The sequence below is a fragment of the Streptomyces sp. NPDC030021 genome (assembly GCF_055574035.1).
Genome location: NZ_JBVIAH010000002.1, coordinates 1 through 56,855, shown reverse-complemented (window position 1 = coordinate 56,855; position 56,855 = coordinate 1). Strand labels below are relative to the sequence as shown.

Below are 56,855 nucleotides of genomic sequence, written 5' to 3'. Positions count from 1 at the left end.
CGGCAGACCTCCTCCACGGCCGCGGTGGCCAGCCCCTTGCCGTGCCAGGCCCGGTCGACCCAGTACCCGACACCGCCGCTGCACAGCGGCCCGTACGCGATCGAGCCGAGGTTGATCGCGCCGACGGGCGTGCCCGTGGCCGTCTCGACGAACACGTACGGGACGATCCGCCCCGCGTCCCGCTCCGCGAGCACGCCCTCCAGCCGCTCCCGCTGGCCGTCCTCCGTGTAGAAGGCGTCCGGCCGGACCGGCTCGTAGCGCGCCATGAAGGCCCGGTTCCGCGCGAACGCCTCGGCCAGCCCGGCGGCGTCGCCGAGCACGGCGCCCCTCATCTCCACCCCGTCAATGATCATCCCGGCACGCTAGCCGAGGACCCCCCTGGCCGTCACCGCGTCGGCCGGGAGTTCCCCGTACTTGGCCTCCCCGCCCGCGTCCAGTGACAGCCGGTACCCCCGCTTGACCACCGTCTGGATCAGGTTCGGGGCTCCGAGGGCCACCCGGAGGCGGGCCATCGCCGTCTCCACCGCGTGCTCGTCCCGCCCCGCGCCCGGCAGCGCCCGCAGCAGTTCCGCGCGGGGCACCACCCAGCCCGGCCGCCGGGCCAGCGCCCGCAGCAGGGCCATCCCGGCGGGCGGTACGGGCCGCAGGTGCGCGTCCACCAGGACCGCGTGCCCCCGGATCTCCAGCCGGTGCCCGGCCACCGGCAGCACGCGGGCCCGGCCGGGCAGCTCCTTGCAGAGCAACTGCACCAGCGGGCCCAGCCGGAACCGCTCCGGCTGCACCGTGTCCACCCCGTGCGCCTGCAGCGGCAGTGCGGTCACCGGCCCGACGCACGCGGACAGCAGCCTGCCGCGCAGCGCGTCCAGCACGGCCTCCCGCAGCCCCCGCTCCTCGGCCCGGGACAGCAGCGAGGCCGCCGCCGGCGCCGAGGTGAAGCTGACGGCGTCCACCCCGCCGCCGATCATCGCGTCCAGCAGCCGGTCCAGCGGCGCGAGGTCCTCCGGCGCCATCCACCGGTACACCGGGACCACCACCACCTCGGCCCCGCCGGCCCGAAGCGCCTCGACGAAGCCGGGCAGCGGCTCCCCGTGCAGCTGGAGCGCGATCCGCCGGCCGTCCACCCCGTCCGCCAGCAGCCGTTGCAGTACCTCGGCGAGCGATTCCGAGTCCGGGGACCAGGTCTCCACGAGCCCGGCAGCCCGGATGGCGCCCTTCACCTTCGGCCCGCGCGCCAGCAGTTCGGCGGCCCGCAGCCGCTCCAGCAGTTCCTCGCCGACGCCCCACCCGTCGGCCGCCTCGATCCACCCCCGGAAGCCGATGGCGGTGGTGGCCACGACCACGTCCGGCGCGCAGCCGATCAGTTCCTTCGTCGCGGCCAGCAGCTCGCTGTCGTCGGCGAGCGGCACGATCCGCAGCGCCGGCGCGTGCAGCACCGCCGCCCCGCGACGGCGCAGCAGCGCGATGAGCTCGTCCGCGCGCCGGGCCGCCGTGACCCCGACGGTGAAGCCCGCGAGCGGGCCGGTGTTCGTATCGTCCATCGTGACCTGCCTAGTGACGCATGTGGGGGCGGTACGGGTGGACCGAGTCTGCCCACACGTCGTGTCGGACTCGGTTCACCCGTATTTCGCCCCGGTTACACCGACGTGAGCTGCGGTTTCGTCTCGACCCCGACCGTGTGGATCACCGGGGCCACCGGGCGGCGAAGGTATACCGCCCAGGTGACCGCGCAGCACAGGGCGTAGAAGCCGAGGAAGGTGACGAAGGCCGCCGTCCCGGAGCCGGAGGTGCGGAACGCCTCCCGGAAGACCAGGTTGATGCCCAGTCCGCCGAGCGCGCCGACCGCCCCGATGAGGCCCATCGAGGCGCCGGAGAGCCGCCGCCCGTACGCGGCCGCGCTCTCGCCGCTCATGCCGCGCGCCAGTGCCTTCGCCTGGAAGATGCCCGGGATCATCTTGTACGTCGATCCGTTGCCGAGCCCGCTCAGGACGAACAGGGCCACGAAGCCGACGAGGAAGACCGGCAGCGAGGACCGCTGCGAGGCGAACACCACCACTGCGGTGGCCGCCGCCATCGCCACGAACGTCCCCAGGGTGATCCGCGCCCCGCCGAACCGGTCCGCGAGCGCCCCGCCCACCGGCCGGATCAGCGATCCGAGCAGCGGTCCCATGAAGGTCAGCGAGGCGGCCTGGAGCGGGGTTCGGCCGAACTGGGTCTGCAGCACCAGGCCGAAGGCGAAGCTGTAGCCGATGAAGGACCCGAACGTGCCGATGTAGAGGAACGCCATGATCCAGGTGTGCGCGTCCTTCAGCGCCTCGCGGACCGCGCCGGTGTCGTTGCGCACGGGCGCCAGGTTGTCCATCCGTACGGCCGCCAGGACCGCCGCGATCACGATCAGCGGGACGTAGGCGGCCAGCAGGTACCGCGGGTGCGCGGCCCCGGCGGTGGCGATGACCAGCAGCCCGGCGAGCTGCACCACGGGCACGCCGATGTTGCCGCCGCCGGCGTTCAGGCCGAGCGCCCAGCCCTTCTTGCGCAGCGGGAAGAAGGCGTTGATGTTGGTCATGGAGGAGGCGAAGTTGCCGCCGCCGACGCCGGTGAGGGCCGCGACGACCAGGAAGGTCCCGTAGGAGGTCCCGGGCTCCATCACCACGATCGCGGCGACCGTCGGCGCGAGCAGCAGCAGCGCGCTGACGACGGTCCAGTTCCGGCCGCCGAAGCGGGCCACGGCGAAGGTGTACGGCACCCGTACGAGCGCGCCCACGCAGGTCGCGGTGGCGATCAGGAAGAACTTCCCGGCCGGGTCGATCCCGTACGCCGGTCCCATGAAGAGGACCATCACGGACCAGAGCGACCAGATGGAGAACCCGATGTGCTCGGAGAACACGGAGTAGACGAGGTTGCGGCGGGCGGTCCGCTCCCCGGTCTCCTTCCAGAAGGTCTCGTCCTCGGGATCCCACTGCTCGATCCAGCGGCCCCCCTTGCGCGGTGCGGTCGTACCGGTCATCACACGCCTCCACAGCTCTCGCGTCCGTGGAACGACCGTAGGAACGGCGCGTTTCGGCCCCGGTCACCGCCTGATGACCGCCGGGAAACCTTGCTCTCACCCGCCGCCGGTGGCACCTGTGAGCGCGGCCGGGCGCCAGCTCGCCGGGGGCACTTCCAGCCAGCCGCGTTCGCCGCCGAGCCCGGCCACGGCCCGGTGCAGCGCTTCGAGTCCGGGGTGGCCGAAACCCTTCCGCCACACCATGGACAGCGGGGACAGCGGTACGGGGTCGACCAGCGGCCGCTTCACGGACCCGGGCATGTCGACGAAGTCGACGGTCACCAGCACCGGATTGCCGGTCTTGGCCATGACCCGGCTGAACTCGTCCTTGCCGATGGCCACCGGGGCGGGCGGCGCCATCAGGATCCCCCGCCCGGCGAACAGCTCGCGCGCGAGCCCCGTCCACTCCAGCGTGCGCGGGTTACCGGCGCCCGCGTACACGGTCTCCCCGGCCAGGGCGTCCAGCGGTACGGCCGCCCGCCCGGCCAGCGGGTGCCCCTCGGGCAGCAGTACGGCGAGCGGCTCGTAGCGCACGGGCCGGTGCGCGAGACGCGAGCGCCACACCGGGTCCAGTCCGTCGGCGTACCCGAAGGAGACGTCGAGACGGCCGGCGGCGATCTCGGCGGCGGCATGGGTCAGGCCGCTCTCCCAGCGGGCCATCAGCTCGCAGTCCGGGGCCAGCTCCCGGGCCCGATCCAGCACGGTGCGCGCGGTGCTCGGCCCGTCGGTGTTCAGGTCGACGAGCAGCGGGCGGGGCGCCGCGAAGGCGGCGGCGACCGCCTCGTGCGCGGCGAGCACCCGCCGGGCCAGCGGCAGCAGCCGCTCCCCGTCGGGGGTCGGCTCGACGGCGCGGGTCGTACGGACGAACAGCGCGGTGCCGAGGGCCTCTTCGAGCCGCCGTACGTCCCGGCTCAGCGCCTGCTGGGCGACGTACAGCCGGGCGGCGGCGCGGGTGAAGTGCAGCTCCTCGGCCACGGCGACGAACCCGCGCAGCAGCCGGGGATCCACATCACGGGGCATCATCCCCGGAGACTAACAACAGATCGGCGTGAATGACCTCCGGACAGGTGTTGGACGGTTCACCCGGTCCCGGCCGAGGGTGGTGGTCATGCCCCTCATGGCCGTCACCGGCAACACCCTCGTCCTCGCCGCCCCGCCCGCCCCGTCCGCCCCAGCCCGCACTCCCTCGCGCCCGCAGGGCCCCTACCGGCGCCTGTTCGCGCTGCCCGGCGCCCGCGGCTTCACCGCCGGGAACCTCCTCGCCCGCCTCCCGATGGGCATGTTCGGGATCAGCGCGGTCATGATGATCGCCGGCCAGCGCGGCTCGTACGCCCTCGCCGGCGCGGTCACGGCGACCGGCCTGGCCGCCACCGCGCTGGTCGCGCCGTTCACCGCCCGGCTGATCGACCGGCACGGCCAGGCCCGGATCGCCGTCCCGGCCACCCTCGTCGCGGTCCTCGGCTCCCTGTCCCTGGTCGTGTGCGTCCGGACCGGGGCTCCCGCCTGGACCCTCTTCGCCTCGTACGCCGCGACCGCCACCACGCCCAACATCGGCGGCATGTCCCGCGCCCGCTGGACGCACCTGCTGCGGGACTCCCCGGGCGAGCACCACACCGCGATGTCCTTCGAACAGGCCGCCGACGAACTCTGCTACATGCTCGGCCCGGTCCTCGCGGCCTTCCTCTGCTCGGTCGTCCTGCCCGAGGCCGGCACCCTCACCGCGGCCGCCCTGCTGCTGACCGGCATGCTGGTCTTCACCTCCTGCCGCGCCACCCAGCCCCCGGTGACGGCGGGTCCGCGCCGCGGCTCGCCGCTGCGCGCCCTCGGCCCGCTGCTGCCGCTGTTCCTCGCCACGGGTGTGGTCTTCGGCTCGATGGAGATCGCCTCGATCGCCCACCTCGACGCCCTGGGCCTGGGCGCCGCCTCCGGCCCGGTGCTGGCCCTCCAGGCGGCGGGCTCCTGCGCGGCCGGCCTGCTCTACGGCACGATGCGCCCGCGCGGCCTGCGCACCTGCCTGCTCGCCATGGCCGCCGCGATGACCCTGCCGTGGCTCGCGGCGAGCACGGGCGCGCTCTTCCCGCTGGCCTGCGCGCTGCTGCTGGCGGGCATGGCCACGGCTCCGACGATGGTGACGGCGATGTCCCGGGTCCACGCGCTCACCCCGGAGGGCCGCCTCAACGAGGGCATGACCCTCGCGGTCACCGCCATCTTCGCGGGCATCGCCCTGGGCGCGGCCGCGGCCGGCTCCCTGGTCGACCACCTGGGCCCGTCGACGGCCTACGCCCTCCCGGCCGTGGCGGCCGCGGCCGCCCTGCTCCTGGCATCGGCGGTTCCCCGAGCCCAGTGATGCGGGAGCTGGGAGAGGCGACGCTCATGTACATGCAGTACATTCATTACATGAGCGAGCCAGTGATCGAATCAATGGCCGAGGTCCGTGCCCACCTGGCCGACGTCCTTGACCGCGCCCGCCGCGAGGACACCCCCACCATCGTCACCAGACGCGGGAAGGCGGAAGGCATCGTCCTCGACATCGACGAATACCGACGCCTCAAGGCGATCGAGGAGGCAGCCGAGGACGCATGGCTGTCGAAGCTGGTCGACGCCGCCCGCGCCGACGATGACGGATCCTCGCTCAGCATCGAGGAAATGACCGCCGAGATCCTGCGCGGTGATGCGTGACCGAACGCCGGCACCTGACCCGGTTCAGGACCGCCGCCCGCCGTGACCTCGGCAAGATCCCCCAGCCCGACGCGATCCGGATTCTGCGCCGTCTCGCCGAGCTCCAACAGGCTCTGGACGCTGGCGACACGACCGCGTTCGATATCAAGGCCCTCCAGGGGCACCAGGCTCACTGGCGGCTCCGGATCGGGGACTACCGCGCCGTGTACACGCTTGAGGAGGGACCGGACGGTGCGCTCGTCGTCACGGTGTGGGTCGTGGCCGTCGGCCACCGCCGGGAGATCTACCGAACCGTCTGACCGGACGCACGCATGACAAAGGCCCCGCAGCCGAGAGGCCGCGGGGCCTTTGCCCACATGGGATGAGTGGAGATGGCGGGAATCGAACCCGCGTCCAACGGTGCAGAAGCAGGGCTTCTCCGAGCGCAGTCCGCTGCGCTTTTCTCAGCCCCGGAGATCACACGGACAAGTCTCCGACGGGCTCAGTCACTGTTTGGTTTCCCTCCAACCCCCGTGACCGGGGCTAGAGGTTTAGATCCCTAATTGACGCCAGGATCCGGACCGGGACCACTTCCGGGCTGACGCTCCTCACAGAGGCTTCAGCTCACTGTTATTAGGCAGCGAGGGTGAAGCGGGAGTTATCGCTCTTGGAGTTGGCGATTATTGTTTGCGACATATGGTTAGCGAGATCATTGCCGCTTCCTCGGCTCGCTTCCCCTGCATCGACATCCGCTGTCGAAACCGATCATCCCCATGTTGTTTTTTCAAGGTGCGCCGACCCCTGGGGGGCGGTGCTGACGCCATGGTACGCGAAGTCGACCACCGCGTGCCAGGTGATTAAACCGTGCCGCGCTGCTTGCGACGGATGGCCGAGATCGCCCGGTTCGTCTCGCGGGTGTCCTGCTTCTCCCGCATCGTCTGCCGCTTGTCGTACTCCTTCTTGCCCTTCGCCAGCGCGATCTCGATCTTCGCCCGGCCGTCCTTGAAGTACAGCGAGAGGGGCACGATCGTGTGACCCGACTCGTCCGCCTTGCGCTCCAGCTTGTCGATCTCCTCGCGGTGCATGAGGAGCTTGCGCTTGCGCCGGGCGCTGTGGTTGGTCCAGGTGCCCTGGCTGTACTCCGGCACGTGCACGTTGTAGAGCCAGGCTTCCCCGCCCTCCACCGACACGAAGCCGTCCACCAGCGAGGCCCGGCCCTGGCGCATGGACTTGACCTCGGTGCCCGTGAGCACGAGACCGCACTCGTAGGTGTCGAGGATCGCGTAGTCGTGACGCGCCTTCTTGTTCTGGGCGATCAGCTTGCGCCCTTTTTCCTTAGCCATAGTGCGGTCATTTTCGCACTACGGACCCACCCCGAGGCCACCCAATACCGTGACGGCCCGCTCCTCGACCGCCTCGCCCGCCGGCACGTCCGGGGTGATGCCGGCGCCGTCCAGGCTGCGGCCCGCCGGCGTGCGGTACGTGCCCACCGTCAGCTCGGCCACCGAGCCGTCCGGGAGCTCGGTCGGCATCTGAACCGAGCCCTTGCCGAAGGTCCGGCTGCCCACCGCCACCGCCCGGCCCCGGTCCTGCAGGGCGCCCGTCACCAGTTCGGCCGCGCTCATCGTGCCGCCGTCGACCAGGGCCACCAGCGGCCGGGTGGTGTCCCCGCCCTCGGCCGCGTACAGGACCCGCTGGTCGCCCCGTACGTCGTACGTGGCCACGAGCCCGCCGTCGAGGAAGGCGGAGGCGGCGGTGACCGCCTCGGTGACCAGCCCGCCCGGGTTGCCGCGCAGGTCGAGCACGACCCCCTCGCCGGGCGGGGCCGCGCGGACGGCGGCCTTGACCCGATCGCCGGAACCGCGGGTGAAGGAGACGACCTTGATGACCGTGACCCCGTCCGGGCGCTGCCGTACGGTCACCGGCTCGGTGCGCAGCTGCTCGCGGCGCACGGTCTCGGTGAGGTCGGCGCCGTCCCGGCTCAGGTTCAGCACGACGGGGGTGCCGGCATCGCCGCGCAGCAGGGCGACCACGGCGGTCACGGCGAGGCCGGTCACGGCGTGCCCGTCGACGCTCAGCAGCCGGTCCCCGGCGCGCAGTCCGGCCCGGGCGGCGGGGCTGCCGGGCTGGACCTTGTCGACCTTGATCATGCCGTCGGCCGCCCGCCCGGCCCACACCCCGACGCCGGTCCAGTGGCCGTCGAGGCCCTCGGCGAAGGCGGCGTACTCGCCCTGGTCGTAGACGGTGCCCCAGCGGTCGCCGCTGCGGCTGACGACCTCCTGGGCCGCCTTCTTCCCGGACTTCCCCTCGGCGACGGCCTCGGCGACGGCGCGGGCGACGGCCTCCCGGTCGGCGGTGCCCGTCTCGCGCGGGGTCTCGGCCGCGGGGGCGCCGGCCAGGGCCGCGGCAGCCGTGGCGCCCTCCTCGCGCTCCCAGCAGCCGGTGTACGCACCGGCGCCGACGGCGGCGAGGAAGGCGATCGTCAAAACGGCCCCGCGACGCAGGTCGCGGGGCCGGAGACAGAAGGCGGGAATACTCGGCAAGCCCAGCATGGCGCCGAGTCTAGGACAAGCCCCGCGTCGGTACGGGTGGTTGACCGGACCGCGCGCGGGGCGCTTGTCACACCTTCAGGTACTTGCGCAGGGCGATGAAGGCGGCCATGGAGGGCATCAGGAGGCCGATGAAGAGTACGTACGGGAGCTTGGCCAGCACCGATCCCCAGCCCATGAAGTCGATGAGCTGGATCTTGTCCCGCAGTCCGACGCCGTGGTCGATCACGAAGTACTGGCCGGAGACGAGCATGCCGCAGGCGAAGAGTGCGCCGATGAGGCCGGCGACAGCCGCCTCCATGATGAAGGGGACCTGGATGTAGAAGCTGGAGGCACCCACCAGCCGCATGATCCCGGTCTCACGCCGTCGGCTGAAGGCCGAGACGCGCACCGTGTTGACGATCAGCAGCAGCGCCACGATCAGCATGATCAGCATGATGGCGAGCGCCGCGATGTTCAGGTAGTTGAGGATCCGGAAGAGGTCGTCGATGGCCTGGCGCTGGTCGTCGACGGTGTGGATGCCGTCGCGGCCGACGAAGGCGGAGGTGACGACCTTGTACTTCTCCGGGTCCTTGAGCTTGACCCGGAACGACTCCTGCATCTGGTCCGGGGTGATGGAGGAGGCGAGCGCCGTGTTCCCGAACCGCTCCTGGTAGTGCTTGTACGCCTCGTCCGCCGACTCGTAGGCGACGGACTTCACCAGGGACATCTGCTTGAGCTCGGACTCGATCTGCTTCTTCTGCTCGTCGGTCACCGCGCCCTTGGCGCAGGTGGTGACGCCCGTGGAGGCCGCCCCCGAGCCGTCGGCCTTCTTGGCGGCGGCCTCGCTCGCCTCGACGGCGTCCTGCTTGTTGCAGAGGTAGATCGAGACGTTGGCCTTGTCGTACCAGTAGCCCTTCATCTTGCTCACCTGCTCGCTCATGAGCATGGAGCCACCGAACAGGGCCAGGGAGAGGCCCACCGAGATGATGACCGCGAAGGTCATGGTGAGATTGCGACGGAGGCCGACGCCGATCTCCGACATGACGAACTGGGCGCGCATTGCGTCTCAGGGACCTTTCAGTGCTGGTAGCCGTAGACGCCGCGCGACTGGTCGCGCACGAGTCGGCCCTGTTCGAGTTCGATGACGCGCTTGCGCATCTGGTCGACGATCTGCTGGTCGTGGGTGGCCATGATCACGGTGGTGCCGGTCCGGTTGATCCGGTCCAGCAGCTTCATGATCCCGACCGAGGTCTGCGGGTCGAGGTTGCCGGTGGGCTCGTCCGCGATCAGCAGGGCGGGGCGGTTGACGAAGGCGCGGGCGATGGCCACGCGCTGCTGCTCACCGCCGGAGAGCTCGCCGGGCATCCGCTCCTCCTTCCCGCCCAGACCCACGAGTTCGAGGACCTGCGGGACGGCCTTGCGGATCTCGCCGCGCGGCTTGCCGATGACCTCCTGGGCGAAGGCCACGTTCTCGGCCACCGTCTTGTTGGGGAGCAGGCGGAAGTCCTGGAAGACGGTCCCCAGCTGGCGCCGCATCTGCGGAACCTTCCAGTTGGAGAGCTTGGCGAGGTCCTTGCCCAGGACGTGCACCTGGCCGTGGCTCGCCCGCTCCTCGCGCAGGATGAGCCGCAGGAAGGTGGACTTGCCGGAGCCGGAGGAGCCGACCAGGAAGACGAACTCGCCCTTCGCGATGTCGAGGGAGACTTCCCTGAGTGCGGGTCGGTTCTGCTTCGGGTAGGACTTGGAGACACTGTCGAATCGGATCACGGGTGCACCACGGTCGCCGGGAGTAGGTGTGCGTGACCATACGCGAACGGGCGCGAGGTGTGGACCCGGCCTCCGGACTTGCCCGATTTATCCCGGGGTGCGGGCGCCCGGGACCGCGATTGCCCGGACGGGCCGCGCCGAATGTCGGCGAAGCTGGCACAGTGGTAGGGGGAACGCTCCGGTTCCCCACGCCGTTATAGGCAACAGAAGACCGAGGGGACGAGAGGAGGAGCGCATGACATATGACCGGCTCGTGTGCGCGAACTGCGCCGCACCCGTCAGCCAGGGCCGCTGCCCGGTGTGCCGGGCGAACCGGGAGCGCCTCCAGCAGGAGGGCCCCTTCTCCGGCCTGAACCCCGTGACGCTCATCGTGCTCATGGTGGTCCTCGTGACAGCTCTGGTTCTGGTGGCCCAGCACACCGCCTAGACCGCCCGGCCGTGGTGCCCGCGACAGCCCCCCGTGCCACGTACCGATCACACACGCGAGAAGGGCCCGGACACCAGGTGTCCGGGCCCTTCCGCGCGTGCGCGTGTGCTGGGGGGGGTTACGCGGTCTGCTCCTGCTGCTTGCGCCAGCGGATCCCGGCCTCCAGGAAGCCGTCGATCTCGCCGTCGAGCACCGCCTGCGGGTTGCCGACCTCGAACTCCGTCCGCAGGTCCTTGACCATCTGGTACGGGTGCAGGACGTAGGACCGCATCTGGTTGCCCCAGGAGCTGCCGCCGTCCTTGAGGGCGTCCATCTTGTCCTTCTCCTCCTGGCGGCGCCGCTCCAGCAGCTTGGCCTGGAGGACGTTCATGGCGCTCGCCTTGTTCTGGATCTGCGAGCGCTCGTTCTGGCAGGAGACCACGATGCCGGTCGGCAGGTGCGTGATGCGGACCGCCGAGTCGGTGGTGTTGACGCCCTGGCCGCCGGGGCCGGAGGCGCGGTACACGTCGACGCGCAGCTCGGTCTCGTCGATCTCGACGTGGTCGCTGGTCTCCACGACCGGGAGCACCTCGACGCCCGCGAAGGAGGTCTGGCGGCGGCCCTGGTTGTCGAAGGGCGAGATGCGCACGAGGCGGTGGGTGCCCTGCTCGACGGAGAGCGTTCCGTAGGCGTACGGGGCCTTGACGACGAAGGTGGTCGACTTGATGCCGGCCTCTTCCGCGTACGAGGTCTCGTAGATCTCGGTCGAGTAGCCGTGCCGCTCGGCCCAGCGCAGGTACATGCGCTGGAGGCGCTCGGCGAAGTCGGAGGCGTCGACGCCGCCGGCTTCGGCGCGGATGTTGACCAGGGCCTCGCGCTCGGCGTACTCGCCGGAGAGCAGGGTCCGGACCTCCATCTCGTCCAGCGCCTTGCGGACGGAGACCAGCTCGGCCTCGGCCTCGGCCAGGGTGTCCGCGTCGTCCATCTCCTGGGCGAGGTCGAAGAGCACCCCGAGGTCGTCGATGCGCCCCCGCAGCGTTTCGGCCTTCCGGACCTCCGCCTGGAGGTGCGAAAGCTTGCTCGTGATCTTCTGGGCGGCCTCCGGGTCGTCCCACAGGGACGGCGCGGCGGCCTGCTCCTCAAGCACGGCGATATCTGCCCTCAGCTTGTCGAGGTCCAGGACGGCCTCGATCGACCCCATGGTCGAGGAGAGGGACTTCAGCTCTTCGGAAACATCGACGACTGCCACGGGTCCAGCGTAGCCGGTCCCCGGACAACGCCGTCCGGGCAGGCCGAATCACCCGTTCTGATGATGGATCGTACGGGCGTACCCTCTCCGTATGACCGTTCTCCTCGTCAAGCGCCGCCATGTCGACCACATGCGTGTCACGACGACGAGCTGTCCGCCGCCGGACCGAACCCAAGCCTGATCCACCACGATCCGACTTGGTCCTGTACGCGGCCCCCGTGGTCCCGGCACCACCCCTGTCGGAGACCCTCCCCCCGCCCGCGGCCCCCACCACCTCTGGGGATCAGGACCCCGTGACATCCGAAACGGAGCCGTCATGCCGTCCGCGCACACTCTCCCCGTCCTGGACCTTTCCCAGGCCGACGACCCGGCCCAGCGGGCCGATTTCCTGAAGAAGCTGCACGCAGCCGCCAGGGACACCGGTTTCCTGCACCTGACCGGGCACGGCGTCACCGCCGCCGAGAGCGCCCGCATCCTTGAGCTGACCAAGGCCTTCTTCGCCCTGCCGGAAGCCGACCGGCTCGCCGTCAGCAATCTGAACTCCCCGCACTTCCGTGGCTACACCCGCATCGGCCACGAGCTGACCGGCGGCTCCTCCGACTGGCGGGACCAGCTGGACGTCGGCGCGGAGCGCCCGGCGCCGGTCGTGGGGCCGGACGACCCGGCGTTCCTGTGGCTGGAGGGCCCGAACCAGTGGCCCGCCGCCCTCCCGGAGCTCCGTACGGTGGTCCTGGACTGGCAGTCCCGGCTCGCGGCGGTCGCCCACCGCCTGCTCCAGGAGCTCCTCGTGGCGATCGGCGCCCCGGCGGACTTCTTCGACGAGGCCTTCGCGGACCGCCCGCACCTGCACACCAAGCTGATCCGCTACCCGGGATCGGCCCCCTCCGGCGCCGACCAGGGGGTCGGCGCGCACAAGGACTACGGCTTCCTGACGCTCCTGCTGCAGGACTCGGTGGGCGGCCTCCAGGTGGTGCGCGACGGCGGCTACCTGGACGTACCGCCGATGCCGGGTGCCTTCGTGGTGAACCTGGGCGAGCTGCTGGAGATCGCGACCGAGGGCTACCTGACGGCGACGGACCACCGGGTGGTCAGCCCACCCGGCGCGGTGGAGCGGTACTCGGTGCCGTTCTTCTACAACCCGCGCCTGGACGCGGTGATCGAGACCGTCCCGGGCGACTACCTGCGTTCCGCGCCCGGTGTCGCGCACGACGAGTCGAACCCGCTGCACGCCGAGTACGGCCGCAACGAACTGAAGGGCTGGGTCCGCGCCCACCCCGCGGTGGCCCGGCGCTGGCACCCGGAACTGGCCTCGGTGTAACCCCCGGGGCTCTGCCCGGACCCGGTCCTCAAACGCCGGACGGGCTGGAAATCCAGCCTCGCCGGCGTTTGAGGCGCGGGGGTTCGGGGGCGGAGCCCCCGACCACGGCGCCGCACCCGGCGGCTAGCGCTTCGCGGGGACCGACTGCTTGCTGTCCTGCGGGGGCGGGGCCTCGTCGCCCGAGACGGCCAGCCACGTGCCCAGACCGATCGCCGCGGCCAGGGCCAGGGCCGATGCCGAGAGGACCAGGCGGCGCTTGCGGGCCGCCTCCGCACGGTGACGGGCGGAGCCGGGTCGGTGGCCGCCCGCCGGGCGCGGGACGCGGGCGGTGCCCAGCGCCCCGCCGGCCAGCTCGTCCGGCCCCGGCACGCGCATCGAGGTGTGGGTGTCCCGGTTGGAGTCGGTCGCCGAGCCGGGCACCAGCGGGACCACGCCCCGCCGCCGGACCGGGTCGGCCGCCGGTTCCTCCGAGGGCTCGGGGTCCGGATCCGCGTCGTCCGGCTCGTCCACGTCCAGCGGCGGCATCCCGGCCAGCAGCGGCAGCAGGTCCCGCAGCCGGACCGACAGCTCCGAGGCCCGCAGCCGCGAGGCCGGGGCCTTGGCCAGGCACTGCACGATGAGCTGCCACAGCTCGTCGGGGATCCCGGGCAGCGGGACCACCGTCTCCGTCACGTGCCGCCGCAGGACCGCGCCCGGGTGCCCCCCGCCGAAGGGGGTGAATCCGGCCAGCAGCTCGTACAGGACCGTGGCCAGGGCGTATATGTCCACCGCGGCCCGCGGGGGCAGGCCCTCGACGATCTCCGGCGCCAGGTAGTCGGGGGTGCCGATGATCCGGGTCGTGGGGGCCGAGGCGCGGCCCGTGGAGGCCCGCCGCGGGGAGTCGATCAGCTTGGCCACGCCGAAGTCGGTCAGGAGCGCGGGGTGCGAGCCGCCGGGGCCGAGCCGGCCCTGCATGTCCAGCAGGACGTTCTCCGGCTTGACGTCCCGGTGGACGACCCCCGCCGCGTGCGCCGCGGCCAGCGCGTCGGCGACGTCCGCGACGATCGCCACGGCCGCCTCGGGGGCGAGCCGCCGTTCGCGGTCGAGGCGCGTGCGCAGGTCCGTACCGCGGACGAGGTCCATGACGAGGGCGAGGTCGTTGCCGTCCACGACGAGGTCGCGGACGGACACGACGTGCGGATGCTCCAGGCCGAGCAGCGCGCTGCGCTCCTGGACGAACCGTCCGACGAGTTCCTGGTCGGACGCGAGGTCCTCGCGCAGCAGTTTGACGGCGACGGGCCCGTCAGGCCCCTCGCCCAGCCACACCGTGCCCGCGCTGCCGCGCCCCAGGATCTGGTGCGCGGTGTACCGGCTGCCGATCTTCCGTGCCACGACTGCTCCCTCAGCGGCTGGCGTACGCACCAAAGCTACGCGGCCGGGTGGGCATTGGAGGCCAGCAGGGGTCCGGATTCGCGGCGACCTTCACTTCTGCGAGCGAAATCATGTCCCAGAAGTCGACAAATCCACGAAGTCGGAGCTACGGGGGCTCGTTTCAGGGCTTGGTGGAACCCGCCGCGCCCGAGGAGCCCGCGGAGTCCCCGATCGAGCTGACCCAGTCGACGGCGTCGCGGCCCCAGGTCCAGACCTGGTCCCACCAGCCCTTGCCGGTGCCGATCCACTCCTGGAGCGGGGTCAGTTCCCAGACCAGCCAGCCGGCGACGAAGAACACCAGGATCAGCACCAGGCAGCCCTTGAGGCAGCCGAGGCCGGGGATCCGCACCGGGTTGGCGCTGCGGCGGCGCGGCTCGCGCGGCTCCCGGGGGGCCGGCCGCTGCTGCGGCGGGGGCTGCGGGGGCTGCTGCTGCGGCTGGGGCTGGCGGTACTGGGGCTGCTGAGGCTGAGGCTGCTGCTGGTACGGCTGGGGCTGGTGCTGCTGCGGCTGGTAGTGCTGCGGCGGCGGGGGCGGCGCGTACTGCTGCTGAGGCGGCTGCTGAGGCTGGCGGTACTGCGGCTGCTGAGGCTGCTGGTACTGCTGCTGCGGGGGCGGCGGGCCCTGCCGGTACTGCGGCGGCTGCTGCTGGGGCCGGTGCTGCGGCGGCGGAGGCGCCTGCCGCTGCGGACGGCGACGCAGGGGGTCCTCGTTCGGGTCGAGGTACTGGATCTGCGTCTGCTCGTTGCGGTCGCGGGCGGCCCGCATCTGCGACTGCCACGGATGCGGCGAGTCGGGCCGCTGCACCGGGGGCATCACCGAGGTAGGGTCGGCCGCCCCGGGGCCGCCGGTGCTCGGCAGCACCGAGGTGGCGTCGGCCGCGCCGACCGGCGGCATGACGCTCGTCATGGCGTTCGGGTCGTACGCGCCCGTGGGCGCGTCCGCGCCGGGGGTCTCGGGGACCGGGGCCGGCGAGGGGTCGGGGGCGAGCAGCGCGCCCACGCCGAGCGCGGCCTCCACCTCGGCGGCCGAGGAGTGCACGCCGATGCCGGAGGCCACCACGCGCAGCCCGCGGGCCAGGCTCTCGGCGCTGGGACGCTCGTTCGGCTCCTTGCGCAGGCAGCGCTCGATGACCGTCCACAGCGGCTCGGGCACCGTCGAGGGCCGCTGCGGGTCCTCGCTGAGGTGGCGGTGGAGCACTTCGAGCGCGGTGCCGCCGGCGAACGGCGGGCGGCCGGTGAGCAGCTCGTACAGGAGGATGCCGGCGCCGTAGATGTCGACGGCGGAGGTCTGCGGGCGGCCCTCGGCGGACTCGGGGGCGACGTAGGCCGGGGTGCCGACGAACTCGTGGGTGCGGGTCAGGCCCGGGGAGTCGGCGAGGCGGGCGATGCCGAAGTCGGTGAGCATCGGCTTCATCTGTCCGCCGCGCTCGTCGAGCAGCACGTTGGCGGGCTTCAGGTCGCGGTGGACCACGCCGTCGGCGTGGCTGGCGGCGAGGGCGTCGGCGATCTGGGCGGTCAGCAGGCTCGCGGCGACCGGCGTGAAGGGGCCGTTCTGGCGCAGGTACTTGTGCAGGTCCGGGCCGTCGATCAGGTCCATGACCAGGGCGAGCAGATCGCCCTCGACGACGAGGTCGCGGGTGCGCACGATGTTGGGGTGGGTCAGGCGCAGCAGGACCGAGCGCTCCCGCAGGAAGCGCATGACGATGTCGGGATCCTGGGCCAGCTCCTCCTTGAGGACCTTGATGGCCACGGTCTCTCCGGGCTGCCCCGCGACGGCCGCCTCCGCGCCGGCGGCCTCCCTCTGGCGGGCACGCCAGACAGTGCCCGTGGCGCCGCGCCCGAGCGGCTCCTCGAGCAGGTACTTGCTGCCGACTGGCCGCACGTCTCGCGCTCCCCTGCTGTCGTCGGATGTGGTCGATCCGCTGATTGGTTTTCCGGCCCACTCTAGGGGGTGTCCCCCTGGAAGACGCCGGTCCTCGGAGGTTGGTTGCCGCACATATGTACGGAGGGTGATGTTTACGGGGTATGCCGGAGGCGATTTTCCCCGTCTTTCACCGCCTTGGTGTCCGGATCCGACCGGGGTCCGGTCCGGGTCCCGGCACATCAAGATCATTTGTTGCCGGGTGCCGGGCGTGTTGTCCGTGACAGGTGCGAGGATGCACATGTACGGACGGCACGGGACGGGAGCCCCGCCTTCCGGGCAGACCTGACCGGACGACGCGTCCGTGCCGGGTGGGGGGCGACCGGACGGTCATGTCACGGGATTCCCCTGCCGGGCGCACACACCGCGCACCGCGCAGAAGGGACCGCTGACGGCGATGCAGATCCGGCTGACCGTCCTTGGGTCGCGCAGCGGCCACCAGACCGCGACCGCCCCCGCGAGCTGTGACGTACTCGTCACCGCACCCGTCGGCACCGTGCTGGCCGCGGTCGCCTCCGGGCTGGCGGCGACCGTCGGCGGACCCGACACCGGGGGCACGGTCGTGCTCTACGCCGGCTCCGAGCGCCTCGACCTCCAGCGGCGGGTGCTCGGCGAGCCGCCGCTCGTGGACGGCGCGGTACTGGCGCTGCACGGGCCCGTGCCGGACGTCCTGCCGGAGGACGGCCTCGGCGCGGCCCAGCTGCACGTCGTGGCCGGACCCGACGCGGGCGGGGTGCACCTGCTGCACAGCGGGCAGATCCGGGTGGGCCGCTCCGCCGACGCCGACGTCCCCCTCGACGACCCCGACGTCTCCCGGCTGCACTGCGCGGTGACGGTCATCCCCGACGGGCGGGTCGCCGTGGCCGACCTGAACTCGACGAACGGCACCACGCTGGACGGCGCCCCGGTGGGGGCGCAGCCCGTCGCCCTGCCCCCGGGGGCGCTGCTGCGGGTCGGCGAGTCCACTCTGCGGCTGGCTCCCGCGGGCGCTCCCGCGCTGCCGGTGGCCCCGGACCTCCAGGGCCACCTCTCGGTCTCCGCCCGGCCCGTCGCCCCCGGTCCGCTTCCCGGCCCGCTCCCCGGGGCGGATCCGGCCGCCCCCGGGCCGGCGCCGGACGCACCCGAGGTCCCCGACGCCCCTGCCGCCCCCGACGCCCCCGGCGCGTCCCGCGAAGCCGGGCCGGAGGGCGCACCGCCGAGCCCCGGCCCCGGGCGGCGGAAGGGCCTCGGCGCCTGGGCCCGCAAGTGGGTGCGCGGCGAGGAGCCCGCCGAGGCCCCGCAGGAGCCGGCGGCCGCCCCGCCCGACCCGGACGACCCCGCCGCGGTGCTGCTGGCCGCGATGGGCCCCACCGAGCGCCTGTGGTCCCGTACGCCCGGCCATCCCGCCGTGCTGGACGTGGGGCTCGGCGCCGGGAGCCGGGTGTCCCTGCCCGCCGTCGGCGCCCTCGGGCTCGCCGGGCCGCGGACCCGGCTGGCCGGGGCCGCCCGCTGGGTGGTCGCGCAGCTCGCGGCCCTGCACGCGCCGGGGCAGCTGGAGATCGTGCTCATCTCCGCCGACCGGGCGCGCGGCCTCGCCGACCGGCGGCGTGACTGGGGCTGGCTCGGCTGGCTGCCCCACGTGCGCCCCGCGCACGGCCAGGACTGCCGGCTCCTGCTCGCGTACGACCGCGACCAGGCCGTCGCGCGCACGGGTGAGCTGACCCGGCGCCTCGACGAGGGTCCGCTCGGCACGCACTGGGCCGCCGCCGATCCCGCACAGGTCCGGCAGGCCGCCGACGCGTACGAAGGCCCGTACACGCTCGTCGTCCTCGACGGCGATCCCGGGGCCGGCCCGCTGCGCGACATCACCGGCCGGCTCGCCTCGCACGGCCCGGCCGCCGGGATCCACGTGCTGGTGCTCGCCGAGGCCCCGGCCGCCACCCCCGCCTCGCCGGTCACCGAGACGTACGAGGCCGCCTGCGCGAGCTCCCCCGCCTTCCGGGACTGCGGGGCGGTCGCCCTGCTCAGCGGTGATGTGGCCACGGCCGTACGTACCTTCACGATCAGCGGTGGCAGGCCGGTCCCGTCCGGGGGCACCGCCACCGCCGACGCCGTCTCCGCCGCCTGGGCCGAACGCTTCGCCCGGGCCCTGGCCCCGCTGCGCACCGCCGAGGGCGGCTCCGCCGAGCCCTACCGGCCGACCGCGGCCGCCCTGCCCGCCACCGCGCGGCTGCTGGACGAGCTGGGGCTGGCCCGGGCCACCCCGGCCTCCCTGATGGCCCGTTGGGCGGCCGCCACCGACCAGGGGCAGGGCATGGGCGGCCTCGCCGAGATCGTGCTGGGCAGCGGACGCCGCGGGCCCGTCGGCACCGAGCTCGTCCACGACGGTCCGCACCTGCTCATCGAGGGGCCCGCCGGCAGCGGGCGGACCGAGCTGCTGCGCTCGGTGGCCGCGTCGCTGTCCGCGGCCGCCCGGCCCGACCGGCTCGGGCTGCTCCTCCTCGACGGGGCCGGCGGCGAGCGCGGCGACGGGCTGCTGCCCTGCACCGAACTCCCGCACGTCTGCGCCCACCTGGTCGCCTCCGATCCGCTGCGCATGCGGGAGTTCGCGCAGGCCCTGGGCGCGGAGCTCAAGCGCCGCTCCGAACTGCTGGAGGAGCTGTCCTTCGCCGAGTGGCACGCGCAGCGCGAGGTGTCCGACCGCATGGTCGCGCCGCGCCGGCCCACCCCGGGCGAGCAGCGCGGCGACCTCGACCCCCAGCGCACCGGCACGCTGCGGCTGCGGGCCGCGACCACCCGTACGGATCCGGCCGGGCCCAGCCCGCTGCCCCGTCTGGTGGTGCTCGTGGACGACCTCGACGCGCTGGTCGCGCCGGGGCTGGGCGCCACGGGCCGCCCCGCCGCGGGCTCGGTGGTCCGGGCGCTGGAGGCGGTGGCCCGCGAGGGCGCCCGGCTCGGTGTGCACCTGGTGGCCGCCAGCGCCCGTCCGGACCGTACGGCGGACACCGGGCTGGCCCGGCTGACGACCCTGCGCGTGGAGCTCGACGCACCCGACCAGCCGGGCCCGGGGCGCGGACTGCTCCGCTTCGGCGACGGCCGGACGGTCCCCTTCCAGGCGGGCCGGGTCACCGGCCGGATCCCCCGGACGGCGACCCAGCGGCCGACCGTGGTCCCGGTGGAGTGGGAGCGAATGGGCGATCCGCCGGCCCGCCGCCCGGTACGTGAGCTGGGCAACGGGCCCACCGACCTCGCGCTGCTGGCCAGCGCCCTGGACCGGGCCTCGCACCTGGTCTCGGCGATACCCGTGCTGTTCCCGCCCGCGCCCTGACACCCCCTAGGGGTGTCCTGCCCCCGCAAGGCGCTATTGCGGGGTCGCACGGCTCGGCGTAGACCTTGTGGTCCAGGACACATCACGGGCATCGGGGGCAGAGCCATGCGAAGGCACGGAACGAGCCGTACGACACTCACCTGGACGGCGCTCGCCGCGGCGGCCGCCCTCACGCTCTGCGCGTGCGGGGACGGCGGGACGGAGGAGCCGCAGGGTCCCGAGGGCAGCACGGCCGTACCGCGGGTGCAGTTACCGAAGCTGCCCGGCGAGAAGCTGGAGGTCGCCGCGGTCTGGACGGGCCCGGAGCAGGAGAACTTCACCAAGGTCCTGAAGGAGTTCGAGAAGCGGACGGGTGCCTCCGTCACCTTCGTCCCGGCCCAGGACCCGATCGTCACCTTCCTCGGCACGAAGATCGCGGGCGGTGCGCCGCCGGACGTGGCACTGCTCCCGCAGGTCGGGGCGCTGAAGGCGGCGGTGGAGAACAAGTGGGCGCAGCCGCTGGGCCCGGAGGCCGCCGCCCAGCTCGACGCGAACTACTCGAAGGGCTGGCGGACGCTCGGCGCCGTCGGGGACACCCAGTACGGCGTGTACTACAAGGCCGCCAACAAGTCGCTGATCTGGTACAACGCGAAGGCCTTCGAGGCGGCGGGGGTCAAGCCCCCGAAGACCTGGAAGGAACTGATCACCGCGGCCGACACGCTGTCCGCCTCCGGAACCCCGGCGGTCTCGGTGGCAGGTGCGGACGGCTGGACCCTCACCGACTGGTTCGAGAACATCTACCTCTCCCAGGCCGGGCCGGAGAAGTACGACCAGCTGGCCAAACATCAGATCAAGTGGACGGACGACAGCGTCAAGCAGGCGCTGACCACGCTCGGCGAACTGTTCGGCCGCAAGGACTTCCTGGCGGGCGGGGTGAGCGGGGCGCTGGCCACCGAGTTCCCGAAGTCGGTGACGCAGACCTTCACCGGCGGCGACCGGCCGGCGGCCGCGATGGTCTTCGAGGGTGACTTCGTGGCGGTGAACATCGCGCAGACGGAGGCGAAGGTGGGCGAGGACGCCCTCGTCTTCCCCTTCCCGGCGGTCGGCGCGAAGGCTCCGGTGGTCTCGGGCGGCGACGTGGCGGTCGCCCTGAAGCCGTCGAAGGGGGCGCAGGCGCTGCTGACCTTCCTGGCCTCGGCGGACGCGGCGGAGATCCACGCCCGTCAGGGCGGTTTCGTCTCCCCGAACAAGGCGGTGGACCCGGGCGCGTATCCGAACGCCATCCAGCGGGACATCGCCAAGGCGCTGATCGCCGCGGGTGACGACTTCCGCTTCGACATGTCGGACCAGGCCCCGGCGGCCTTCGGCGGGACCCCGGGCGCGGGCGAGTGGAAGGCGCTCCAGGACTTCCTGGCGAACCCGTCGGACGTGGCGGGCACCCAGGCGAAACTGGAGGCGGACGCGGCCAAGGCCTACGGGAACTGATCCCGTGCGGGCCCCTGCCGCTGCCCGTGCCGCCAAGGGCGCCGTCTCCGCGGAGGCCCGGCGCCGCCGGCTGATCGCGGCGGCGTTCCTCCTCCCGGCGCTCGTGCTGCTCGGTGCGCTCGTCGTGCACCCGATCGGCTACTCCCTCTACCGCAGCTTCTTCGACCGGTCCGGCGACACCTTCGTCGGCGGTGACAACTACCGGGAGATCCTGAGCGACGACACGATCCGCACCGCCCTGAAGAACACGGCGCTCTGGGTGGTGTTCGCCCCGGCCACGGCCACGGCCCTCGGCCTGATCTTCGCGGTGCTCACCGAACGGGTGCGCTGGGGAACGGCGTTCAAGCTGCTGGTCTTCATGCCGATGGCGATCTCGATGCTGGCCGCGGGCATCATCTTCCGGCTCGTCTACGACCACGATCCCGACCGCGGGGTCGCCAACGCGGTCTGGGTCGGGGTCCACGACACCTTCGCGGAGTCGTCGGCCTTCCCCAAGGCCCGCCCGGGCCGGGACTCGCCGCTCGCGGACGCCGGCGGGGGCGCCTTCATCACCCGCGACCCCGTCCGCGCGGGTACCCCGGTGCTGCTCCCGCTGGTCGGCGTGGCCCCGGAGGCGCTGCCGGACGGGACCCGGACCGCGGGCAGGTCCGACGCCGTGCCGGGGAAGGTCACCGGCACCGTCTGGCAGGACTTCACCCGGGGCGGGGGCGGGTCGGCGAACGTGGTCGACCCGACCGAGCAGGGCTTCGCCGGGATGCGGATCGAGGCGGTCAAGGACGGCCGGGTGGTCGATACGGCGACGGCCGCCGCCGACGGCACCTTCACCCTGTCCGCGAAGGCCGACGGGGCCCTGCTGCGGCTGCCCGCGGCCAATTTCCGGGAGGCGTACGCGGGGGTGCAGTGGCTCGGCCCGGCGCTCGTCACCCCGGCGGTCATCGGGGCGTACGTATGGATGTGGGCCGGTTTCGCGATGGTGCTGATCGGGGCCGGGCTGGCCGCCGTACCGCGTGAGCTGCTGGAGGCGGCGCGCGTGGACGGGGCGAACGAGTGGCAGGTGTTCCGGCGGATCACCGTCCCGCTGCTGGCGCCCGTCCTGGCGGTCGTGCTCGTCACCCTCGTCATCAACGTCATGAAGATCTTCGACCTGGTCTTCGTGATCGCGCCGGGTGCGGTCCAGGACGACGCGAACGTGCTCGCGCTGCAGCTGTACCGGACCTCCTTCGGCACGGACGCCGATCCGGGGCTGGGCAGCGCCATCGCCGTGCTGCTGCTGGTGCTGGTGATCCCGGTGATGCTCGTGAACATCCGTCGGCTGCGCAAGGAGGGGTCCCGATGAGCCGTTCCGACGTGACACCGGACCCGGCGGCGGAGCGGGCGACTGCGGGGCCCTCGCGCGCCCGGCCGCCGCGCTCCGAGCCTCCGCGCGCCAAGACCTCGTACGCCGGCCTCGTCTCCGCCAAGCTCGCCGCGGGCGCGCTGCGCGTCTTCCTGGTCGTGGCGGCGCTCTTCTGGCTGCTGCCCACGCTCGGGCTGCTGCTCTCCTCGTTCGTCTCCCCCACCGACCTCAACAGCGGCGGCTGGTGGCAGGTGCTCACGGCGCCCTCACGGCTGACGGCCGACAACTACGAGCGGCTGCTGGCGAACGACACCATCACGGGCTCTCTCCTCAACACGTTCGCGATCGCCGTGCCGACCACCCTGCTGGTCGTGGCCCTGGGCGCCTTCGCCGGATACGCCTTCGCCTGGCTGGAGTTCCCCGGCCGGGACTGGCTGTTCCTCCTCGTCGTCGGACTCCTCGTGGTCCCCGTGCAGGTGGCCCTGATCCCGGTCTCCGAACTCTTCGGCTCCATCGGGCTGTTCGAGACCACGGCGGGCGTGGTCCTCTTCCACACCGCCTTCGGACTGCCCTTCGCCGTGTTCCTGCTGCGCAACTTCTTCGCGGAGATCCCGCGCGAGCTGCTGGAGGCGGCCCGTCTCGACGGGGCGGGTGAACTGCGGCTGTTCGCACGGGTGGTGCTGCCGCTCGGCGCGCCGGCGATCGCCTCGCTCGGCATCTTCCAGTTCCTGTGGGTGTGGAACGACATGCTGGTGGCGCTGGTGTTCGCGGACTCGGCCAGGCCGCCGGTCACGGTCGCGCTGCAGCAGCAGGTACGGCAGTTCGGGAACAACATCGACGTGCTCGCGCCCGGCGCGTTCCTGTCGATGGCGGTCCCGCTCGTCGTCTTCTTCGCCTTCCAGCGGCACTTCGTCTCGGGGGTGATGGCCGGGGCGATCAAGTAGCCTCCCCTCCGCACGGCGCGTGACGTGGCCCGTTGACGCTGCGTAACCCGAATGCCGCACACCGCGTAACCCGATCGCCACGCGTGGGGTTCCTGGGCCACATGCCCGCGCCGACCCCTGGATGTGCCGTGCCCCGGTTCAGCGTCATCGTGCCCGCGTACAAGGTCCAGGCCTACCTCCAGGAGGGTCTGGACTCGGTCCTGACGCAGTCGTACCCGGATCTGGAGCTGATCGCGGTCGACGACGCCTCTCCGGACGCCTGCGGTTCGATCATCGACGAGTACGCGGCGCGTGACCCCCGGGTGACGGCCGTCCACCTGGCGCACAATCTGGGCCTGGGGCCGGCGCGCAACGCGGGCCTGGCGCGGGCGAGCGGCGACTACCTGATCTTCCTCGACGGCGACGACACCCTCGCCCCCGGCGCCCTGCAGGCCATCACCGACCGGCTGAAGGCCACCGGCTCCCCCGACGTGCTGGTCTACGACTACGCGCGCACCTTCTGGTCGGGCGAACGCGTGCGCAACACCCTCTCCCACCGGCTGTCCGAGGAGGGCCCGGCCAGCTTCCGCCTCGCCGACCGCCCGGCGCTCCTCGGCATGCTGATGGTGGTCTGGAACAAGGCCTACCGCCGCGAGTACGTGGAGCGCGAGGGCCTCGCGTTCCCGCCCGGCTTCTACGAGGACACCCCCTGGACCTACCCGGCCCTGCTGGCCGCGGAGTCCGTCGCCGTCCTGGACCGGGTCTGCGTCCACTACCGGCAGCGGCGCACCGGCTCGATCCTGACCACCACCAGCCGCCGCCACCTCGACATCTTCGACCAGTACGACCGGGTCTTCGGCTATCTCGCAGGCCGCCCCGAGCTGGAGCGCTGGCGCCCCGCCCTGCACCGCCGGATGGCCGAGCACTTCTGCGCCCTGTACGCCGGCCCGCGCCGCCTCCCGCGCGCCGCCCGGGCCGAGTTCTTCGCCCGGGCCTGCGCCCTGCTGCGCCGCTACCGCGTCCCCGGCGGCAGCAGCGCCCTGCCGCTGTCCCTGTCGCGGACCGACCGGGTCCGGCACACCCTGATGCGGCTGGGCACCCGGCGCACCTACCGGCTGCTGTCGGCGCTGCGCTCGGCCGGACTGGCACTGGGCCGCGTGGCCTCGGCCCTGTGGCGGGGCCTGCGCGAAACGGCCCTGCGCCTGCACTACCGGACCCAGCGCCTCCTGCCCCTGCGCCCGGAGCTCGCGGTCTTCTCCGCGTACTGGCACGGCGGCTACGCCTGCAACCCGGCGGCGATCGAGGCCAAACTGCGGGAGCTCGCGCCGCAGATGCGCACGGCATGGATCTGCGGTCCGGAGCACGCCTCGACCCTGCCCCGCGAGACGACGGCGCTGCGCCCGGGCTCGGCGGCCTACTGGACCGCCCTGGCCAGGGCCGCCTACCTGGTCACGAACGTCAACTTCGACCGCACCCTGGTCAAGCGCCCGGGCCAGGTCCTGGTCCAGACGCAGCACGGCACCCCGCTCAAGCGCGTGGGCCTCGACCTCCAGGACCGCCCGGCGGCCACCCCGACGACGGACTTCGCGGGCCTGCTGCGCGGCGCCGACCAGTGGGACTACCTGCTCTCCTCGAACCGGCACTCCACCCTGGTGTGGGAGAAGGCCGTCCCGTCCTCCTACACGACGCTGGAGTACGGCTACCCGCGCAACGACGTCTTCCACCGGGCGGGCCCGGCCGAGGTGCTGGAGCTGCGCGAACGCCTCGGCATCCCGGCGGGCTCGACGGCCGTCCTGTACGCGCCCACGCACCGCGACTACCGGCGCAGCCGGCCGGACCACCTGGACTTCGAGCGGGTGCTGCGGGACCTGGGCCCGCGCTTCACGATCCTGGCCCGCACCCACCTCACGTACGCGGACGTCCCGCCCTCCCCGGACACGCACCCGCGCCTGATCGACGTCTCCTCCCACCCCTCGGTGGAGGAGCTCTGCCTGGCCTCGGACGCGCTGGTGACGGACTACTCGTCCCTGATGTTCGACTACGCGGCGCTGGACCGGCCGATCGTGATCCACGCGGACGACTGGGAGGCGTACGAGGCGGCCCGGGGCACGTACTTCGACCTTCGGTCGTGCCCGCCGGGCGCGATCGCCCGGACCGAGGACGAGCTGGTGGACATCTTCAGCACGGGCCACTGGCAGGGCTCGCGCTCCGCGCAGCTGCGGGCGGCCTTCCGCGCGCGCTTCTGCTCGCACGACGACGGCCACGCGGCGGAGCGGGTGGTGCGCCGGGTCTTCCTCGGGCAGACGGCCCCGATCCCGGCGGTCATCCCCCTGGAGGACCGCCGTCCCACTCCTGCGGCTCCCGCGCCGGCGCCGGCCCCGGCTCCCGTCCGGCCGTAGCTTCCTAGGAACTCGCCTTCAGGCCCGCCACCACTTGGTGGGCCAGGACGTCGAGGTGGCTGCCGGTCACCGCGTCCCGGACGACCACCTGGCGCCAGTAGAGCGGGCCGATCAGCAGGTCGAGGGCGTGGGCCGGGTCGATGCCCGCCGGGAGTTCGCCGCGGGCGACCGCGTCCGAGACGATCCCCTCCGCCATGCGGCGCTGCCCGTCGAGCAGCGCGCCGCGCACCGCGTCCGCGATCTCCGGGTTCCGCGCCGCCTCCACGAGCAGGTCGGGGATCACCGCGGAGGCCACCGGGTGCCGCAGCACGTGTGACATGACCTCCAGCAGGGCCCGTACGTCCCCGTACAGGGAGCCGGTCGCGGGCACCGGCAGGCCGTCCACCGCGAAGGCCCCCACCAGGTCCAGCACCAGGTGCAGCTTCGACTTCCACCGCCGGTAGACCGCGGTCTTGCCGACCCCCGCCCGGCGGGCGATGCCCTCGATGGACATCTTCGAGAAGCCGACCGCGGCCAGTTCCTCCACCACCGCGTCGCGGATCGCCTCGGTCACGTCCGCGCGCAGGACGGCGGCCCCGGCGGGGGCTCTACGGGCGGGGGCGGGGGCGGAAGCGGTGGCGGCGGGGTCCGGGGTCATGCAGAGAGCATAGCCGCGTCCCGTCACGACGATACGGTTGCGTTCCGACGCAGCACGCCCTAACCTCGCCGTAACGACGATACGGACCCGTCCCGACCTCGGCAGTGACGTACTGACCCCGTCGAAAGCGAACCCTGTGACCACCGCGACCGCCCCCAAGACCGAGCCCGCGCCCTCCGCGGAACTCGCGCGACTCGCCGCCGCCCACGGCCTCACCCTCAGCGGCGCCCGCCCCACGCTCCCCCGCTACATCGCGGAACTCTGGGACCGCCGCCACTTCGTGACCGCGTACGCGACCGCCCGCATGCAGGCCACGTACAGCACCGCCAAGCTCGGCCAGCTCTGGCACCTGGTGACCCCGCTCCTCAACGCGGCCGTCTACTACTTCATCTTCGGCATCGTGATGAAGGCCAGCCACGGCGTGCCGGACTACGTGCCCTTCCTGATCACCGGCATCTTCGTCTGGGACTTCATCGGCAGCTCCATCAACGCCGGCACCCGCTCCGTCCACAGCAACCGCGGCCTGGTCCGTGCCCTGCACTTCCCGCGCGCCAGCCTGCCCATCTCCACCGTCGTCCAGCTCTTCCAGCAGCTGCTCGTCACCATGGGCGCCCTGGTCATCCTGCTCCTGGCCTTCGGCCAGCGGCCCGCCTGGTCCTGGTTCCTGGCCCTCCCGGCCCTGCTGCTGATGGCCGTCTTCGCCGCCGGCTGCGCGATGGTCATGGCGCGCATCGGCAGCAAGAGCCCGGACGTCAGCCAGCTCATGCCCTTCGTCCTGCGCACCTGGATGTACTCCTCGGGCGTCATGTGGTCCATCGACCAGATGCTCACGTCGGACCAGCTGCCGCACCACTGGGTGCTGACACTGCTCAAGCTCAACCCCGCCGCCGTCTACATCGACCTGATGCGCTTCGCGCTGATCGACAGCTTCCAGGCGCACTCGCTCCCGCCCCACGCGTGGCCCCTGGCCATCGGCTGGGCCCTGCTCGCCGGCGTCGGCGGCTTCATCTGGTTCTGGAAAGCAGAAGAGGAGTACGGACGTGGCTGACACCGCGACGACCACCGACACCCGGGTACCGACCGTCATCGCCGACGGGGTCCACGTCATCTACAAGGTCCACGGCACCAGCGGCCGCAAGGGCGGAGCCACCGCGGCGCTCAGCCGGGTCTTCTCCCGCAAGCCGTCCCCCGGCATCAAGGAGGTGCACGCCGTCAAGGGCGTCACCTTCACCGCGTACAAGGGCGAGGCCATCGGCCTCATCGGCTCCAACGGCTCGGGCAAGTCCACCTTGCTGGCCGCCATCGCGGGCCTCCAGCCGGTGGCCCGCGGCCGGATCTACTCGCACGGCCAGCCGTCCCTGCTCGGTGTGAACGCCGCCCTGATGAACGACCTGACCGGCGAGCGCAACGTCATCCTCGGCGGCCTCGCGATGGGCATGTCCAAGCAGCAGATCCGCGAGCGCTACCAGGGGATCGTCGACTTCTCCGGCATCAACGAGAAGGGCGACTTCATCTCCCTGCCCATGCGGACGTACTCCTCCGGCATGGGCGCCCGGCTGCGGTTCTCCATCGCCGCCGCCAAGGACCACGACGTCCTGATGATCGACGAGGCCCTGGCCACCGGCGACGCCGCCTTCCAGCGCCGCAGCCAGGCCCGCATCGAGGAACTCCGCGAGCACGCCGGCACCGTCTTCCTCGTCAGCCACGGCATCAACACGGTCCGCGAGACATGCGACCGCGCGATCTGGCTGGAGGCCGGCGTCCTCCGCATGGACGGCCCCTCGAAGGAAGTCTGCGACGCCTACGACGCCTTCACCCGCTGCTAGGCCGTCGGATCCCAGAGGCCGCCGGCCTCGCCGCGGGCGAGGTGCTCGGCGTAGACGCCGACCTTCCGGGCGATGACCGAACGGCACTCCTCCAGCGCCTGGATCTGCTCCTCGACGCGCCGCCGGTGCACGTCGAGGAGCGAGAGGCGTTCGGCCTCGTTGCCCGGACCCCGCCGCACCAGCTCCGCGAACCGCTTGAGGTCGGCGAGGGGCATCCCGGATTCCCGCAGCTTGACGCAGATGAGCAACCAGTCGACATCGACCGGGGCATATCGCCGCCGACCGCCCGCGGTGCGCCGGACCGGCCCGACCAGCAGGCCCTCCCGCTCGTAGAAGCGCAGCGCGTGCACGCTGAGGCCGGTCCGCTCGGCCACCTCGCCGATGCCCAGGGTCTTCGCGCGCGTCTCGGTGGTCACCATGCGGACCAGCCTAGGTCGCGTCCGACCCAGGACTTGATCTAGACCTCACTCGAGATCCTAGCGTCGTCGGCATGACCACAGATCAGCATCCGCTCGGCTCGCCCTTCTCCGCCACCAGCACCGCCGAGGACGTCATGGCGGACCTCGACCTGTCCGGCGTCACCGCCGTCGTGACCGGGGGCTACTCCGGACTCGGTCTGGAAACCACGCGGGGCCTGGCCGCCGCCGGGGCCCGGGTCATCGTCCCGGCACGGCGGCCCGGGACCGCCCGCGCCGCCGTCGGGGACCTGCCCGGCTGCGAGGTCGTCCCGATGGACCTGGCCGACCTCGGCAGCGTCCGCGCCGCCGCCGCCCGGATCCGTGGCTCCGTCGCAAGGCTCGACCTGCTGATGGCCGTCGCCGGTGTCATGGCCACCCCCGAGCGACGCGTCGGCCCCGGCTGGGAGAACCAGCTCGCCACCAACCACTTCGGACACTTCGCGCTCACCTGCGAGCTGTACCCGCTGCTGGCAGCCGCCGACGGTGCGCGCGTCGTCGTCAACAGCTCCTCCGGGCACTCCCTGACCGACATCCGCCGGCCCGACCCGCACTTCCGCACCGGCTACGACAAGTGGCTGGCCTACGGCCAGTCCAAGACCGCCAACGCGCTGTTCGCCGTGCACCTCGACGTTCTCGGACGGGGCGACGGCGTTCGGGCGTTCGCCCTCCACCCAGGCAAGATCATCACAGGCCTCCAGCGGGAGATGACCCTCCGCGAACAGATCGACCGTGGCTGGGTGAACGAGCACGGGCACGTGATCGGCGCCGACTTCAAGACCCCCTCCCAGGGCGCCGCCACCGGCCTCTGGGCGGCCACCTCCCCACTCCTCCACGGCCGCGGCGGCCTCTACCTGGAGGACTGCGACATCGCACGCGTCGCCGCCCCCACCGAGCCCATGGACAACGGCGGCGTCCGCGAGTACGCCATAGCCCCGCGAGCAGCCGCCCAGTTGTGGGCCCTCACCGCGACAACCACCACCTTCGACCTCGCCGCCCCTCCCGGCCCCGCCGGCGTTTGAGGCGCGGGGGCCCGGGGGCAGCGCCCCCCGCAACGGCGCCGCACCCGGCAGCACGCACCGGAACCACGAACGGGCCGGGCCCGGGACCATCGAGGTCCCGGGCCCGGCCCGTTCCGTACAACCCCGCGATCAGCTGTGCGCGCGCAACAGCGACCGCATCGTCCGCATCGCCACCGACAGGTTCGCCAGGTCGAAGTCGTCCGACCCCTGGATCTCGTCCAGAGTCGTCCGCGCCCGCCCGATGATGGCCGTGTTCTTCTCCTCCCACGCCTTGAAGCGCTCCTCGGGAGTCGACGTGCCGTTGCCCACCGACAACACGTCCGCGGTCAGCGCCGCGTGCGCCGCGAAGAGGTCCTCGCGGATGGAGGCGCGGGCCATCGACTGCCAGCGGTCGGACCGCGGCAGCTCGATGATCCGGTCCATCAGCTGGGTGATGGCCAGGCGGTCGGCGAGGTCGTAGTACACCTCGGCGACCTCCAGCGGGTCCACACCCGTGCGGTCCGCGATCGCGACGATGTCCAGCGCCGGGAAGGCGGAGGAGAAGCCGGCCACCTTGGCGGCCAGTTCCTCCGGAACGCCCTCACCCGTCAGCTCGTCCAGGATCGACTGGTACCACTCCAGGTCGGCGCCGCGCACCAGCTTCGGCAGCTCGGCCCAGACCTGGCCCACGCGCTCCTCGAAGAAGGCGATGGTCTCGGTGATCTGGAGCGGCTGCGGCCGGTTGTTCAGCAGCCAGCGGGTACCGCGCTCGACCAGGCGCCGCGAGTGCAGCCGCACCCGGGTCTGGACGTCGGCGGCGACCTTGTTGTCGAGCGCCTCCACCGCGTCCCACACGTCGGCCAGGCCGAAGATCTCGCGGGCCGCGAGCTGCGCGCGGACGATCTCCTCCGTGGAGGCCCCGCTCTCCTCGCGCAGACGGTGCAGGAAGGTCGAACCACCCGTGTTGACGGTGTCGTTGACCAGAATGGTGGTGATGATCTCCCGGCGCAGCGCGTGCGTGTCGATCTGCTCGGTGAGCCTCTCGGCCAGGGCGGCCGGGAAGTACGCGAAGAGCAGACGGCGCAGGTACGGGTCGTCCGGCAGCTCGGTGGCGATGAGCTCGTCCGCCACCGTGATCTTGGTGTAGGCGAAGAGCACGGCCAGCTCGGGCTGGGTCAGGCCCTTGCCGCCGCCCAGCAGCTCGCGGATCTGCCGGTCGGTGGGCAGGAACTCCAGCGCCCGGTCGAGGAGCCCGTCGCGCTCCAGCCGCCGCATGTAGCGCTGCTGGGCGTGGAGCAGGCTCGGGGCCTGGGCCGCGCCGTTGGCGAGCGCGATGTTCTGCGCGTAGTTGTTGCGCAGCACCAGACGGCCGACCTCGTCGGTCATCTGGGCGAGCAGCTTGTTGCGCTGCTTGACCGTCATGTCGCCGTCCGTGACGACCGCGTTGAGCAGGATCTTGATGTTCACCTCGTGGTCGGAGGTGTCCACGCCCGCGCTGTTGTCGATGGCGTCGGTGTTGACCTTGCCGCCCTCGCCGCCCGCACCGGTGCGGGCGAACTCGATCCGGCCGAGCTGGGTCAGACCCAGGTTGCCGCCCTCGCCGATGACCTTGGCCCGCACGTCGGAGCCGTTGACGCGGATGGCGTCGTTGGCCTTGTCGCCGACGTCCGCGTGCGTCTCGGCGGTGGCCTTGACGTACGTACCGATGCCGCCGTTCCACAGCAGGTCCACGGGGGACTGCAGGATCGCCTTCATCAGGTCGGCGGGGGTCATCTTGGTGACGCCCGCCTCGATGCCGAGGGCCTCACGGACCTGCGCGGTGATCGGGACGGCCTTCGCGGAACGCGGGTGGATGCCACCGCCCGCCGAGATCAGCGAGGTGTCGTAGTCGGCCCACGAGGAGCGCGGCAGCTCGAACAGGCGCCGGCGCTCGGCGTAGGAGGTGGCCGCGTCCGGGTTCGGGTCGATGAAGATGTGCCGGTGGTCGAAGGCGGCGACCAGGCGGATGTGCTCGGAGAGCAGCATGCCGTTGCCGAACACGTCACCGGACATGTCACCGACGCCGACGACCGTGAAGTCCTCGGTCTGGGTGTCGTGGCCCAGCTCGCGGAAGTGCCGCTTGACGGACTCCCACGCGCCACGGGCGGTGATCCCCATGCCCTTGTGGTCGTAGCCGGCCGAGCCGCCCGACGCGAAGGCGTCGCCGAGCCAGAAGCCGTAGGACTCGGCCACTCCGTTGGCGATGTCGGAGAAGGTCGCGGTGCCCTTGTCGGCGGCGACGACGAGGTAGGTGTCGTCCTCGTCGTGGCGGACCACGCCCTTCGGGGGCAGGACCTCGCCGGCGACCATGTTGTCGGTGATGTCGAGCAGCGCCGAGATGAAGATCTTGTACGAGGCGATGCCCTCGGCGAGCCAGGCGTCACGGTCCACCGACGGGTCGGGGAGGTTCTTCGCGACGAAGCCGCCCTTGGCGCCGACCGGCACGATCACGGTGTTCTTGACCATCTGCGCCTTGACCAGGCCGAGGATCTCCGTACGGAAGTCCTCACGGCGGTCGGACCAGCGCAGGCCGCCTCGGGCGACCTTGCCGAAGCGCAGGTGGACGCCCTCGACGCGCGGGGAGTAGACCCAGATCTCGAAGGCCGGACGCGGGGCCGGCAGGTCCGGGATGGCCTGCGGGTCGAACTTCATCGACACGTACGAGTGCTGCTCGCCCACGCCGTTGAGCTGGAAGAAGTTCGTGCGCAGCGTGGCCTTGATGAGGGTGAGGAAGGCCCGCAGGATGCGGTCCTCGTCGAGCGAGGCGACCTGGTCCAGGGCCCCGTCGAGCTCCTCCAGCATGGCGTCCACGAGCTCGCTGCCGGCGGTCTGGCGCACGGGCGCCATCCGGGCCTCGAAGAGCGAGACCAGCAGTCGGGTGGTGTGGACGTTGTTGCGGAGGGTGTCCTCCATGTAGTCCTGGCTGAAGGTGGAGCCGGCCTGGCGCAGGTACTTGGCGTACGCGCGCAGGACGACGGCCTGCCGCCAGGTGAGCCCGGCGCTCAGCACCAGGGCGTTGAAGTTGTCGTTCTCCGCGTCGCCCTGCCAGACCGCGGCGAAGGCGTCCTGGAAGCGCTCGCGGGCGTCGTCGCCGAGGTAGTTGTCCCCGTTGCCGGAGAGGGGCATCCGCAGACCGAAGTCGTAGATCCAGGCGCTGACCCGGTCGGAGCGGCGCAGCTCGTACGGGCGCTCGTCGGTGACCTCGACGCCCAGGCGCTGCAGCACCGGCAGGACCGCGGAGAGCGAGACCTGGTCACCGGTACGGAAGATCTTGAACCGGCGCTCGCCGGGGCCCGCGCCGACGGGCTCGTAGAGCGAGAGCGCGAACTGGCGGTCGCTGGCGGCGAGCCGCTCCAGGTGGACCAGGTCGGCGACGGCCGCGCGCGGCGAGTGGTCGGCCTTGTAGCCCTCGGTGAACGAGGTGCCGTAGCGGCGCAGCAGCTCGGCGGCGCGCTCCTCGCCGCACTCGGCGATCAGCGCTTCCTGGAAGCCGTCGGCCCAGGAGCGGGCGGCCTCGACGAGACGGCCCTCGATGCGCTCGACGTCGGAGTCGGTCAGCGCGGGCAGCTCGGTGCCCTGCGGGACGCGGACGACGAAGTGGATGCGGGAGAGGATCGACTCGGTGTTCCACGCGGTGAAGTCGACGCTGATGCCGCCGAGCTCCTCGCGGAGGATGTCCATCAGGCGCAGCCGCACCCCGGTGGTGAACCGGTCGCGGGGCAGGTAGACGAGCGCCGAGTAGTAGCGGCCGTACTCGTCCTGGCGCAGGTACAGCCGCAGCCGGCGGCGTTCCTGGAGGTACAGGACGGAGGTGACGATGGCCCGGAGCTGGTCGACCGGGGTCTGGAACAGCTCGTCGCGCGGGTACGTCTCCAGGATCTGCAGCAGGTCGCGGCCGTCGTGGCTGCTCGGCGCGAAGCCGGCGCCGTCGAGGACCTCGACGACCTTGCGGCGGATCACCGGGACGCGGCGCACGGACTCGGTGTACGCGGCGGAGGAGAACAGGCCGAGGAAGCGGCGCTCGCCGACGACGTTGCCGTCGGCGTCGAACTTCTTGACGCCCACGTAGTCGAGGTACGAGGGGCGGTGCACGGTGGAGCGGCTGTTGGCCTTGGTCAGCACCAGCAGGCGGTGCTCGCGGGCCTTGGCGCGGGCGTCGGCCGGCAGCCGGTTGAAGGACGGGGAGACCGGGTGGCCGTCGTCCTTGCCGCTGTGGTGCGGGTCGGAGCGCAGGATGCCGAGGCCGGTGCCGGGCACGGCGGCCAGGGAGTCGCCGTCGACGAGGTTGTACTCGCGGTAGCCGAGGAAGGTGAAGTGGTCGTCGGCGAGCCAGCGCAGCAGCTCACGGGCCTCTTCGAGCTCGTACTCGCGCAGGTCGGGGGCGGTGTGCTCCTCGGGCAGGCCCTCGGCGATGCGCAGCGCGGCGTCGCGCATCTTCTCCCAGTCCTCGACGGACTCCCGTACGTCGGACAGGACGCGCTGAAGGTCGGCGGTGATCTGCTTGAGGTCGGCGCGGTCGGTCTCGCGGTCGATCTCGACGTGGATCCAGGACTCGACGAGGGAGTCGTGGGGGCGCGCGGTGCGGGGACCGTGGGCGTCGCAGTCGGGGCCGAGGATCTCGATCAGCTTGCCGGTGATGTCACGGCGGACGACGACCTGCGGGTGGATCACGAGGTGGATGCCGCGGCCCTGGCGGGACAGCTCGTTCGTCACGGAGTCCACGAGGAAGGGCATGTCGTCGGTGACGACCTCGACGACGGAGTGGCTGGAGGTCCAGCCGTTCTCCTCCACCGTGGGCGTGTGCACGCGCACGTTCGCGGTGCCCTGCGGCCGGTTCTCTGCGAGCCGGTAGTGCGAGAGCGCGGCTCCGAACACATCGACCGGGTCCCGGTCCGCGAGGTCCTCGGGCGCCGTGTGCAGGTAGTAGCGCTGGAGGTAGGAGAGCACCGCGTCCTTGTCTGGACGCTCTCCCCGCTCGGACCCAGTCGGAAGTAGCCCCCCGGCCGGGCTGTGCTCAGCTACCCGGGCCGCCCGTGCGAGCAGCTCGGCCTTTGCTTCGTCCAGCTTGGTCTGCATGTCCTCTGGCTCCTGTCGCGCGCCATTGCGTGACGTAGGTGAAGGAAGGAATGGCATAGCTCCGCGAGGCGGGGTGTCCGTTCGGGATCGACGCTATGCCGTCGAGAGAGCCGACCGGGAGGGAATGAGCCACGATCGGCCGAAGGTCCCGGGGGCGGGGATCAGCGAAGGCCCGGGCACGGTCGTGCGCCGGGCGCAGGCCGGAGGCTCCAGTGCCCCCGATGACTATCGCGCTGATCACGGGTACAAGGCTATCCCGACCTACCCCCAGGACGTCATTCGCTGCATCTGTACAAATCTTGGGGTGGAACTTTGACACTCTGGCCAGCGACGTGAGCGGCCGTCCGTGCAGCGGCCTGTCCAGTGCTTATCCGGACAGCTCGCGAGCTGTCCGAACGGCCTCGGCCAGGCTGGCCACGACCGGCACTCCGGCTGATTCCAGACTGCTGCGGCTGTGCGAGCCGCCCGTGTAGAGAACCGCCCGGGCACCCACGTGGGCGGCGGCGAGGGCGTCGTCCACGGCGTCTCCGATGAGGACCGTACGGTCCGCCGTCACACCCGTCCCGCCCAGGGCGGCCAGGTGGCGTACGAGGTGTCCCGCCTTGGAGGTGTGCGAGGGGCCGATCCGGCCGTCGACGCGCAGGAAGTGCTGGTCGATGCCGTGGAGCCGGACCAGGGGGACGAGCTTGTCGTGGGGTGCGAGGGACAGCAGGGACTGGGTGAGACCGTCCAGCTGCCAGTCCCGGAGCAGCTCCCGGGCACCCTCGGCCAGCCCGGCGTCCTCTGCGGCGGCCCAGTAGTGGCGGTGGAAGGTGTCGTCCATGACCAGCCACTCCTCCTCGGTGGGCAGCCGGCCCATGAGGCGCTCGTAGAACTTCGGCACGGGTACGACGTACAGGTCGCGGTAGGTCTCCAGGGTGATCGGCGCGAAGCCGAGCTCGGCGAAGGAGGCGTTGGTCGCGGCTATGACGGCGTCGATGTCGTGGAGGAGCGTTCCGTTCCAGTCCCAGACGATGTGGTTCGGGCGGGTGGTGGCGGTGGCGTCGGTCGCGGCGGTCGTGTCGATCACTTCAGCAGCCCCGGAATCTCCTGCACGCCGAACCACAGCAGCTCGTGGTCCTCGGCGGCGTCGACGGTGTACTGCGCGTCCGTGTCCCCGCCGTCGGCGGCCTCCAGGGCCCCTGCGGCGGCGGCCACGGCCTCGTCGGCGTCATCGGCGTCCACGTGCACGGCGGCGGCCACGGCGAGCCGTACGGCGGCGGCCAGGGTCACCCGGCCGAGCGCGGCCTCGTCGGCCCCGGGGGCGGCGGTGGCGGCCTTGTCGTCGACGTCGAGGGCGACCACGACGCGCCGGCGCGGGGCGCCCGCGTCCGCGGCGACCAGCCGCAGGGAGGCGAGCGCGGCCCGGTTCAGGGCCGCGTACTCCAGCTCCTCGATGTCGTCCGACACGTACCACTCGCGGAGCCCGGGGGTGACGGCGTACGCCAGCAGCGGGGCGGGGCCCAGCTCACCCGCCTGGTGCACCTCGGCGAGCCCGGGGAGGGTCAGGGGGACGTACACGCGCATGGCCGGCTGCTTTCGGTAGTCGGAAACGCCCTCAGGATACGACTCGGACGGAGCCGGGCGGGTGATGGACTCCGTCCCCCTTCGGGGCGCCGGACCGGGAGCCGCGCCCGTCCACCCGGGTACGCGCACGGGCCCCGCCCGGGGTGGGGGACCGGCCGCCGCCCACCCGGATAGGTGAAGCGGGCCGGTGGCCGGGCGGGCCGCGGGCGTGGTTGCGGAGCGTGTTCGGCGGCCGTAGAAGATCCCCATCAAGTTACCGCCCGGTACCACTCCGGGCCCGGCCTGTTCGGGGGCAGCTCGCCATGGACACCACGATGCGCGGCACGATGACCGGCAACGACGGCAGCCGCCGGCGGCCCGCGGGCCGGACCCGCACCCGGCCCGCCGGCCCCCGCGACCCGCGGCGCCCGGCAGGCCCCCCGCGCACCCTGCGGCTCGGCCCGCACCACTGGTTCGCCGAACACCTCCTCGCGGTGGTCAGCGGCCTGCGCCCGGTCCACTCGCTCCTCGGCCACACCATCGGCCCCGCCTACCAGCAGCTGATCACCCTGGCCGCCACGGACCCCCTCCGCGACCGCCTCCGCCCGGTCGTCCGCCAGTGCGGCCGCTTCACCCCGGGCCCGGGAGTCATCGAGGCCTTCGCCCGCATCGCCACGGGCGACCGCCTCACCGCCATGGCCTTCCGCCTCGAACAGGGCCCGGACCTCCGCTGGCGCTGCGCAGCGGTAGAGATCCAGGGCCCCCGCCCATGAGCCGCCGCCGCCTCTTTCAGCCTCGCCGGCGTTTGAGGCGCGGGGGTCCGGGGGCAGCGCCCCCCGCAACGGCGCCGCACAGGCACCTGCACCCGCACACAACGCGGCCGGGGCCGGACACCCGTGGTGTCCGGCCCCGGCCGACAGCTCCAGCTCAACCCGGCAGCGGGTTACTTCTTCCGGCGACGCCCACCGGCGGCCTTCTGCGCCTTGCGCCGCTCCGCCCGCGTCATCCCGTCGCCCTCACCGCCGACAGCGTCGGAGTCGAAGTCGCCCTCGATGACACCGCCCTCCCCGTCCACCGTCGGAGCGGAGAAGTGCAGCCGGTCCGGCCGCTGCGGAGCGTCCAGCCCCTTCGCCCGGATCTCCGGACGCGCCCCCGCCGGCTCCTTCGTCAGGGACGGCGCCTCGTCCTGCACCGGAAGCTCCTCGACCTGCTGCTCGACCTGGACCTCCAGGTTGAACAGGTAGCCGACGGACTCCTCCTTGATGCCTTCCTGCATGGCGTTGAACATGTCGAAGCCCTCGCGCTGGTACTCGACCAGCGGGTCCTTCTGGGCCATGGCCCGCAGGCCGATGCCCTCCTGCAGGTAGTCCATCTCGTACAGGTGCTCGCGCCACTTGCGGTCGAGCACCGACAGGACCACGCGCCGCTCCAGCTCGCGCATGATCTCGGAGCCGAGCGTCTTCTCGCGCGTCTCGTACTGCTCGTGGATGTCGTCCTTGACGGACTCCGCGATGAACTCGGCGGTGATGCCCGCGCGGTCGCCCGCGGCCTCCTCCAGCTCCTCGATGGTGACCTTCACCGGGTAGAGCTGCCGGAAGGCGCCCCACAGGCGCTCCAGGTCCCACTCCTCGGCGAAGCCCTCGACCGTCTCGGCCGCGATGTACGCGTCGATGGTGTCGTCCATCATGAAGCGGACCTGCTCCTGGAGGTCCTCGCCCTCCAGGACGCGGCGGCGCTCGCCGTAGATGACCTCGCGCTGGCTGTTGAGGACCTCGTCGTACTTCAGGACGTTCTTGCGCGTCTCGAAGTTCTGGGTCTCCACCTGCGACTGGGCCGACGCGATCGCGCGCGTCACCATCTTGTTCTCGATCGGCACGTCGTCGGGGACGTTCGCCATCGCCATGACGCGCTCGACCATCTGCGCCTTGAACAGGCGCATCAGGTCGTCACCCAGCGACAGGTAGAAGCGGGACTCGCCCGGGTCGCCCTGTCGGCCGGAGCGGCCGCGCAGCTGGTTGTCGATACGGCGCGACTCGTGACGCTCGGTGCCCAGCACGTACAGCCCGCCGAGCTCCTTGACCTCCTCGAACTCCGCCTTCACCGCGGCCTCGGCCCGGGTGAGCGCCGAGGGGAGGGCGTGCGCCCACTCCTCGATGTGCTCCTCCGGGTCCAGGCCCTGCTGGCGCAGCTCGGCCTCGGCGAGGTCGTCCGGGTTGCCGCCGAGCTTGATGTCGGTACCGCGGCCGGCCATGTTCGTGGCGACCGTGACCGCGCCCCGGCGGCCGGCCTGGGCGACGATCGTCGCCTCACGGTCGTGCTGCTTGGCGTTGAGCACCTCGTGCGGGATGCCGCGCTTGGAGAGCTGCTGGGAGAGGTACTCGGACTTCTCGACCGACGTCGTGCCGACGAGGATCGGCTGGCCCTTCTCGTGCTTCTCCGCGATGTCGTCGACGACGGCGGCGAACTTCGCGACCTCGGTCCGGTAGATCAGGTCCGGCTGGTCCTTGCGGACCATGTCGCGGTTGGTCGGGATCGGGACGACACCGAGCTTGTAGATCTGGTGGAACTCGGCGGCCTCGGTCATGGCCGTACCGGTCATGCCGGACAGCTTCGAGTAGAGGCGGAAGAAGTTCTGCAGGGTGATCGTGGCAAGGGTCTGGTTCTCGTCCTTGATGTCCACCCCTTCCTTCGCCTCGATCGCCTGGTGCATGCCCTCGTTGTAGCGGCGGCCGGCGAGGATACGGCCGGTGTGCTCGTCGACGATCATGACTTCGCCGTCGATGACGACGTAGTCCTTGTCGTTCTTGAAGAGTTCCTTGGCCTTGATCGCGTTGTTGAGGTAACCGACGAGCGGGGTGTTCACCGACTCGTAGAGGTTCTCGATGCCGAGCCAGTCCTCGACCTTGGCGACACCGGACTCGTGGATGGCGACGGTGCGCTTCTTCTCGTCGACCTCGTAGTCGCCGGTCTCCTCGATGCCCTTCAGCGGCTGGCCGGCCTCGCCCTTGGTCAGGCGGGTCACCAGCTTCGCGAAGTCGCCGTACCACTTCGTGGCCTGGTCGGCGGGGCCGGAGATGATCAGCGGGGTACGGGCCTCGTCGACGAGGATCGAGTCGACCTCGTCGACCACGGCGAAGTTGTGGCCGCGCTGGACGAGCTCGTCCTGGGACCACGCCATGTTGTCGCGCAGGTAGTCGAAGCCGAACTCGTTGTTCGTGCCGTAGGTGATGTCGCAGCTGTACTGCTCGCGGCGCTGCGCGGGCGACATGTTCGCCAGGATGCAGCCGACCTCCAGGCCGAGGAACTTGTGCACCCGGCCCATCAGCTCGGAGTCACGCTCGGCCAGGTAGTCGTTCACCGTGATCAGGTGGACGCCCTTGTCGGACAGCGCGTTCAGGTACGCGGGCAGCGTGCCGACGAGGGTCTTGCCCTCACCGGTCTTCATCTCGGCCACGTAGCCGAGGTGCAGCGCCGCGCCACCCATGATCTGGACGTCGTAGTGCCGCTGGCCGAGGACGCGCTTCGCGGCCTCGCGTACGGTCGCGAAGGCCTCGGGCAGCAGGTCGTCCAGGCTCTCGCCGTCCTGGAAACGCTGCTTGTACTCGTCCGTGAGCGCACGCAACTCGGCGTCGGAGAGGTTGACGAAGTCCTCTTCGATGGAGTTGACCTGGTCCGCGATGCGGTGCAGTTTGCGCAGGATCTTGCCTTCGCCTGCACGCATGAGCTTGTTGAAGACGGACACCGAGGTTTGTCTCCTTGCCGGTCGGGCCTGGGCACTGTACGTACACGGGCACGGCAGGTGGGCCCCACCGCAACGGCCATCGTAAGCGAGGACGTGGCCGCGTCGGGAGGTCCGCCGTTCCCGTGAGGGCACGGGTGCCCGGATTGAGAACGTACGGGGGACACCGAAGGTGCCGCACAGCCCGGAGGGATCACCGAAAATTGTTCGCCCCGGGTACCGGCACCGCAGCAGAATCCGTTCATGGAGCCCACGACACTCAGTACGGACCGATTGGTATTGCGGCCTTTCGCCCCGGCGGACGAGGCAGAGGTCTACGCCGCGGCACAGGATCCCGACATCCAGCGCTGGACGACAGTCCCCTCCCCCTACGAGCACGCGGACGCGCACGCCTTCGTGAACGAGATCGCGACGAACGGCTGGCGCGAGGGCACGGCCATGCCCTTCGCCGTACGCCTGGGGGCCGAGGGCCCCCTGGTCGCGGCCGTCGGCGTGCACGTCCGCGGCACCGGGGGCCTCGCGAGCCACGAGGTCGGCTACTGGGCGGTCAAGGAGCACCGCGGCCGGGGCTACATGACCGAGGCGGTCCTGGCCGTCGCCCGCTGGGCCTTCACCGAGCTGGGCGCCGCACGGCTGGAATGGCGCGCCGAGGTGGGCAACGCGGGCTCCCGCGCCGTGGCCGAGAAGGCCGGCTTCCGGGTCGAGGGAGTCCTGCGGGCCGGCATCGAACAGCGCGGCACCTCCCGCGACTGCTGGGTCGGCGCCCTGCTCCCCTCCGACCTGGGCCTGCCCTCGCGACTGCCGTACCTGCCGGCACCCGCGAAGTAGCCGGTCGGCACAATCCTGATCATGGAGCCGATCACGCTGACCACCGACCGCCTCGTCCTCGGCCCGCACACCCCCGAGGACGCGGCCGAGGTGTACGCCGCCTGCCAGGACCCCGACATCCAGCGCTGGATATCGGTGCCGGTCCCGTACGAGCCCGCCCACGCGCGGACGTACGTGACGGAAACCGTCCCGGCCGGGTGGCGCGAGGACACCGAGTACAACTTCGCGGTACGGCTCGGGGCCGACGGCCCGCTGGTCGCCACGCTCGCCGTGCACCGGACGGGGTCGCACACCCATGAGATCGGCTACTGGACCGTCGCCGGGCACCGGGGCCGCGGCTACATGGCCGAAGCCCTGCGGGCCGCCGCCCGCTGGGCGTTCACCGAAGCGGGCGTCGTACGGCTGGTCTGGCGGGCCGGGGTGGGCAACGACGGCTCCCGCGCCGTCGCCGGACGCGCGGGCTTCCTCGTCGAGGGCGTCCAGCGCGCCGGCATGGAGCACGGCGGCGCGCTGCTGGACTGCTGGGTCGGCTCCTTGCTCCCCTCCGACCTGGGCCTGCCCTCGCCGCTGCCCTACCTGCCCGCTGTCAGTGGCACGTCCTAGTCTTCGGGGATGACTTCGGGCACCGCTTCGCTCTCCCTGTCCGCCGACGACGCCCGGCGCGTCGCCCTGCGCGCGCAGGGCTTCCTCGGCGCACCCGACCGGCGCGGCGGGGTCCGCGGGGTCCTGCGCCACCTGGGCGCCGTACAGCTGGACACCATCTCGGTCCTGGCCCGCTCGCACGAGCTGATCCCGTACGCGCGCCTGGGCGCGGTGGGCCGGGACACGGTGGAGCAGGCGTACTGGTCGGACCGGCACGCCTTCGAGTACTGGTCGCACGCCGCCTGCATCCTGCCGATCGAGGAATGGCCGCATTTCGCGTTCCGCCGCCGGGCCCGCCGGGCGCGCGGCCACCGCTGGCACGTCCTCCAGGACAAGGAGCGCTCGACGCGGTCGGTGCTGGACCGGCTGCGGTCCGACGGCCCGCTGACCTCCACCGAGCTGGGCGGCGCCAAGAACGGCGGCGAGTGGTTCGAGTGGTCCGAGACCAAGATCGCGGTGGAATGGCTGCTGGACACCGGCGAGGTGGTGTGCAGCGAGCGCCGCGGCTGGAAGCGGGTCTACGACCTCCCCGAGCGGGCCGTTCCCGACGCGCTGCTCCACGACGACCTGGACGACCGCGAGTGCGTACGCCGCCTGGTCACCCTGGCGGGCCGGTCCCTGGGCGTCGGCACCCGCGCCGACATCGCGGACTACCACCGCCTCAAGGGCGAGGAGTTCGACGCGGTGGTCGCGGACTCCGGGCTGGTACGGGTCGAGGTGGAGGGCTGGTCCAAGCCGGCCTGGGCGGACCCGGCGGCTCTCGCGGAGGCCCCCAGGGGCCGCCACCGCACGACGCTGCTCTCGCCCTTCGACTCCCTGGTCTGGGACCGTCCCCGGACGGAGCGGATCTTCGGCTTCACGCACCGCCTGGAGGCGTACGTGCCCAAGCCGAAGCGGATACACGGGTACTTCGCGATGCCGCTGCTGGCGGGCGGCCGCCTCCAGGGCCGCGTCGACCCGGCCCGCGAGGGCCGCACGCTGGTCGCCCGGCAGCTCTCGCTGACCTCCCCGAAGGCCGCGGGCCCGATGGCGCGGGCCCTGCGGGAGGCGGCGGAATGGGTCGGCTGCGAGGACGTGCGCGTCGAGCGCGCGAGTTCGCCCGCGGAAGCGGCGGCCGTCACCGCGGAACTGGCCGCGCTCTAGGACCTGGGCGCCGGGCGCCGGGCGCTAGCGGATTTCGAGGATCTTTTCCCGCATCGCGTAGACCACGGCCTCCATCCTGGAGTGCAGCTGCAGCTTCTCCAGGATGTTGCGGACGTGGTTCTTGACGGTGTTCTCGGAAATGAACAACTCCTTGGCGATATCACGGTTGTTCATACCGGTGGCCACCAGTTTCAGGACCTCCAGCTCCCGGTCCGTCAGCCGCGGCGCGGGCACCAGCCGCCGCTCGTCAGTCCGCTGGATCATCGACTTGAACTCGGTGAGCAGCTTCGACGCCATCGACGGGCTGATCTGCGACTGGCCGTCCGCCACCGCCCGGATCGCCGTGGCCACCTCGTCCGTCGAGATCTCCTTCAGGAGGTACCCGGTCGCGCCCGCCTTGATCGCGTCGTAGAGGTCCGCCTCCTCGTCGCTGATCGTCAGCATGATGATCTTCGCGGAGGGGGCCACCTCCTTGATCGAGGTGCACGCCTCGATCCCGCCGCGCCGGGGCATCCGCACGTCCATCAGCACGATGTCCGGAAGCAGGTCGGCCGCCTTGTCCACGGCCTCCGCCCCGTCCCCGGCCTCGCCCACGACCTGGATGTCCTCCTCCTGCGCGAGGACGATCTCCAGTCCCCGCCGGAAGAGCGCGTGGTCGTCGACCACGAGCACCCTGATGGGCTCCCGGGCGGTCTCCTGCGACGGGTCCGTCCCGCGGCAGCCCGCGACGCCGCCGTCCCCGCGCACCGGCCCGAAGCTGTCCGCCATCGTTCCTCCCCCTGCATGTGCTCAGCTGCTGGGCCAACCGGACACACACCGCAGCCGGTTGACTGCACGCCATGATTCCATGCCCGCACCACGGCCCGGGGGCCAAAAGTGAGCCACCTGGCGCATACCCGTCGCACACCCGTCATGCAGGTGCCCCCGCACAGGCGCCGGAGCGCCTGCGCGGGGGCGATGAACGGATGTGCTCAGCGTCGGCCTCGGCTCAGCCGCCGAGCGCGCCACCGGGGCCGCCCCCCGGCTCCTCCGAGCTGGAGGCACCGTCGGGGTTCACGTGGATGACGCCGTAGTCATAGGCATGACGGCGATAGACGACACTGGGCAACTTCGTCTCGGAGTCGACGAACAGATAGAAGTCGTGGCCGACCAGTTCCATCTCGTACAGAGCCTGGTCGAGCGACATGGGTGCGGCCGAGTGGGTCTTCTCGCGGACGATGAGCGGACCTTCGCCCTGCACCTCAAGGGATCCGATCCGGGTGATCGGCACCCCGTCCGTCTTCTCCTCCGACACCGGCTGACCACTACCGTTCAGCGATGCGACGCCCGGCACCACGTCGGCGACCTCCGCCGCCGAGAGCCGGCCGTTGCCACGGCGGGTGTAACGCTTGTCGTGCTGCTTGCGCAGCCGGGCCTCCAGCTTGTCCTGAGCGAGGTCCAGCGCCGCGTACGCGTCGGCGGCGGCGGCCTCGGCACGGATCACCGGGCCCCGCGAACGCAGGGTGATCTCCACGCGGTCGGAACGGTCGGCCTGGCGCGGGTTGTGCTCCTTGGACACCTCGACGTCCAAGCTGATCACCTTGGCGTCGAGCTTCTGGATCCGCTCCGGATTCAGCTTCTCGGCCACGTGCTTGCGGAACCGCTCGGGCACCTCGGTCTTGCGGCCCTTGACGACGATGTCCACGCAGAACTCCGTTCCCGGATAGCTCCGCCCGACGGGGCGAAGCGTCTCCCTTTCGCACCAGACTCCGGTGAAGGCCGGAGCCTCGGACTTGGCGACTTTCACCTCCTCCTCCCCCATCGGCAAGATCAACACCCCACCGACTTCGGAGTCGAGAGACAGCCTCCTGAGTTCCTTACAACCGAACATATCCCTCTATGGCGGTTGTCGGCACCCGCTACCGGAATGTACTTCCAGTCAGGTGGCTGTTCCCTCTTACTACCTGCAACGATGGGCCTTCCCCGCCAGTTCCAAATCTATTCACAAGATTTTTGTTCTGTCCGAGTTGCTCAAACGCGTGGCAAGCGTTCGATCCGCCTGAAGGAGTCCGCCGGCGCGGCCACCACCGCCGCCCCCAGCACCGTCCCCGGGCCCCCCACCAGCCCCTCGGCGCGCACCGCCCGGGCCGCCTCCGCCAGCGTCGCCCCCGTGGTGATCAGGTCGTCCACCAGCACGATCCGGGCCGCCCCGGCCGTGAGCCGCCGCCCGCCCCGGCGCACCGCCAGCGCCCCCGTGAGGTTCTCCCGGCGCTGCCGGGCCCCCAGCCCCGCCTGGTCCGCCACCGCCCGCCGCAGCCCCAGTACGGGCGCCACGCGCGCGGCAACACCGTCCCGCCGCAGCCGCCCCGCGGCCGCGAGGGCGATCCTGCGCGCCGGATCGTGCCCGCGCGCCCGGACCTGCCGCCGCGCCGACGGGACCGGGACCAGCACCACGTCCCCCGCACCGCCGGAACCACCCGCCAGGCCCGCACCGCCGGAACCGCCCGCCAGGACGGCCGCCGCCAGGGCAGCACCGAGCGCCCCGGCCAGCGGCAGCGCCCCGCGCTCCTTGTGCGCCAGCAGGAGGCTCCGTACGGCCCCCTCGTAGACGGCGGCGGCCCGCACCACCGGCAGCCCCGCGGGCCGCGGAGACGGCCGCACCGGCCCCTCCCCGGTCCCGCTCAGCGCATCCCGGCACCCCGGGCACACCAGCACCCGGACCGCCCCGCAGCCGGCGCAGTCGACCGGCAGGACCAGCCCGGCGAGCTCCTGCCACCACCCACGCATGACTCCACACTGACGGGCAGGGCCACCGCGCGCGACCCCTGTGGACGACCCGCGCGCGGGCAGGTCAGCCCGGGTACACCGGAGACCGGCCGCCCGCCGCCACCGTGCGCCACTGCGCCCCCGGCGGCAGCCACACGATCCCGTCCTCCGAGTACGCGACCACCGGCTTCGGCTTCGCCTCGTCCTCCGTGGCCGCGACCGCCACCTCCGACAGGCCGGTGGCCCCGGGCAGACTCGCCGCGACCATCGAACCGTCGGCCAGCATGTAGCGGGCCTGCTGCACGCCGCCGTTCTCCCGGCCCACCACGAGCAGCCGCCCGCGCGGCGCCCAGCTCATCGCCGTCACGTCGACCATCTGCGGGGCCGCCGGACGCAGCTCGCGCACCGACACCGCCGAGGAGTCGCTCTTGCCGTCGGGCCGCTCGATCCGCCCGACGTAGAGGACCTTGCTGCCGTCGGGCTGCTCCACCAGCAGCGCGATCCGCGCCCCGTCCGCGGACGCCTTCAGCGAAGCGATCTTCCGGCCGTCGAGCCCCGCCACCTGCACCTTCTCCGGCGTTCCGGCACCACCGGGCACCCGCCACAGCCCCGGGGACTGCGGATCGCGGTCCGCGACCCACAGATCACCCGAAGCGTCCCAGCTCGGCGCGGTCAGCACCGGCGCCTTGCCGCCCTTGCCGATCGGCAACGGCTGCGGCATCGCCCCGCTCCCGACCAGCGCCACGACGTACAGCGCGTGCTCGTCCTCGGAGACCACGGCCGCGCGCCGCTCGTCGTGCGAGACCGCCGCCGACCTGACCTTGAACCCCGGCGGGGTGGCCAGCGGCCCCGGCACCGGTTCGGGCTTGGCCTGCTGGTCCTCGCTGCTCGTGTCCAGCTTCATCCGGACCAGCCGCTTCTCGTTGTCGACGAAGTACTGGAACTCGGGAATCTTGGGCCGCCCCGCGATCGCGGCCGCGCTCACCTCGCTCACCGAACACAGCGACGTCGACTTGCCGCCCGCCCGCACCAGTTCGACCTGGTCGAGCCGGGAACCCGTCAGGTCCTTGACCGTGTACAGGAGTTGGGTGGCCATCTTCTTGCACTGCGGCTGCGCGACGTTCTCGGCCTTCTCGTTGAGCGGCACGCGCAGCGTGTTCTGCCCGTCGTACGAAAGGGACTTGGTGCCCGGGCTCAGTTCCGTACCGGTGGGGAAGCTGGACTCCACGACCGGGGCCAGCCACCGGGACGGCCCCGCCAGCAGCGACTGCACGGTCTGCGTGGTCGGGTCCATCCGCGAGTCCGGGTCGGTGCGCTGACGCACGTAGACGGGATCGGCGACGAGCGTGCCGCCCGCGAAGTAGTACTTGTTGACCGGCATGTAGATGCGCTGGAAGTCCGACTCGCTGAGCACGAGCCCGCTCGGCGGGGTCGAGATCCGCCACTGCTTGTCCTCGTTCTGGACGAGCTGGAGGAACTCCTCGTACTCCCGGGCCCCGGTCTGCGGCTGGTACGCGCTGTGCTCGTCGACGGTCGCGAGCTTCTTGCCGGTCACCTTCCAGCGGGGCCCGTCCGGGTCCTTCTCGCCACGGTTCGGAACCCGGTTGAGCCCGGAGGAGAGCACGGTGACGGCCGAGCCGGGCTTCCAGCTCTTCGCGGCAGCCTCGGTGAGGTACTTGCGGGCCGTCTCCAGCTGCGGGTCGTCGCTGGTCATCGCCTCCAGGAAGCCGTCGACGATCTCCGCCGGGCTGGCCTTGTCCGCGGGCGGTACGCCGAACACCCGGACCTGCGAATCCACGCCCTGCGAGGCCTGCACCGGGCGGATGTCGCCCCGGTCCGGCATGGAGGCGCAGCCCGCGAGCAGCAGCCCCGCCGCGCCGAAGGCGTACGCCCGTACGGCACGCAGCCGCCGGCGCCGCACCCGCGCACGCCCCGCCCGCGCGTCCAAGGGCTCAGAGTCCATCGGCTCGGTCCTCCTGCTGTTGTGCCTGCTCGGCCGGGCGGGCCACGACCCGGGCCCCGTTCCCCGGCAGGGCCGTCGGGTCGGCGGGCACCGGCATCGCTCCGGCGACGGGCGAGCGCGGCGGTATCGACGAGCGGTCGCCCGCGTCGGCGGGCGTACGCTCCGCCGCGCCGCCCGCGGCCTCGGCGGCGGCCCTGGCCCGGTTGGCGCGGTTGGCCCGGGAGTCCTCGGGCTCCAGCGGGATGGGCGAGCCCCGCAGCGGCTCGTCGGCCGTGCGCGGCAGGGTCAGACGGAACTGCGAGCCGCCGCCCGGCTCGCCCCAGGCCTGCAGCCAGCCTCCGTGCAGCCGGGCGTCCTCGACGGCGATGGACAGGCCGAGGCCGGTCCCGCCGGTCGTGCGCGCCCGCGCCGGGTCGGCCCGCCAGAAGCGGTTGAACACGCGGGTGGCCTCGCCGGGCTTCAGCCCGACCCCGTAGTCCCGTACGGCGACGGCGACGGCCCCGCCCGCGGACGCCAGCCGGACCACCACGTCGCGGCCCTCGCCGTGCTCCACGGCGTTGACGACCAGATTGCGCAGCACCCGCTCCACCCGCCGGGCGTCGGCCTCTGCGATGACCGGCTGGGTGTCGCCCAGGACCCGGATCCGGGTGCCCTTGTGCTCGGCGAGCGGCTCGGCGCCGTCGATGACCCGGCGGACGACGTCACGCAGGTCGATGGGCTCGGCCTCCAGGGCCGCGGCCCCGGCGTCGAAGCGGCTGATCTCCAGCAGGTCGGCGAGGAGCGACTCGAAGCGGTCGAGCTGCCCGGCGAGCAGCTCGGCGGAGCGCGCGGTGATCGGGTCGAAGTCGACCCGGGCGTCGTGGATGACGTCGGCGGCCATCCGGACCGTCGTCAGCGGGGTGCGCAGCTCGTGCGAGACGTCCGAGACGAAGCGGCGCTGCATCCGGGACAGCTCCTCCAGCTGCTGGATCTTGTTCTGGAGGTTCTGCGCCATCTTGTTGAAGGCCTCGCCGAGGCGCGCGATGTCGTCCTCGCCGGTGACCTTCATCCGCTCCTGCAGCCGCCCGGCCGAGAGCCGCTCGGCGATCCCGGCGGCCATCCGGACCGGGGTCACCACCTGGCGTACGACCAGCCAGGCGATGCCGCAGAGCAGGACGACGACGAACAGGCCCGCGGTCACGATGGTGACCTTGATCAGGTTGAGGGACTCCTCCTCCTGTGTGAGCGGGAAGAGGTAGTACAGGTCGTACGGGTCGCCGTTGATGTCCGAGAGCCGCTTGCCGATGACCAGCGCCGGCTCGGGCTCCTTCGCCCCGTCCCCGCTGGTGTACCGGATCTCGGAGAAGGTCTTGAAGGCGCCGGTGGCACGGTTGACGGCCCGGCGCAGCGGCAGCGGGACACTGGCGGTCGGGTCCACGTTGCCGGAGGCCCGGGCGCCCTTGACGCCCTGCGTCCCGGGCAGGGCCTCATCACCTGTGCCCGCACCCAGCGCGACGACCTCGAAGGCGGTCTGGCCACCACTGGCCAACTGCTTGACCAGGGAGTTCATCCACGTACTGGCGTCCCGGCCGACCTTGTTGTCGGTGGCGTCGGGCCCGTCCACCGTGGCCGGGGCGTTGGCCTTCTCCTGCGCCACCGCGAACCCGCCCGCGGCCTGGCTCTGCGCCGCCTCCTCCTTGGCGTCGAGGAGACCCTTGCTGACCTGGGCGATGACGACGAACCCCAGGGCGAGGACCACGGCGAGCGAGATCAACAGGGTGGCGGCGACCACGCGGAGCTGGATGTTGCGCCGCCACAACCGGACAGCCGGAAGCAGCGGCCGCCGCGCCAGGCGTACGAACAGCCGCAGTACCCGGCTGCTCGACGCCCGGTTCCGGAACAGCCGGCCGAAGCGCAGCTTCCACGGGCGGAAGCCGCCCCGGGCCCTGCCGGACATGGCGGACGTACCGGACTGCACGTCAGCTGGGTCCGGCCTTGTATCCGACACCACGCACCGTCACGACGATCTCGGGGCGCTCCGGGTCCTTCTCGACCTTGGAGCGCAGGCGCTGCACATGCACGTTGACCAGGCGGGTGTCCGCCGCGTGCCGGTAGCCCCAGACCTGCTCCAGCAGCACCTCACGGGTGAAGACCTGCCAGGGCTTGCGCGCGAGCGCGACCAGCAGGTCGAACTCGAGCGGGGTCAGCGCGATCGAGGCACCGTCCCGCTTGACCGAGTGCCCGGCCACGTCGATGACCAGGTCACCGATGGCCAGCTGCTCGGGCGCGGGCTCCTCCGACCGGCGCAGACGGGCCCGGATACGGGCCACCAGCTCCTTCGGCTTGAACGGCTTCACGATGTAGTCGTCGGCCCCGGACTCCAGACCCACGACGACATCGACCGTGTCGCTCTTCGCGGTGAGCATGACGATCGGCACGCCGGACTCGGCCCGGATCAGACGGCAGACCTCTATGCCGTCCCTCCCGGGCAGCATGAGGTCGAGCAGCACCAGGTCCGGCTTCGCCTCCCGGAAGGCAGCAAGTGCCTTGTCACCGTCCGCTACGAACGACGGCTCAAAACCTTCTCCACGCAGCACAATGCCGAGCATCTCGGCCAGCGCGGTGTCGTCGTCGACGACAAGGACGCGTCCCTTCATGGTTGACATCATCCCATTAGCTAATCGTTACCCGGCGGTGAGCTGTCCCACAGCCAAAAGGGCTGGAAATCGCCCCTCGGACCTGCGTCGAGATCAGCTCCACCAGTCTGCCCCCGAACGGGGCGACTATTGAAGGTACGGGCATCGAAGACCCCGCAGCACCGCCCGGGACCGTCCGACCGGTCGGGATCGCCCCGGACCGACCCTTTCCACCCCGCTTCCACCCCGCCACCGCACCCGATCCGCCGCCCACCCCCTACTCCGTTCGGGCCCCCCACGTGGCACGATGGCAGCGACCAGCGCCCCGCCGCGGCAGGCGCACATGAAGGAGTGACGATGAACGACTCTCCGGGCTGGGCTACGCCCGGATCCTCTCCGTCCGACGGCGAGCGGCCGGGCACCGAAAGCGGCGCGCAACAGCCCGCACAGCCCACACCGCCCGCCGACGACCCGAAGTGGTCCGCCGAGCAGCCACCGCCCGGTCAGTGGTCGAGCCCGGGCACCACGCCCGAGGCCCCGCAGGCGCAGCCGCAGCCCACCACGGGCTGGGGGCAGCAGCCAGGCACCCCTCAGGCGGGCCAGCACGGCCCCCAGTACGGCTACCCGGGCGGCCCCGGCCAGTGGGGCCAGCCCCCCGCCGCCAAGCCCGGAGTGATCCCCCTGCGGCCCCTGGGCCTCGGCGAGATCCTCGACGGCGCGGTCGCCACCATGCGCACCCACTGGCGCGCGGTACTGCCGATCACCCTCGTCATGGCCACCGTCGTCCAGGTGATCAGCGTGATCGTCCAGAAGTTCATGCTGGACGACCTCGCCTTCGCCACGGACCCGAACGCCGGCCCCGAGGAGATCATCGACTCGCTCGGCAGCACCTTCGCCGCGTCCGCGGTGATCCAGTTCATCCAGTTCCTCGGAACCATCGTGGTCACCGCGATGCTCACGATGGTCTTCAGCCGCGCCGTGCTCGGCCAGCAATCCTCGGTCTCCGACGCCTGGCGCGAGGCCCGCCCCCAGCTGCTGCGCCTGATAGGGCTCACCCTGCTGATGGCCCTCGGCGCCATCCTGCTCGGCGCCGTACTCATCCTGCCGGGCGTCCTCGCCGAATCCGTCGGCCTCGCCATCCTCGGCTTCGTCGTGTGGCTGCCGCTCATGGTCTGGCTGGGCATCAAGTTCACCCTGGCCTCGCCCGCCCTGATGCTGGAGAAGAGCACCGTCATCAAGGCCTTCACGCGCTCCTCGAAGCTCGTCAAGGACACCTGGTGGCGCATCTTCGGCATCACGCTGCTCACCACCGTCATCGCCTTCTTCATCTCGGGGATGATCGTGGCCCCGTTCCAGATCATCAGCCTCTTCGCCTTCAGCGGCGGCCTCGACGCCATGGCGGACGGCAGCGGCATGAACAGCTGGGGCGCACTGATCGCCCCCGCGATCGGCCTGATCATCGCGCAGACCATCGTCATGCCGTTCCAGTCCGGCGTCACCGTGCTCCTCTACGTCGACCAGCGCATCCGCCGCGAGGGACTCGACCTGGAGCTCGCCCGGGCCGCCGGCCTCGAGAACTACGGCACGACCGGAGGCTGACGCACAGATGATGAGTACGGGGGGCCTCATCACCCGCGCCACGGCGCTCCTGCCGAGCGCCGAGACACCACCGGTGACGACACCGCGCGAGCCCGCCAGGGAAGCGGCCGAGCGCGAACTGTCCAAGCCGATGTACCACCAGAACGACCCGAGCCTGTTCGACCGCGCCCTGCGCAAGTTCTTCGACTGGCTCGACGACATGCTCGGCGCCGCCTCCGGGGCGACCCCCGGAGGCGGCTTCGGCCTCCTCGTGATCCTCCTCCTCGTGATCCTCGCCGCCGGCGCCCTCTGGTGGCGCCTCGGCACCCCCGGCCGGATCACCGCCGGTGCCGGCGTCCTCTTCGCCGACGGCACCCGCAGCGCCGCCGACCACCGCACCGCCGCCGACGCCCACGCTGCCGCCGGCCGCTGGACCGAAGCCGTCCAGGAACGCATGCGCGCCGTCGTCCGCTCGCTGGAGGAGCGCACCCTGCTCGACCCGCGCCCCGGACGCACCGCCGACGAGGCCGCCGCCGAAGCCGCGGTCTCCCTCCCCGACCACGCCGCGGAACTCCGCGCCGCCGCCCGTGCCTTCGACGACGTCACCTACGGCGGCCGCACCGCCGACGCCGACACGTACGCCCGCCTGCGCGCCCTCGACCTCACCCTGGACCGCGCAAAGCCGCTGCTGACGGGACCCACCGCATGACCGGCCCGACCGATCCGGCCCCGCCGACGGCAACTCCGGCCCCACCGGCACTCGATGCACGGGAGTCCGGGGGCAGCACCCCCGGCCACGACCCCGCAGCCGCAGCCGGCGACTCGCGCACCCGGCGCCTGCGCCAGATCCGCCGCGCCCTCACCGCCGTGGCCGTCCTCGCCGCCGGCGCCATCGCCATGGCCGCCCTCAGCTCCGGCACCCGCCACGGCTACCTCGACCCCCGTACCACCGACCCCTTCGGCAGCCGCGCCGTCGCCGAGCTCCTGAAGGAACGCGGCGTCACCACCCGCGTCGTCACCACCGCCCGCGAGGCCGCCGACGCCGCCGGCCCCCGCACCACCCTCCTGGTCACCGACCCCGACCGGCTCGGCGCCACCCAGCGCGGCGTCATCCGCTCGGCCATCGACCTCTCCGGCGGCCGCACCGTCCTCCTCGCCCCCAGCAGCCACAGCCTCACCGACCTCTCCCCCGGCGTGCACACCGCGGGCGACGCCGACACGAACCGCCCCGGCCCCGGCTGTACCCTGCCCGCCGCCACCTCGGCCGGCCGCGCCGACACCGGCGGCGGCCTCCGCTACACCACCACCCTCCCCGGGGCCACCGCCTGCTACCCCAGCGGCGGCGACCCCACCCTCCTCGTCCTCCCCACCGGCCCCACCGGCGGCGACACCGTCCTCCTCGGCTCCGAAACGATCCTCCTCAACGAGTCCCTCGCCGACGAAGGCAACGCCTCCCTCGCCCTCCAACTCCTCGGCTCCCGCCCGGACCTCGTCTGGTACCTGCCGTCCCTCGCGGACTCCGACCCCGACACCGCGCCCTCCGGCGAGGACAAGAGCCTCCTCGACCTCATCCCGGCCGGCTGGTCCTGGGCCCTGCTTCAGCTCTTCGTCGCCGCCGCCCTCGCCGCCCTCTGGCGCGCCCGGCGCCTGGGCCCCCTCGTCACCGAGAGGCTCCCCGTCGCCATCCGCGCCTCCGAGGCCACCGAGGGCCGCGCCCGCCTCTACCGCAAGGCCGACGCCCGCGACCGCGCCGCCACCGTGCTGCGCGCCGCCACCCGCGAACGCCTCGCCGCACTGGTCGGCGTACCGCACACCCTGGCCCACGACCCCGCGGCACTGGCCCCGGCCGTCTCCGCCCGCCTGACCGGCGAGCCCCGGGACGTGGCCGCCCTCCTCTTCGGCACCACCCCCTCCGACGACGCGGCACTCGTCGCGCTCGCCGACCACCTCGACGCCCTCGAAAGAGAGGTCCGTACGTCATGACGTACCCGGCCACCGAGTCCACGGCAGTGACCGCGGACAGCGCCCGCGCTTCCCTCGAAGCGCTCCGCACCGAGATCGGCAAGGCCGTGGTCGGTCAGGACTCCGCCGTCACCGGACTCGTCGTCGCGCTCCTGTGCCGCGGCCACGTCCTCCTCGAAGGTGTCCCCGGCGTCGCCAAGACCCTCCTTGTACGGGCCCTGGCCGCCTCCCTCGAACTCGACACCAAGCGCGTCCAGTTCACCCCCGACCTGATGCCGAGCGATGTCACCGGCTCGCTCGTCTACGACGCCCGCACCGCCGAGTTCTCCTTCCAGGACGGCCCGGTCTTCACCAACCTCCTCCTCGCGGACGAGATCAACCGCACCCCGCCCAAGACCCAGTCCTCGCTCCTCGAAGCGATGGAGGAGCGCCAGGTCACCGTCGACGGCACCCCGCGGAAGCTGCCCGACCCCTTCCTCGTCGCCGCCACCATGAACCCGGTCGAGTACGAGGGCACGTACCCCCTCCCGGAAGCCCAGCTCGACCGCTTCCTCCTCAAGCTCACCGTCCCCCTCCCCTCCCGCGCGGACGAGATCGGGGTCCTGACCCGCCACGCCGCCGGATTCAACCCCCGCGACCTGCACGCCGCGGGCATCCGCCCGGTCGCCGGCCCGGCCCAGCTCGAAGCCGCCCGCCAGGCCGTCGCCAAGGTCGCCGTCTCCCCCGAGATCGCCGGCTACGTCGTCGACGTCTGCCGCGCCACCCGCGAATCGCCGTCCCTCACCCTCGGCGTCTCCCCCCGCGGCGCGACCGCCCTGCTGGCCACCGCCCGCGCCTGGGCCTGGCTCACCGGCCGCGACTACGTCACCCCCGACGACGTCAAGGCACTCGCCCTGCCGACCCTGCGCCACCGCGTCCAGCTGCGCCCGGAAGCGGAGATGGAGGGAGTCACGGCCGACGCCGTCATCACGGCGATCCTCTCCCACGTCCCCGTACCGCGCTGATGGCCCTCACCGGACGCGCCGCCCTGCTCGCGGCCCTCGGCAGCATCCCGGTCGGCCTCCTCGAACCGAGCTGGACCGGCATGCTCGCGGTCAACGGCCCGATCGCCTTGGCCTGCGCGCTCGACTGCGCCCTGGCGGCGCCCGTACGCGGCCTCGTGCTGGCCCGCTCCGGAGACACCTCGGTCCGCCTCGGCGAACCGGCGGAGGTCCACCTCACCGTCACCAACCCCGGCAGCCGCAAGCTCCGGGCCCGCGTCCGCGACGCCTGGCCCCCGAGCAGCTGGCTCCCGGGCACCGAGACCGACGCATCCCGCCACGAGGTGGTCGTCCCCGCCGGCGAGCGCCGCCGGCTGACCACCCGGCTGCTGCCCACCCGCCGCGGCGACCGCCGGGCCGACCGCGTCACGATCCGCTCCTACGGCCCACTGGGCCTGTGGGCCCGCCAGGGCTCCCAGGTGTCCCCCTGGACCGTCCGGGTCCTGCCGCCCTTCACCAGCCGCAAGCACCTCCCGTCCCGGCTGGCCCGCCTGCGCGAACTGGACGGCCGTACGAGCGTCCTGACCCGCGGCGAGGGCACCGAGTTCGACAGCCTCCGCGACTACGTCCCGGGCGACGACACCCGCTCCATCGACTGGCGCGCCACGGCCCGCCAGAACAAGGTGGCCGTCCGCACCTGGCGTCCCGAACGCGACCGGCACATCCTCATCTGCCTCGACACCGGCCGCACCTCGGCGGGCCGCGTCGGCGACGCCCCCCGCCTGGACTCCGCGATGGACGCGGCCCTGCTGCTCGCGGCCCTGGCCACCCGCGCCGGCGACCGCGTGGACCTCCTGGCCCACGACCGCCGCCCCCGCGCCCAGGTCCAGGGCCGCTCTGCGGCCGACACCCTCCCGTCGTTCGTCAACGCGATGGCCCCGCTGGAACCGGAGCTGGTCGAGACGGACGCCAGGACCCTGGTCTCCACCATCCTCCGCAACGCCCCGCGCCGGTCCCTGGTGGTCCTCCTGACGAGCCTGGACGCGGCCCCGATCGAAGAGGGCCTGCTTCCGGTGCTCCCCCGCCTCACGCAGCGCCACACGGTCCTGCTGGCTTCGGTCGCCGACCCTCATGTCGCGGCCATGACAAGCTCACGGGGCACGGTGGGCGCGGTCTACGAGGCCGCCGCCGGCACCCAGACCCAGTCCCAGCGCCGCCGCACGGCCGACCAGCTCACCCGCCACGGCGTCCACGTCGTCGACGCCACCCCGGACACCCTGGCCCCGTCCCTGGCGGACGCCTACCTGTCCCTGAAGGCCGCCGGCCGCCTCTGAACGCTCAGAGATTGACCCGCTTGAGGTAGACCCGGCAGCGGTGCCTGATGGTCTGGTACCAGACCATCAGGTGCTCGTCCTCATAGGTACGCAGCCGCATGGGTGCCGGGTCTTCGTACAGGCTGCCGCTCTTCGGGTCGATTCCCATCGCGGCAAGGTCCACCAGGCCGTCCATGATCCGGCTGACGAGTGCCTGGTAGTTGTCAGCCATATCGCCAAGTACCCACGCGCGGCTCGGATCGCACTCCCACGCCCAGCCCTGCTCGTTCTCGACGGCTTCGCCGCGGTCGGTCACAGACCGATCTCCCGCTGGGCCTCCGCCAGAATGCGGCTGCTGGTCTCCATGGATACCTGGAAGGCCTTCTCGCCCGCTGCCGGGTCGCCCGCGACGCGCTCCGCTTCGGCCAGGGCCGCGGACCTCATCGGCCACCTGTGGATGGCAACGTGAGTCGCCCACTTGATCAGAAAGAACCGGAGCGGGTTGATGGCCCCCGTCTCGGCTGCCCGGTCGAACGCCTCGTGACACTCCTTGTCGAAGGCCGCGAGGCTCGGCATGTCCAGCCGCCTCACGGCGTCACGAAGCGCCTCACGAGTCATGGCCGGCTGAGCGATGAGCGGGCCATCGGCTTCTGCGTGCTGTGCTGTCATCGTGTCCTCCACGGAGAACCCTAGGATACCCAGCTCCGCTTGGGTCGTGAACGCAGAAAAGCCCCGCACCGAACCCTGAACGGGTTGGTGCGGGGCTTCCGCAATGATTGTTCGGCGGCGTCCTACTCTCCCACAGGGTCCCCCCTGCAGTACCATCGGCGCTGAAAGGCTTAGCTTCCGGGTTCGGAATGTAACCGGGCGTTTCCCTAACGCTATGACCACCGAAACACTATGAAATTTGAACGCTGGCTATGGACACAGCTGTTCGTTATTTCAGAACTAACACAGTGGACGCGAGCAACTGAGGACAAGCCCTCGGCCTATTAGTACCAGTCAGCTTCACCCGTTACCGGGCTTCCACATCTGG

General features: G+C 72.1%; 47 protein-coding genes, 1 rRNA gene and 1 other RNA gene (1 of these 49 running past the window's edge). 22 read left to right on the top strand and 27 right to left on the bottom strand.

What is annotated here, in order from left to right:
- The 4 genes from ACZ4YL_RS03305 to ACZ4YL_RS03290 form a co-directional block, all read right to left on the bottom strand.
- On the bottom strand, positions 1–353 hold the 5' portion of the coding sequence (locus ACZ4YL_RS03305) for a GNAT family N-acetyltransferase (protein ID WP_468113515.1). The gene continues 214 nt to the left of window position 1, outside the view; the window shows 353 of its 567 coding nt (coding positions 1–353); its start codon is at positions 351–353; the stop codon falls past the left edge of the window.
- 9 nt (positions 354–362) lie between these two features.
- On the bottom strand, positions 363–1,538 hold the full coding sequence (locus ACZ4YL_RS03300) for a uroporphyrinogen-III synthase (protein WP_468113514.1): 1,176 nt from the start codon (positions 1,536–1,538) through the stop codon (positions 363–365).
- 95 nt (positions 1,539–1,633) lie between these two features.
- Entirely contained in the window at positions 1,634–3,004 is a 1,371-nt protein-coding gene (locus ACZ4YL_RS03295) for a nitrate/nitrite transporter (RefSeq protein ID WP_468113513.1), read from the bottom strand.
- A gap of 96 nt (positions 3,005–3,100) precedes the next feature.
- Complete coding sequence (locus ACZ4YL_RS03290; protein ID WP_468113512.1) at positions 3,101–4,066, bottom strand: LysR family transcriptional regulator; 966 nt, start codon at positions 4,064–4,066, stop codon at positions 3,101–3,103.
- A gap of 94 nt (positions 4,067–4,160) precedes the next feature.
- Here ACZ4YL_RS03290 and ACZ4YL_RS03285 point away from each other — a divergent pair, with 94 nt between their 5' ends.
- Genes ACZ4YL_RS03285 through ACZ4YL_RS03275 form a run of 3 tightly spaced genes read left to right on the top strand, consistent with a single transcriptional unit; the run spans position 4,161 to position 6,021 of the window.
- Entirely contained in the window at positions 4,161–5,390 is a 1,230-nt protein-coding gene (locus ACZ4YL_RS03285; protein WP_468114070.1) for an MFS transporter, read from the top strand.
- 50 nt (positions 5,391–5,440) lie between these two features.
- The gene (locus ACZ4YL_RS03280; protein WP_405531035.1) at positions 5,441–5,722 is read left to right on the top strand and encodes a type II toxin-antitoxin system Phd/YefM family antitoxin; all 282 of its coding nucleotides are present in this window, start codon (positions 5,441–5,443) and stop codon (positions 5,720–5,722) included.
- Positions 5,719–6,021, top strand: a complete 303-nt coding sequence (locus ACZ4YL_RS03275; protein WP_468113511.1) for a type II toxin-antitoxin system RelE family toxin — start codon at positions 5,719–5,721, stop codon at positions 6,019–6,021. The genes ACZ4YL_RS03280 and ACZ4YL_RS03275 overlap by 4 nt, the downstream gene beginning before the upstream one ends.
- Positions 6,022–6,085: 64 nt before the next feature.
- Here ACZ4YL_RS03275 and ssrA read toward each other — a convergent pair.
- From ssrA to ftsE, 5 genes are all read right to left on the bottom strand, one after another.
- Positions 6,086–6,474: a transfer-messenger RNA gene (gene ssrA, locus ACZ4YL_RS03270) on the bottom strand.
- Positions 6,475–6,558: 84 nt separating this feature from the next.
- On the bottom strand, positions 6,559–7,044 hold the full coding sequence (gene smpB, locus ACZ4YL_RS03265) for an SsrA-binding protein SmpB (protein ID WP_314253024.1): 486 nt from the start codon (positions 7,042–7,044) through the stop codon (positions 6,559–6,561).
- Positions 7,045–7,062: 18 nt separating this feature from the next.
- Positions 7,063–8,253 carry a S41 family peptidase gene (locus tag ACZ4YL_RS03260; RefSeq protein ID WP_468113510.1) on the bottom strand — a complete coding sequence of 397 codons (1,191 nt, stop codon included), beginning with the start codon at positions 8,251–8,253 and terminating at the stop codon, positions 7,063–7,065.
- A gap of 67 nt (positions 8,254–8,320) precedes the next feature.
- The gene (ftsX, locus tag ACZ4YL_RS03255; RefSeq protein WP_301370712.1) at positions 8,321–9,292 is read right to left on the bottom strand and encodes a permease-like cell division protein FtsX; all 972 of its coding nucleotides are present in this window, start codon (positions 9,290–9,292) and stop codon (positions 8,321–8,323) included.
- Between the two features lie 17 nt (positions 9,293–9,309).
- The gene (gene ftsE, locus ACZ4YL_RS03250) at positions 9,310–9,999 is read right to left on the bottom strand and encodes a cell division ATP-binding protein FtsE (protein ID WP_030774285.1); all 690 of its coding nucleotides are present in this window, start codon (positions 9,997–9,999) and stop codon (positions 9,310–9,312) included.
- Between the two features lie 235 nt (positions 10,000–10,234).
- Between ftsE and ACZ4YL_RS03245 the strand changes: the two genes are divergently transcribed.
- Positions 10,235–10,426 (top strand): hypothetical protein, encoded by a 192-nt coding sequence (locus tag ACZ4YL_RS03245; RefSeq protein WP_030011325.1) that lies wholly within the window; start codon positions 10,235–10,237, stop codon positions 10,424–10,426.
- Positions 10,427–10,544: 118 nt separating this feature from the next.
- Here the strand turns inward: ACZ4YL_RS03245 and prfB are convergent, their stop codons facing one another.
- Positions 10,545–11,654: a peptide chain release factor 2 gene (gene prfB / locus ACZ4YL_RS03240; RefSeq protein WP_468113509.1), complete on the bottom strand. Its 1,110-nt coding sequence runs from the start codon at positions 11,652–11,654 to the stop codon at positions 10,545–10,547.
- Positions 11,655–11,970: 316 nt separating this feature from the next.
- Between prfB and ACZ4YL_RS03235 the strand changes: the two genes are divergently transcribed.
- Complete coding sequence (locus tag ACZ4YL_RS03235; protein ID WP_468113508.1) at positions 11,971–12,972, top strand: isopenicillin N synthase family dioxygenase; 1,002 nt, start codon at positions 11,971–11,973, stop codon at positions 12,970–12,972.
- 123 nt (positions 12,973–13,095) lie between these two features.
- Here ACZ4YL_RS03235 and ACZ4YL_RS03230 read toward each other — a convergent pair whose 3' ends face one another.
- Complete coding sequence (locus ACZ4YL_RS03230) at positions 13,096–14,343, bottom strand: serine/threonine-protein kinase (RefSeq protein WP_468113507.1); 1,248 nt, start codon at positions 14,341–14,343, stop codon at positions 13,096–13,098.
- A gap of 160 nt (positions 14,344–14,503) precedes the next feature.
- Entirely contained in the window at positions 14,504–16,264 is a 1,761-nt protein-coding gene (locus ACZ4YL_RS03225) for a serine/threonine-protein kinase (RefSeq protein WP_468113506.1), read from the bottom strand.
- Between the two features lie 436 nt (positions 16,265–16,700).
- Here ACZ4YL_RS03225 and ACZ4YL_RS03220 point away from each other — a divergent pair, with 436 nt between their 5' ends.
- From ACZ4YL_RS03220 to ACZ4YL_RS03200, 5 genes are all read left to right on the top strand, one after another.
- On the top strand, positions 16,701–19,610 hold the full coding sequence (locus ACZ4YL_RS03220; protein WP_468113505.1) for an FHA domain-containing protein: 2,910 nt from the start codon (positions 16,701–16,703) through the stop codon (positions 19,608–19,610).
- 105 nt (positions 19,611–19,715) lie between these two features.
- A complete protein-coding gene (locus ACZ4YL_RS03215) occupies positions 19,716–21,074 on the top strand; it encodes an ABC transporter substrate-binding protein (protein WP_468113504.1) in 1,359 nt (452 codons plus the stop codon).
- A 4-nt stretch (positions 21,075–21,078) separates the two neighbouring features.
- Positions 21,079–22,410: a carbohydrate ABC transporter permease gene (locus ACZ4YL_RS03210; protein ID WP_468113503.1), complete on the top strand. Its 1,332-nt coding sequence runs from the start codon at positions 21,079–21,081 to the stop codon at positions 22,408–22,410.
- A complete protein-coding gene (locus tag ACZ4YL_RS03205) occupies positions 22,407–23,354 on the top strand; it encodes a carbohydrate ABC transporter permease (RefSeq protein WP_468113502.1) in 948 nt (315 codons plus the stop codon). The genes ACZ4YL_RS03210 and ACZ4YL_RS03205 overlap by 4 nt, the downstream gene beginning before the upstream one ends.
- A 128-nt stretch (positions 23,355–23,482) precedes the next feature.
- On the top strand, positions 23,483–25,732 hold the full coding sequence (locus tag ACZ4YL_RS03200) for a bifunctional glycosyltransferase/CDP-glycerol:glycerophosphate glycerophosphotransferase (protein ID WP_468113501.1): 2,250 nt from the start codon (positions 23,483–23,485) through the stop codon (positions 25,730–25,732).
- Positions 25,733–25,736: 4 nt separating this feature from the next.
- On the opposite strand, the gene ACZ4YL_RS03195 is transcribed toward ACZ4YL_RS03200, so the two are convergent.
- Positions 25,737–26,369, bottom strand: a complete 633-nt coding sequence (locus ACZ4YL_RS03195; RefSeq protein ID WP_468113500.1) for a TetR/AcrR family transcriptional regulator — start codon at positions 26,367–26,369, stop codon at positions 25,737–25,739.
- A 136-nt stretch (positions 26,370–26,505) separates the two neighbouring features.
- Here ACZ4YL_RS03195 and ACZ4YL_RS03190 point away from each other — a divergent pair, with 136 nt between their 5' ends.
- Both ACZ4YL_RS03190 and ACZ4YL_RS03185 read left to right on the top strand, forming a co-directional pair.
- On the top strand, positions 26,506–27,417 hold the full coding sequence (locus ACZ4YL_RS03190; RefSeq protein ID WP_468113499.1) for an ABC transporter permease: 912 nt from the start codon (positions 26,506–26,508) through the stop codon (positions 27,415–27,417).
- Complete coding sequence (locus ACZ4YL_RS03185; protein ID WP_468113498.1) at positions 27,410–28,195, top strand: ABC transporter ATP-binding protein; 786 nt, start codon at positions 27,410–27,412, stop codon at positions 28,193–28,195. Before ACZ4YL_RS03190 ends, ACZ4YL_RS03185 begins: the two co-directional genes overlap by 8 nt.
- On the opposite strand, the gene ACZ4YL_RS03180 is transcribed toward ACZ4YL_RS03185, so the two are convergent.
- The gene (locus tag ACZ4YL_RS03180; RefSeq protein ID WP_266391956.1) at positions 28,192–28,614 is read right to left on the bottom strand and encodes a MerR family transcriptional regulator; all 423 of its coding nucleotides are present in this window, start codon (positions 28,612–28,614) and stop codon (positions 28,192–28,194) included. The genes ACZ4YL_RS03185 and ACZ4YL_RS03180 overlap by 4 nt on opposite strands.
- A gap of 71 nt (positions 28,615–28,685) precedes the next feature.
- On the opposite strand from ACZ4YL_RS03180, the gene ACZ4YL_RS03175 reads away from it, so the two are divergent.
- Positions 28,686–29,672, top strand: a complete 987-nt coding sequence (locus ACZ4YL_RS03175) for an SDR family NAD(P)-dependent oxidoreductase (protein ID WP_468113497.1) — start codon at positions 28,686–28,688, stop codon at positions 29,670–29,672.
- Positions 29,673–29,801: 129 nt separating this feature from the next.
- Here ACZ4YL_RS03175 and ACZ4YL_RS03170 read toward each other — a convergent pair whose 3' ends face one another.
- The 3 genes from ACZ4YL_RS03170 to ACZ4YL_RS03160 all read right to left on the bottom strand — a co-directional run bounded on the left by ACZ4YL_RS03170 (position 29,802) and on the right by ACZ4YL_RS03160 (position 36,332).
- A complete protein-coding gene (locus ACZ4YL_RS03170) occupies positions 29,802–34,766 on the bottom strand; it encodes an NAD-glutamate dehydrogenase (RefSeq protein WP_468113496.1) in 4,965 nt (1,654 codons plus the stop codon).
- 367 nt (positions 34,767–35,133) lie between these two features.
- Positions 35,134–35,835 carry an HAD family hydrolase gene (locus ACZ4YL_RS03165; protein ID WP_468113495.1) on the bottom strand — a complete coding sequence of 234 codons (702 nt, stop codon included), beginning with the start codon at positions 35,833–35,835 and terminating at the stop codon, positions 35,134–35,136.
- A complete protein-coding gene (locus ACZ4YL_RS03160) occupies positions 35,832–36,332 on the bottom strand; it encodes a DUF6912 family protein (protein ID WP_468113494.1) in 501 nt (166 codons plus the stop codon). Before ACZ4YL_RS03160 ends, ACZ4YL_RS03165 begins: the two co-directional genes overlap by 4 nt.
- A gap of 302 nt (positions 36,333–36,634) precedes the next feature.
- Between ACZ4YL_RS03160 and ACZ4YL_RS03155 the strand changes: the two genes are divergently transcribed.
- Positions 36,635–37,084, top strand: a complete 450-nt coding sequence (locus ACZ4YL_RS03155; protein WP_468113493.1) for an Rv3235 family protein — start codon at positions 36,635–36,637, stop codon at positions 37,082–37,084.
- A 170-nt stretch (positions 37,085–37,254) separates the two neighbouring features.
- Here the strand turns inward: ACZ4YL_RS03155 and secA are convergent, their stop codons facing one another.
- A complete protein-coding gene (gene secA / locus ACZ4YL_RS03150) occupies positions 37,255–40,053 on the bottom strand; it encodes a preprotein translocase subunit SecA (protein WP_468113492.1) in 2,799 nt (932 codons plus the stop codon).
- A 240-nt stretch (positions 40,054–40,293) separates the two neighbouring features.
- Here secA and ACZ4YL_RS03145 point away from each other — a divergent pair, with 240 nt between their 5' ends.
- The 3 genes from ACZ4YL_RS03145 to ACZ4YL_RS03135 are packed head-to-tail and all read left to right on the top strand — an operon-like array spanning position 40,294 to position 42,663.
- On the top strand, positions 40,294–40,878 hold the full coding sequence (locus ACZ4YL_RS03145; protein WP_468113491.1) for a GNAT family N-acetyltransferase: 585 nt from the start codon (positions 40,294–40,296) through the stop codon (positions 40,876–40,878).
- A gap of 21 nt (positions 40,879–40,899) precedes the next feature.
- Positions 40,900–41,481, top strand: a complete 582-nt coding sequence (locus ACZ4YL_RS03140) for a GNAT family N-acetyltransferase (RefSeq protein ID WP_468113490.1) — start codon at positions 40,900–40,902, stop codon at positions 41,479–41,481.
- 9 nt (positions 41,482–41,490) lie between these two features.
- Complete coding sequence (locus tag ACZ4YL_RS03135) at positions 41,491–42,663, top strand: winged helix-turn-helix domain-containing protein (RefSeq protein ID WP_468113489.1); 1,173 nt, start codon at positions 41,491–41,493, stop codon at positions 42,661–42,663.
- 24 nt (positions 42,664–42,687) lie between these two features.
- On the opposite strand, the gene ACZ4YL_RS03130 is transcribed toward ACZ4YL_RS03135, so the two are convergent.
- The 6 genes from ACZ4YL_RS03130 to mtrA all read right to left on the bottom strand — a co-directional run bounded on the left by ACZ4YL_RS03130 (position 42,688) and on the right by mtrA (position 50,019).
- On the bottom strand, positions 42,688–43,431 hold the full coding sequence (locus ACZ4YL_RS03130) for a response regulator (RefSeq protein WP_382550001.1): 744 nt from the start codon (positions 43,429–43,431) through the stop codon (positions 42,688–42,690).
- 220 nt (positions 43,432–43,651) lie between these two features.
- A complete protein-coding gene (hpf, locus tag ACZ4YL_RS03125) occupies positions 43,652–44,347 on the bottom strand; it encodes a ribosome hibernation-promoting factor, HPF/YfiA family (protein ID WP_468114068.1) in 696 nt (231 codons plus the stop codon).
- A gap of 326 nt (positions 44,348–44,673) precedes the next feature.
- Positions 44,674–45,429, bottom strand: coding sequence for a ComF family protein (locus tag ACZ4YL_RS03120; RefSeq protein WP_468113488.1), 756 nt, complete (start codon positions 45,427–45,429; stop codon positions 44,674–44,676).
- Between the two features lie 64 nt (positions 45,430–45,493).
- Positions 45,494–47,371, bottom strand: coding sequence for an LpqB family beta-propeller domain-containing protein (locus tag ACZ4YL_RS03115; RefSeq protein WP_468113487.1), 1,878 nt, complete (start codon positions 47,369–47,371; stop codon positions 45,494–45,496).
- Complete coding sequence (gene mtrB, locus ACZ4YL_RS03110) at positions 47,361–49,307, bottom strand: MtrAB system histidine kinase MtrB (RefSeq protein ID WP_468114066.1); 1,947 nt, start codon at positions 49,305–49,307, stop codon at positions 47,361–47,363. The genes ACZ4YL_RS03115 and mtrB overlap by 11 nt, the downstream gene beginning before the upstream one ends.
- A 22-nt stretch (positions 49,308–49,329) precedes the next feature.
- Positions 49,330–50,019 (bottom strand): two-component system response regulator MtrA, encoded by a 690-nt coding sequence (gene mtrA / locus ACZ4YL_RS03105; protein ID WP_189747360.1) that lies wholly within the window; start codon positions 50,017–50,019, stop codon positions 49,330–49,332.
- Between the two features lie 324 nt (positions 50,020–50,343).
- Here mtrA and ACZ4YL_RS03100 point away from each other — a divergent pair, with 324 nt between their 5' ends.
- From ACZ4YL_RS03100 to ACZ4YL_RS03080, 5 genes are read left to right on the top strand one after another with little or no spacing between them, the layout of a single operon-like run.
- Complete coding sequence (locus tag ACZ4YL_RS03100; RefSeq protein WP_468113486.1) at positions 50,344–51,585, top strand: DUF7847 domain-containing protein; 1,242 nt, start codon at positions 50,344–50,346, stop codon at positions 51,583–51,585.
- A gap of 7 nt (positions 51,586–51,592) precedes the next feature.
- A complete protein-coding gene (locus tag ACZ4YL_RS03095) occupies positions 51,593–52,273 on the top strand; it encodes a DUF4129 domain-containing protein (RefSeq protein ID WP_468113485.1) in 681 nt (226 codons plus the stop codon).
- Positions 52,270–53,547: a DUF4350 domain-containing protein gene (locus ACZ4YL_RS03090; protein ID WP_468113484.1), complete on the top strand. Its 1,278-nt coding sequence runs from the start codon at positions 52,270–52,272 to the stop codon at positions 53,545–53,547. The genes ACZ4YL_RS03095 and ACZ4YL_RS03090 overlap by 4 nt, the downstream gene beginning before the upstream one ends.
- Complete coding sequence (locus ACZ4YL_RS03085; protein ID WP_468113483.1) at positions 53,544–54,530, top strand: AAA family ATPase; 987 nt, start codon at positions 53,544–53,546, stop codon at positions 54,528–54,530. The genes ACZ4YL_RS03090 and ACZ4YL_RS03085 overlap by 4 nt, the downstream gene beginning before the upstream one ends.
- Entirely contained in the window at positions 54,530–55,840 is a 1,311-nt protein-coding gene (locus ACZ4YL_RS03080) for a DUF58 domain-containing protein (protein WP_468113482.1), read from the top strand. Before ACZ4YL_RS03085 ends, ACZ4YL_RS03080 begins: the two co-directional genes overlap by 1 nt.
- 4 nt (positions 55,841–55,844) lie before the next feature.
- Here the strand turns inward: ACZ4YL_RS03080 and ACZ4YL_RS03075 are convergent, their stop codons facing one another.
- The 3 genes from ACZ4YL_RS03075 to rrf all read right to left on the bottom strand — a co-directional run bounded on the left by ACZ4YL_RS03075 (position 55,845) and on the right by rrf (position 56,714).
- Positions 55,845–56,135, bottom strand: coding sequence for a hypothetical protein (locus ACZ4YL_RS03075; RefSeq protein WP_030724134.1), 291 nt, complete (start codon positions 56,133–56,135; stop codon positions 55,845–55,847).
- The gene (locus tag ACZ4YL_RS03070) at positions 56,132–56,500 is read right to left on the bottom strand and encodes a DUF6247 family protein (protein ID WP_468113481.1); all 369 of its coding nucleotides are present in this window, start codon (positions 56,498–56,500) and stop codon (positions 56,132–56,134) included. The genes ACZ4YL_RS03075 and ACZ4YL_RS03070 overlap by 4 nt, the downstream gene beginning before the upstream one ends.
- A gap of 97 nt (positions 56,501–56,597) precedes the next feature.
- A 5S ribosomal RNA gene (rrf, locus tag ACZ4YL_RS03065) occupies positions 56,598–56,714 on the bottom strand.
- Positions 56,715–56,855: the final 141 nt, after the last annotated feature.

What these genes read in the sequence shown, in the direction of transcription:
- ACZ4YL_RS03300 (WP_468113514.1), bottom strand. Translation starts at nt 1,538, where the DNA reads ATGGACGATACGAACACCGGCCCGCTCGCGGGCTTCACCGTCGGGGTC.
- ACZ4YL_RS03295 (WP_468113513.1), bottom strand. Translation starts at nt 3,004, where the DNA reads ATGACCGGTACGACCGCACCGCGCAAGGGGGGCCGCTGGATCGAGCAG.
- ACZ4YL_RS03290 (WP_468113512.1), bottom strand. Translation starts at nt 4,066, where the DNA reads ATGATGCCCCGTGATGTGGATCCCCGGCTGCTGCGCGGGTTCGTCGCC.
- ACZ4YL_RS03285 (WP_468114070.1), top strand. Translation starts at nt 4,161, where the DNA reads ATGGCCGTCACCGGCAACACCCTCGTCCTCGCCGCCCCGCCCGCCCCG.
- ACZ4YL_RS03280 (WP_405531035.1), top strand. Translation starts at nt 5,441, where the DNA reads ATGAGCGAGCCAGTGATCGAATCAATGGCCGAGGTCCGTGCCCACCTG.
- smpB (WP_314253024.1), bottom strand. Translation starts at nt 7,044, where the DNA reads ATGGCTAAGGAAAAAGGGCGCAAGCTGATCGCCCAGAACAAGAAGGCG.
- ACZ4YL_RS03260 (WP_468113510.1), bottom strand. Translation starts at nt 8,253, where the DNA reads ATGCTGGGCTTGCCGAGTATTCCCGCCTTCTGTCTCCGGCCCCGCGAC.
- ftsX (WP_301370712.1), bottom strand. Translation starts at nt 9,292, where the DNA reads ATGCGCGCCCAGTTCGTCATGTCGGAGATCGGCGTCGGCCTCCGTCGC.
- ACZ4YL_RS03245 (WP_030011325.1), top strand. Translation starts at nt 10,235, where the DNA reads ATGACATATGACCGGCTCGTGTGCGCGAACTGCGCCGCACCCGTCAGC.
- ACZ4YL_RS03235 (WP_468113508.1), top strand. Translation starts at nt 11,971, where the DNA reads ATGCCGTCCGCGCACACTCTCCCCGTCCTGGACCTTTCCCAGGCCGAC.
- ACZ4YL_RS03220 (WP_468113505.1), top strand. Translation starts at nt 16,701, where the DNA reads ATGCAGATCCGGCTGACCGTCCTTGGGTCGCGCAGCGGCCACCAGACC.
- ACZ4YL_RS03215 (WP_468113504.1), top strand. Translation starts at nt 19,716, where the DNA reads ATGCGAAGGCACGGAACGAGCCGTACGACACTCACCTGGACGGCGCTC.
- ACZ4YL_RS03205 (WP_468113502.1), top strand. Translation starts at nt 22,407, where the DNA reads ATGAGCCGTTCCGACGTGACACCGGACCCGGCGGCGGAGCGGGCGACT.
- ACZ4YL_RS03195 (WP_468113500.1), bottom strand. Translation starts at nt 26,369, where the DNA reads ATGACCCCGGACCCCGCCGCCACCGCTTCCGCCCCCGCCCCCGCCCGT.
- ACZ4YL_RS03180 (WP_266391956.1), bottom strand. Translation starts at nt 28,614, where the DNA reads ATGGTGACCACCGAGACGCGCGCGAAGACCCTGGGCATCGGCGAGGTG.
- ACZ4YL_RS03175 (WP_468113497.1), top strand. Translation starts at nt 28,686, where the DNA reads ATGACCACAGATCAGCATCCGCTCGGCTCGCCCTTCTCCGCCACCAGC.
- ACZ4YL_RS03170 (WP_468113496.1), bottom strand. Translation starts at nt 34,766, where the DNA reads ATGCAGACCAAGCTGGACGAAGCAAAGGCCGAGCTGCTCGCACGGGCG.
- ACZ4YL_RS03160 (WP_468113494.1), bottom strand. Translation starts at nt 36,332, where the DNA reads ATGCGCGTGTACGTCCCCCTGACCCTCCCCGGGCTCGCCGAGGTGCAC.
- ACZ4YL_RS03155 (WP_468113493.1), top strand. Translation starts at nt 36,635, where the DNA reads ATGGACACCACGATGCGCGGCACGATGACCGGCAACGACGGCAGCCGC.
- ACZ4YL_RS03145 (WP_468113491.1), top strand. Translation starts at nt 40,294, where the DNA reads ATGGAGCCCACGACACTCAGTACGGACCGATTGGTATTGCGGCCTTTC.
- ACZ4YL_RS03140 (WP_468113490.1), top strand. Translation starts at nt 40,900, where the DNA reads ATGGAGCCGATCACGCTGACCACCGACCGCCTCGTCCTCGGCCCGCAC.
- ACZ4YL_RS03135 (WP_468113489.1), top strand. Translation starts at nt 41,491, where the DNA reads ATGACTTCGGGCACCGCTTCGCTCTCCCTGTCCGCCGACGACGCCCGG.
- ACZ4YL_RS03130 (WP_382550001.1), bottom strand. Translation starts at nt 43,431, where the DNA reads ATGGCGGACAGCTTCGGGCCGGTGCGCGGGGACGGCGGCGTCGCGGGC.
- ACZ4YL_RS03120 (WP_468113488.1), bottom strand. Translation starts at nt 45,429, where the DNA reads ATGCGTGGGTGGTGGCAGGAGCTCGCCGGGCTGGTCCTGCCGGTCGAC.
- ACZ4YL_RS03115 (WP_468113487.1), bottom strand. Translation starts at nt 47,371, where the DNA reads ATGGACTCTGAGCCCTTGGACGCGCGGGCGGGGCGTGCGCGGGTGCGG.
- mtrB (WP_468114066.1), bottom strand. Translation starts at nt 49,307, where the DNA reads ATGTCCGGCAGGGCCCGGGGCGGCTTCCGCCCGTGGAAGCTGCGCTTC.
- mtrA (WP_189747360.1), bottom strand. Translation starts at nt 50,019, where the DNA reads ATGATGTCAACCATGAAGGGACGCGTCCTTGTCGTCGACGACGACACC.
- ACZ4YL_RS03100 (WP_468113486.1), top strand. Translation starts at nt 50,344, where the DNA reads ATGAACGACTCTCCGGGCTGGGCTACGCCCGGATCCTCTCCGTCCGAC.
- ACZ4YL_RS03095 (WP_468113485.1), top strand. Translation starts at nt 51,593, where the DNA reads ATGATGAGTACGGGGGGCCTCATCACCCGCGCCACGGCGCTCCTGCCG.
- ACZ4YL_RS03090 (WP_468113484.1), top strand. Translation starts at nt 52,270, where the DNA reads ATGACCGGCCCGACCGATCCGGCCCCGCCGACGGCAACTCCGGCCCCA.
- ACZ4YL_RS03085 (WP_468113483.1), top strand. Translation starts at nt 53,544, where the DNA reads ATGACGTACCCGGCCACCGAGTCCACGGCAGTGACCGCGGACAGCGCC.
- ACZ4YL_RS03080 (WP_468113482.1), top strand. Translation starts at nt 54,530, where the DNA reads ATGGCCCTCACCGGACGCGCCGCCCTGCTCGCGGCCCTCGGCAGCATC.